At 65.3% G+C, this 56702-nt stretch carries 52 protein-coding genes and 5 pseudogenes (1 of these 57 running past the window's edge); 33 read left to right on the top strand and 24 right to left on the bottom strand.

The genetic code is table 11. The features are described from left to right. On the bottom strand, positions 1-491 hold the 5' end (the start) of the coding sequence (locus tag ACR3FF_RS06345) for a hypothetical protein (RefSeq protein WP_458187039.1). Its footprint begins 682 nt before the window's first position; 491 of the gene's 1173 nt are visible here — the first part of the coding sequence; it begins with the start codon at positions 489-491; its stop codon lies off the left edge, out of view. A 4-nt stretch (positions 492-495) separates the two neighbouring features. Next, a complete protein-coding gene (locus ACR3FF_RS06340; protein WP_458187037.1) occupies positions 496-789 on the bottom strand; it encodes a hypothetical protein in 294 nt (97 codons plus the stop codon). A gap of 98 nt (positions 790-887) precedes the next feature. Between ACR3FF_RS06340 and ACR3FF_RS06335 the strand changes: the two genes are divergently transcribed. Then, positions 888-1244, top strand: coding sequence for a cupin domain-containing protein (locus ACR3FF_RS06335; protein ID WP_458187035.1), 357 nt, complete (start codon positions 888-890; stop codon positions 1242-1244). Between the two features lie 97 nt (positions 1245-1341). Beyond that, positions 1342-2790 (top strand): 2,5-dioxovalerate dehydrogenase, encoded by a 1449-nt coding sequence (xacF, locus tag ACR3FF_RS06330; protein ID WP_458187033.1) that lies wholly within the window; start codon positions 1342-1344, stop codon positions 2788-2790. Between the two features lie 33 nt (positions 2791-2823). Here the strand turns inward: xacF and ACR3FF_RS06325 are convergent, their stop codons facing one another. After that, positions 2824-3693, bottom strand: a complete 870-nt coding sequence (locus tag ACR3FF_RS06325) for a fumarylacetoacetate hydrolase family protein (RefSeq protein ID WP_458187031.1) — start codon at positions 3691-3693, stop codon at positions 2824-2826. A 245-nt stretch (positions 3694-3938) separates the two neighbouring features. On the opposite strand from ACR3FF_RS06325, the gene ACR3FF_RS06320 reads away from it, so the two are divergent. The 10 genes from ACR3FF_RS06320 to ACR3FF_RS06275 all read left to right on the top strand — a co-directional run bounded on the left by ACR3FF_RS06320 (position 3939) and on the right by ACR3FF_RS06275 (position 15593). Beyond that, positions 3939-5261 (top strand): nickel pincer cofactor-dependent isomerase, group 22, encoded by a 1323-nt coding sequence (locus ACR3FF_RS06320; RefSeq protein WP_458187029.1) that lies wholly within the window; start codon positions 3939-3941, stop codon positions 5259-5261. Continuing rightward, a complete protein-coding gene (locus tag ACR3FF_RS06315) occupies positions 5251-6555 on the top strand; it encodes a four-carbon acid sugar kinase family protein (RefSeq protein WP_458187028.1) in 1305 nt (434 codons plus the stop codon). The genes ACR3FF_RS06320 and ACR3FF_RS06315 overlap by 11 nt, the downstream gene beginning before the upstream one ends. Before the next feature lie 27 nt (positions 6556-6582). After that, complete coding sequence (locus ACR3FF_RS06310) at positions 6583-6933, top strand: cupin domain-containing protein (protein ID WP_458187026.1); 351 nt, start codon at positions 6583-6585, stop codon at positions 6931-6933. Next, a complete protein-coding gene (gene pdxA / locus ACR3FF_RS06305) occupies positions 6930-7949 on the top strand; it encodes a 4-hydroxythreonine-4-phosphate dehydrogenase PdxA (protein ID WP_458187024.1) in 1020 nt (339 codons plus the stop codon). Before ACR3FF_RS06310 ends, pdxA begins: the two co-directional genes overlap by 4 nt. 173 nt (positions 7950-8122) lie before the next feature. Continuing rightward, on the top strand, positions 8123-9646 hold the full coding sequence (locus ACR3FF_RS06300) for a hypothetical protein (protein WP_458187023.1): 1524 nt from the start codon (positions 8123-8125) through the stop codon (positions 9644-9646). Positions 9647-9669: 23 nt separating this feature from the next. Next, positions 9670-10623, top strand: coding sequence for a carbohydrate ABC transporter permease (locus ACR3FF_RS06295; protein WP_458187022.1), 954 nt, complete (start codon positions 9670-9672; stop codon positions 10621-10623). Continuing rightward, positions 10620-11498, top strand: a complete 879-nt coding sequence (locus ACR3FF_RS06290; protein WP_458187020.1) for a carbohydrate ABC transporter permease — start codon at positions 10620-10622, stop codon at positions 11496-11498. Before ACR3FF_RS06295 ends, ACR3FF_RS06290 begins: the two co-directional genes overlap by 4 nt. 19 nt (positions 11499-11517) lie before the next feature. Beyond that, positions 11518-12723, top strand: coding sequence for an ABC transporter ATP-binding protein (locus ACR3FF_RS06285; protein WP_458187019.1), 1206 nt, complete (start codon positions 11518-11520; stop codon positions 12721-12723). 159 nt (positions 12724-12882) lie between these two features. Then, positions 12883-13389, top strand: a complete 507-nt coding sequence (locus tag ACR3FF_RS06280; RefSeq protein WP_458187017.1) for an LUD domain-containing protein — start codon at positions 12883-12885, stop codon at positions 13387-13389. Further along, entirely contained in the window at positions 13386-15593 is a 2208-nt protein-coding gene (locus tag ACR3FF_RS06275) for an LUD domain-containing protein (protein ID WP_458187015.1), read from the top strand. The genes ACR3FF_RS06280 and ACR3FF_RS06275 overlap by 4 nt, the downstream gene beginning before the upstream one ends. 82 nt (positions 15594-15675) lie before the next feature. Here ACR3FF_RS06275 and ACR3FF_RS06270 read toward each other — a convergent pair whose 3' ends face one another. The 3 genes and pseudogenes from ACR3FF_RS06270 to ACR3FF_RS06260 form a co-directional block, all read right to left on the bottom strand. Then, positions 15676-15885, bottom strand: coding sequence for an RraA family protein (locus ACR3FF_RS06270; protein ID WP_458187013.1), 210 nt, complete (start codon positions 15883-15885; stop codon positions 15676-15678). A gap of 61 nt (positions 15886-15946) precedes the next feature. Further along, on the bottom strand, positions 15947-16225 hold the full coding sequence (locus tag ACR3FF_RS06265) for an RraA family protein (RefSeq protein WP_458187011.1): 279 nt from the start codon (positions 16223-16225) through the stop codon (positions 15947-15949). A 131-nt stretch (positions 16226-16356) separates the two neighbouring features. Then, positions 16357-17314, bottom strand: a pseudogene (locus ACR3FF_RS06260) (NAD(P)-dependent oxidoreductase). Between the two features lie 120 nt (positions 17315-17434). On the opposite strand from ACR3FF_RS06260, the gene ACR3FF_RS06255 reads away from it, so the two are divergent. Then, positions 17435-18691, top strand: a complete 1257-nt coding sequence (locus tag ACR3FF_RS06255; protein ID WP_458187063.1) for a mandelate racemase/muconate lactonizing enzyme family protein — start codon at positions 17435-17437, stop codon at positions 18689-18691. 19 nt (positions 18692-18710) lie between these two features. On the opposite strand, the gene ACR3FF_RS06250 is transcribed toward ACR3FF_RS06255, so the two are convergent. Beyond that, a complete protein-coding gene (locus ACR3FF_RS06250; protein WP_458187010.1) occupies positions 18711-19964 on the bottom strand; it encodes an MFS transporter in 1254 nt (417 codons plus the stop codon). A gap of 4 nt (positions 19965-19968) precedes the next feature. Continuing rightward, complete coding sequence (locus ACR3FF_RS06245; protein ID WP_458187008.1) at positions 19969-21186, bottom strand: enolase C-terminal domain-like protein; 1218 nt, start codon at positions 21184-21186, stop codon at positions 19969-19971. A 117-nt stretch (positions 21187-21303) separates the two neighbouring features. Here ACR3FF_RS06245 and ACR3FF_RS06240 point away from each other — a divergent pair, with 117 nt between their 5' ends. Next, a complete protein-coding gene (locus ACR3FF_RS06240; RefSeq protein WP_458187006.1) occupies positions 21304-22236 on the top strand; it encodes a dihydrodipicolinate synthase family protein in 933 nt (310 codons plus the stop codon). Positions 22237-22287: 51 nt separating this feature from the next. Continuing rightward, the gene (locus tag ACR3FF_RS06235; protein ID WP_458187004.1) at positions 22288-23970 is read left to right on the top strand and encodes a TCP-1/cpn60 chaperonin family protein; all 1683 of its coding nucleotides are present in this window, start codon (positions 22288-22290) and stop codon (positions 23968-23970) included. Here ACR3FF_RS06235 and ACR3FF_RS06230 read toward each other — a convergent pair. Then, positions 23967-25547: a TCP-1/cpn60 chaperonin family protein gene (locus ACR3FF_RS06230; protein WP_458187002.1), complete on the bottom strand. Its 1581-nt coding sequence runs from the start codon at positions 25545-25547 to the stop codon at positions 23967-23969. The genes ACR3FF_RS06235 and ACR3FF_RS06230 overlap by 4 nt on opposite strands. Positions 25548-25706: 159 nt before the next feature. On the opposite strand from ACR3FF_RS06230, the gene ACR3FF_RS06225 reads away from it, so the two are divergent. The 5 genes from ACR3FF_RS06225 (at position 25707) to ACR3FF_RS06205 (ending at position 31469) form a co-directional block, all read left to right on the top strand. Further along, on the top strand, positions 25707-27230 hold the full coding sequence (locus ACR3FF_RS06225) for an ABC transporter substrate-binding protein (protein ID WP_458187000.1): 1524 nt from the start codon (positions 25707-25709) through the stop codon (positions 27228-27230). A gap of 82 nt (positions 27231-27312) precedes the next feature. Then, on the top strand, positions 27313-28266 hold the full coding sequence (locus ACR3FF_RS06220; protein ID WP_458186998.1) for a carbohydrate ABC transporter permease: 954 nt from the start codon (positions 27313-27315) through the stop codon (positions 28264-28266). 56 nt (positions 28267-28322) lie between these two features. Beyond that, positions 28323-29096, top strand: a complete 774-nt coding sequence (locus tag ACR3FF_RS06215) for a carbohydrate ABC transporter permease (RefSeq protein WP_458186996.1) — start codon at positions 28323-28325, stop codon at positions 29094-29096. Between the two features lie 90 nt (positions 29097-29186). Further along, positions 29187-30362, top strand: a complete 1176-nt coding sequence (locus tag ACR3FF_RS06210) for an ABC transporter ATP-binding protein (protein WP_458186994.1) — start codon at positions 29187-29189, stop codon at positions 30360-30362. 51 nt (positions 30363-30413) lie between these two features. Next, positions 30414-31469, top strand: coding sequence for a 3-isopropylmalate dehydrogenase (locus ACR3FF_RS06205; RefSeq protein WP_458186993.1), 1056 nt, complete (start codon positions 30414-30416; stop codon positions 31467-31469). A gap of 18 nt (positions 31470-31487) precedes the next feature. Here the strand turns inward: ACR3FF_RS06205 and ACR3FF_RS06200 are convergent, their stop codons facing one another. The 6 genes from ACR3FF_RS06200 to ACR3FF_RS06175 form a co-directional block, all read right to left on the bottom strand. Then, positions 31488-32663: a mandelate racemase family protein gene (locus tag ACR3FF_RS06200; protein ID WP_458186992.1), complete on the bottom strand. Its 1176-nt coding sequence runs from the start codon at positions 32661-32663 to the stop codon at positions 31488-31490. A gap of 60 nt (positions 32664-32723) precedes the next feature. Further along, positions 32724-33920, bottom strand: a complete 1197-nt coding sequence (locus tag ACR3FF_RS06195) for a zinc-dependent alcohol dehydrogenase (RefSeq protein WP_458186990.1) — start codon at positions 33918-33920, stop codon at positions 32724-32726. 61 nt (positions 33921-33981) lie between these two features. Then, a complete protein-coding gene (locus tag ACR3FF_RS06190) occupies positions 33982-34713 on the bottom strand; it encodes a fumarylacetoacetate hydrolase family protein (RefSeq protein ID WP_458186988.1) in 732 nt (243 codons plus the stop codon). A 105-nt stretch (positions 34714-34818) separates the two neighbouring features. After that, on the bottom strand, positions 34819-35970 hold the full coding sequence (locus ACR3FF_RS06185; RefSeq protein ID WP_458186986.1) for a UxaA family hydrolase: 1152 nt from the start codon (positions 35968-35970) through the stop codon (positions 34819-34821). Next, positions 35967-36278, bottom strand: coding sequence for a UxaA family hydrolase (locus ACR3FF_RS06180; RefSeq protein ID WP_458186984.1), 312 nt, complete (start codon positions 36276-36278; stop codon positions 35967-35969). Before ACR3FF_RS06180 ends, ACR3FF_RS06185 begins: the two co-directional genes overlap by 4 nt. Then, the gene (locus tag ACR3FF_RS06175; RefSeq protein ID WP_458186982.1) at positions 36275-37459 is read right to left on the bottom strand and encodes a UxaA family hydrolase; all 1185 of its coding nucleotides are present in this window, start codon (positions 37457-37459) and stop codon (positions 36275-36277) included. The genes ACR3FF_RS06180 and ACR3FF_RS06175 overlap by 4 nt, the downstream gene beginning before the upstream one ends. 93 nt (positions 37460-37552) lie before the next feature. Here ACR3FF_RS06175 and ACR3FF_RS06170 point away from each other — a divergent pair, with 93 nt between their 5' ends. Next, positions 37553-38491: an alpha/beta hydrolase gene (locus ACR3FF_RS06170; protein WP_458186980.1), complete on the top strand. Its 939-nt coding sequence runs from the start codon at positions 37553-37555 to the stop codon at positions 38489-38491. A 55-nt stretch (positions 38492-38546) separates the two neighbouring features. Next, positions 38547-40217 carry an aldehyde ferredoxin oxidoreductase family protein gene (locus tag ACR3FF_RS06165; protein ID WP_458186978.1) on the top strand — a complete coding sequence of 557 codons (1671 nt, stop codon included), beginning with the start codon at positions 38547-38549 and terminating at the stop codon, positions 40215-40217. 33 nt (positions 40218-40250) lie between these two features. On the opposite strand, the gene ACR3FF_RS06160 is transcribed toward ACR3FF_RS06165, so the two are convergent. Further along, positions 40251-40532 (bottom strand): ubiquitin-like small modifier protein 1, encoded by a 282-nt coding sequence (locus ACR3FF_RS06160; protein ID WP_458186977.1) that lies wholly within the window; start codon positions 40530-40532, stop codon positions 40251-40253. Between the two features lie 3 nt (positions 40533-40535). Here ACR3FF_RS06160 and ACR3FF_RS06155 point away from each other — a divergent pair, with 3 nt between their 5' ends. The 3 genes from ACR3FF_RS06155 to ACR3FF_RS06145 all read left to right on the top strand — a co-directional run bounded on the left by ACR3FF_RS06155 (position 40536) and on the right by ACR3FF_RS06145 (position 43564). After that, positions 40536-40883, top strand: a complete 348-nt coding sequence (locus ACR3FF_RS06155) for a MoaD/ThiS family protein (protein WP_458186976.1) — start codon at positions 40536-40538, stop codon at positions 40881-40883. A gap of 167 nt (positions 40884-41050) precedes the next feature. Beyond that, complete coding sequence (locus ACR3FF_RS06150; RefSeq protein ID WP_458186974.1) at positions 41051-42583, top strand: amidase; 1533 nt, start codon at positions 41051-41053, stop codon at positions 42581-42583. 78 nt (positions 42584-42661) lie between these two features. Further along, on the top strand, positions 42662-43564 hold the full coding sequence (locus tag ACR3FF_RS06145) for a dihydrodipicolinate synthase family protein (RefSeq protein WP_458186972.1): 903 nt from the start codon (positions 42662-42664) through the stop codon (positions 43562-43564). A gap of 16 nt (positions 43565-43580) precedes the next feature. Here the strand turns inward: ACR3FF_RS06145 and ACR3FF_RS06140 are convergent, their stop codons facing one another. Both ACR3FF_RS06140 and ACR3FF_RS06135 read right to left on the bottom strand, forming a co-directional pair. Next, positions 43581-44750: a mandelate racemase/muconate lactonizing enzyme family protein gene (locus ACR3FF_RS06140; protein ID WP_458186970.1), complete on the bottom strand. Its 1170-nt coding sequence runs from the start codon at positions 44748-44750 to the stop codon at positions 43581-43583. A 37-nt stretch (positions 44751-44787) separates the two neighbouring features. Further along, positions 44788-45370 (bottom strand): annotated as a pseudogene (locus tag ACR3FF_RS06135) (enolase C-terminal domain-like protein); the annotation flags it as partial. Positions 45371-45409: 39 nt separating this feature from the next. On the opposite strand from ACR3FF_RS06135, the gene ACR3FF_RS06130 reads away from it, so the two are divergent. After that, the gene (locus ACR3FF_RS06130; protein WP_458186968.1) at positions 45410-46570 is read left to right on the top strand and encodes a mandelate racemase/muconate lactonizing enzyme family protein; all 1161 of its coding nucleotides are present in this window, start codon (positions 45410-45412) and stop codon (positions 46568-46570) included. Positions 46571-46636: 66 nt separating this feature from the next. Here ACR3FF_RS06130 and ACR3FF_RS06125 read toward each other — a convergent pair whose 3' ends face one another. After that, on the bottom strand, positions 46637-47803 hold the full coding sequence (locus tag ACR3FF_RS06125; RefSeq protein WP_458186967.1) for an enolase C-terminal domain-like protein: 1167 nt from the start codon (positions 47801-47803) through the stop codon (positions 46637-46639). A 164-nt stretch (positions 47804-47967) separates the two neighbouring features. Between ACR3FF_RS06125 and ACR3FF_RS06120 the strand changes: the two genes are divergently transcribed. The 4 genes from ACR3FF_RS06120 (at position 47968) to ACR3FF_RS06105 (ending at position 51780) form a co-directional block, all read left to right on the top strand. After that, on the top strand, positions 47968-49242 hold the full coding sequence (locus ACR3FF_RS06120) for a mandelate racemase/muconate lactonizing enzyme family protein (RefSeq protein ID WP_458186965.1): 1275 nt from the start codon (positions 47968-47970) through the stop codon (positions 49240-49242). Positions 49243-49301: 59 nt separating this feature from the next. Beyond that, positions 49302-49583, top strand: a complete 282-nt coding sequence (locus ACR3FF_RS06115) for an aldolase/citrate lyase family protein (RefSeq protein ID WP_458187061.1) — start codon at positions 49302-49304, stop codon at positions 49581-49583. A 290-nt stretch (positions 49584-49873) separates the two neighbouring features. Next, positions 49874-50647 (top strand): SDR family NAD(P)-dependent oxidoreductase, encoded by a 774-nt coding sequence (locus tag ACR3FF_RS06110; protein WP_458186963.1) that lies wholly within the window; start codon positions 49874-49876, stop codon positions 50645-50647. 179 nt (positions 50648-50826) lie between these two features. Next, complete coding sequence (locus ACR3FF_RS06105) at positions 50827-51780, top strand: malate dehydrogenase (RefSeq protein ID WP_458186961.1); 954 nt, start codon at positions 50827-50829, stop codon at positions 51778-51780. A gap of 37 nt (positions 51781-51817) precedes the next feature. Here ACR3FF_RS06105 and ACR3FF_RS06100 read toward each other — a convergent pair whose 3' ends face one another. Beyond that, the gene (locus ACR3FF_RS06100) at positions 51818-51985 is read right to left on the bottom strand and encodes a hypothetical protein (protein ID WP_458186960.1); all 168 of its coding nucleotides are present in this window, start codon (positions 51983-51985) and stop codon (positions 51818-51820) included. A 100-nt stretch (positions 51986-52085) separates the two neighbouring features. Beyond that, positions 52086-52526: an FAD-dependent oxidoreductase gene (locus ACR3FF_RS06095; protein WP_458186958.1), complete on the bottom strand. Its 441-nt coding sequence runs from the start codon at positions 52524-52526 to the stop codon at positions 52086-52088. Positions 52527-52641: 115 nt separating this feature from the next. Between ACR3FF_RS06095 and ACR3FF_RS06090 the strand changes: the two genes are divergently transcribed. Then, entirely contained in the window at positions 52642-53439 is a 798-nt protein-coding gene (locus ACR3FF_RS06090) for a DUF7260 family protein (RefSeq protein WP_458186957.1), read from the top strand. Positions 53440-53648: 209 nt separating this feature from the next. Here ACR3FF_RS06090 and ACR3FF_RS06085 read toward each other — a convergent pair. The 3 genes and pseudogenes from ACR3FF_RS06085 to ACR3FF_RS06075 form a co-directional block, all read right to left on the bottom strand. Then, positions 53649-54218 (bottom strand): annotated as a pseudogene (locus ACR3FF_RS06085) (RNA-guided endonuclease InsQ/TnpB family protein); the annotation flags it as partial. A gap of 67 nt (positions 54219-54285) precedes the next feature. Beyond that, entirely contained in the window at positions 54286-54675 is a 390-nt protein-coding gene (locus ACR3FF_RS06080; protein ID WP_458186955.1) for a cupin domain-containing protein, read from the bottom strand. Between the two features lie 95 nt (positions 54676-54770). Beyond that, positions 54771-55679: an NAD(P)-dependent oxidoreductase gene (locus ACR3FF_RS06075; RefSeq protein WP_458186953.1), complete on the bottom strand. Its 909-nt coding sequence runs from the start codon at positions 55677-55679 to the stop codon at positions 54771-54773. Positions 55680-56281: 602 nt separating this feature from the next. On the opposite strand from ACR3FF_RS06075, the pseudogene ACR3FF_RS06070 reads away from it, so the two are divergent. After that, a pseudogene (locus tag ACR3FF_RS06070) lies at positions 56282-56365 on the top strand (IS5/IS1182 family transposase); the annotation flags it as partial. Next, positions 56365-56702: pseudogene (locus tag ACR3FF_RS06065) on the top strand (ISH3 family transposase); the annotation flags it as partial. The pseudogenes ACR3FF_RS06070 and ACR3FF_RS06065, both read left to right, overlap by 1 nt.

The raw sequence follows: 56702 nt of genomic DNA, 5'->3' as shown, positions 1-56702 counted from the left end.
AAGGAGGTCTTCAGGTCCTTCGCAAGGTCACTGGCGAGGTCTGCCGTCCGTTCTGAAGCGCCCGCGAGGACGAGGCGACCGGAAGCGGTCACGCGTACGAAGGAGTTGTGGAACCCAGCGTGCGTGACCGAGAGCCCGGCTCCCTCCGGGAAGTCCTCGGCGGCGACGCGCTCGTAGCCGTCGGTGGCACGGACGGTGTCGCGGACGACGTCGAGGACCTCCTCACGACTAGGATACGTCTTCGTCGACGTGAAGTACCGGTCCTTGGCTCCGGCGCGCGCGTCCTCGGCCTTGGCCTCACGGCGGGACTGATAGACGGCGTGCTTCGCGGCGGCGATACCGTCCGGCACGACGGCCACGACGACGCCGAACACGGCCACCCACACGAATGGTTCGAGGCCGGCGCTGGCACCGTACTCGAGGGCACCCCACGCCGCGCCGGCGAGGAGCACCAGCCCACTGCCAACCGCAGTTGCCCGGAGTTTGTTCATATATTCACCGAGTGTACGTGCCGAGGACCAACTGTTTGATCTTGCCGACGAGACCGACGTCTCGTCGTTGCCGTTCCTCTTCGAACAGCGGTTCCAGCTTCTCGTAGAGGTCGTTCTCGTCCTCGAATCGGTCGAGGTCTCCCTGCGCGAGGAGTTCACCGAGCATCATTGATTCTCCCTTCTCGTTGATAGAGACGTTCGTGAGAGCGTGTTCCCGCTCGAGTCGCGTCACGGAGACTGGGTAGGACCACCCCTCTTCCTCGACGAGTTTGGCGACCTTCTCGGGTCCGGGTATCATATATTGTGATAGACTGCCGTACGGGTATAAATCTTACAACGTCCCGGGTTCCTCTCGTCCATACGCTTTTTACCGTCGAGCGAGCAGGAAGAACAAGCATGGAACCCACGTTCTTCGACGAATCGGAGATCTACGAACGAGAGGAAGGCTGGCGGCGAGTCTCGATGGCCGGGAGCGAGCGGTTCAGCTTCGAGTGGTTCGAGAACCCCCCAGGGCACAGCTCCCTGATGTACGACCACGAGAACGAGCAGGTGTGTCTCGTTCTCCAAGGCGAACTTACCGTCTACATCGAAGACGAGGAGGTCACTCTCGGGGAGCACGACTCGGTGTGGCTCGATTCGTGGGAAATCCACCGCGTTGAGAACACCGGTGACGAGCGCGCCGTCGGCATCGACGTGTTCGCACCGGGCCGCTCGTTCGACTTCTGGCTCGACCGCGAGGACGCGGACGACTGACCGATCCGACGGCCGATTCTCGGCGGACGCCCATCTGCCGACGGAACGACTACCGGAACCAAAAGCCTCGTTATCAATGCGCTTGAATCGCTGATGTATGCCAGACGTTAGACGAAACTACGTCTCGGGTGAGTGGACGGAGTCCGAAACCGGCGAGACGTTCGAGGCCACGAATCCTGCCAACTCGAACGAGGTCGTCAACGAGTACCAGCGGTCAAGTCGTGAGGATGCCGCCGAGGCCGTAGCGGCGGCCGCCGACGTCGAAGCCGAGTGGGGCGAGACGCCCGCGCCCCAGCGGGGCGCGATACTCCGCGAGACGGCGAAAATTCTCGAGGGCCGCAAGGCGGAACTGACGGAACTGCTCACCACCGAGGAGGGGAAGACCCACGCCGAGGCCGGCGGCGAGGTCCAGCGCGCCATCGACATCTTCTACTACTTCGCCGAGAAGGCGAACGACCTGGGCGGCACAGTCAAATCCGCTAGCGGGCAGCACACCAACCTCTACACACGGACCGAGCCGGTCGGCGTGGCCGCACTCATCACGCCGTGGAACTACCCCGTTGCGATTCCCGCCTGGAAGCTCGCACCCGCGCTCGCGACCGGGAACACCGTCGTCATCAACCCGGCGTCGCTCGCTCCCGGCGTCGCGCTCGGTATCTTCGAGGCGCTCGACGAGGCCGGCATCCCGGACGGCGTCGCGAACCTCGTCACCGGTCCTGGCGGTGAAGTCGGCGACGAAATCGCGTCCCACGAGGATGTCGACGCCGTCTCGTTCACGGGGAGCGGCGAGGTCGGCAACTACGTCTATGACACCGCCGCCGACAGCCAGAAGCGCGTCCAGACGGAGATGGGCGGCAAGAATCCGACGCTGGTCTCGGCGTCCGCGGACGTCGAGGAAGCCGCAGACATCGTCGCCGCGGGCGCCTTCGGCGTGACCGGACAGGCCTGTACGGCGTGTTCCCGTGCCATCGTCCATGAGGACGTCCACGACGACTTCGTCGAAGCCGTCGTCGACCGGGCCGAGTCCATTGACGTCGGTCCGGGCGACGAGTACGAGATGGGTCCGCAGATCAGCGCTGACGAACTCGATAGCACCCTCGATTACATCGAGGTCGCCGAGAAGGAAGGAGCGACCCTGTCGACAGGCGGTGGAACGCCCGAGGGCGACCGCTTCGGTGACGGCTACTTCGTCGAGCCGACGGTCTTCACCGACGTCGAATCTGACTACCGCATCGCCCAGGAGGAGGTCTTCGGTCCGGTGCTGGCAGTCGTCGAGGTCTCCGACTTCGAGGAGGCGGTGAACGTCTGCAACGACGTCAAGTACGGGCTCTCCGCGAGCATCGTCACCCAGGACCACTCGGAGGCGAACCGCTTCGTCGAGGAGGCCGAGGCGGGCGTCGTGAAGGTCAACGAGAAGACGACGGGCCTCGAGCTTCACGTTCCGTTCGGCGGGTTCAAACGCTCCTCTAGCGAGTCGTGGCGCGAACAGGGCGACGCGGGTCTCGAGTTCTACACCATCGAGAAAACCGTCTACGACAACTACTGAGTGGGTCGAACCGCCGCTCTCGGCATCGACGTTTCACACCTGGACGACGGGGTTCGACAGCGTTCCGATCGACTCGATGTCTATCGTGACCGTGTCGCCCTCCTGCAGGTTGAAGTCGTCCGCCGGGACGATCGACGTCCCGGTCATCAGAACGGCGAGTTCGGGGACCGCGTTGTGCCGCGTGTAGTGGCGGGTGAGCTCCTCACAGGACCGGATCATCTCGTCGGTGGACGTCTCACCTGAGAAGCACGTCTCGCCGGCGCGTTCGATGGTCATCGACATCGCGAGGTCCTGAGGGTCCCCGACCGTGTTCGGACTCGCTACCGCCGGCCCGACGGCTGCACATCGATCGTAGACCTTCGCCTGCGGAAGGTAGAGCGGGTTCGTTCCTTCTATGTCGCGGCTACTCACGTCGTTACCGATGGTGTACCCAACGACGTCACCCTGGTAGAGGACGATTCCCAGTTCCGGTTCAGGAACGTTCCACTGGGAATCCTCGCGGACACCGATGGCCTCGCCCGGACCGACGGTCCGCGACGGCGTGGCTTTGAAGAAGATTTCGGGGCGCTCGGCCTGATAGACATCGAGATACATGTCGGGCATCCCGCTCTCTTCTTTCCGGGCCTGCTCGCTGATCTCGTAGGTGACGCCGGCCGCCCACACCTCGTCGGGGGCGAATGGGAGGCCGCGATTCGTGGCCACTTCGTCGGGATCGACCGTCGGGGCGGACTCGACGAGCCTCGCGGCCACTTCGTCGGCGGTCGTCTCCATGACGGCCGCAGTGCGCAAGAGGTCGTCGAACCCCGATAGTTCCGCCTTCACGGAGCTCAGGTCGTAATACCGGTCGTCCGTCTCTGCGACGAGGTGTCCCTCAGCACCGCGGGCCAACTGGTAGTAACGCATGTAACTAACCACTGCAGACACCTTATAAAGTTCTTATGTCATGAAGTAACACGGTGGGGACGACCGTCTCACCCGAAGGACCGGGACGCCCGGGCCTCCCTCGCCCGGCGTAATTTTGGTCGCGCCGTGCAGCGGCAGACAGGAGCACCGGAGTCAACGTGTCGTCTACCGATTCCGGCGTACAGCGCAAGTACACCTCGTCGACCGAAGACAGAACTAAGGCGGCCGGCGAGCGAGAATAAGTCATGGTGACCCTCGACATCCCCAGCCCGGAACGGCTCGAGAGCGTCAACGACGTGACGGTAGAGCAGTTTCCGCAGTTCGCCCACGCCAGACGCCATCGGGACCCGCCCCGGATAGCCGACGTGTCGGCGGCGACGCGAGCGGCCGTCGGCGACATTCCGGCGTTCGATGACCTTGAGGCGGGCGCGGAAGTCGCGATCACCGCCGGGAGCCGGGGAATCCACGACATGCCCGAACTGCTGGAGGCCACCGTCGCCGAACTCGACGAGCGGGGGTTCGACCCGTTTGTGATTCCTGCGATGGGGAGCCACGGCGGCGCCACCCCCGAGGGCCAGCGCGAGGTCCTCGCCTCCTACGACATCACCGAGGAACGACTCGGCTGCGAGATTCGCGCCGCCATGGACACCGATATGGTCACCGAAGATGACGAGGGGTGGCCCGTACCGGTCTCGACGGTCGCACTCGACGCGGATGCGGTTCTGCTCGCGAATCGGGTGAAACTTCACACGGACTTCCGGGGTGATGTCGAGAGCGGCCTCACGAAGATGGCAGTCGTCGGTCTCGGGAAGCAACGCGGGGCCGAGGTGATGCACAACGAGGCGCTGAACCGCGACTTGGGAACAGTCATCCCCGAACGGGCGGGAATTATCTTCGAGAAGGCCCCCGTCGTGGGCGGTATCGCTCTCGTCGAAAACGCGAACGACCGCGCGGCGATCATCGAAGGAGTGCCGGTCGAGGACATTCCCAAGCAAGAGTCGGAACTCCTCGACCGCTCGCGCGAACTGTTCCCTGACCTTCCGGTCGATCGTCTCGACCTTCTCGTCGTCGACAAAATCGGGAAGGATATCTCGGGCACTGGGCTGGACACGAACACGGTCGGTAGGTACATGTTCGGCGACGAACCGGAGCCGGAGGTGCCGGACGTCACGCTCATCGCGGTCCGCGGCATCACGAAGGCCTCGCACGGCAACGGCATCGGGATGGGGCTCGCCGACTTCGTCCACGAGGACCTCGTCGCCGACCTGAATCTCGAGGACGTGTACATGAACATCGTCACGAGCGGCGAACCTGCCCGGGCGCGCATCCCCATCGTCGCCCCTTGCGACCGAACGTTGCTCGTCCTCGCCGCCTCCATGACTGGCGTCCGCGATCCGACCGATCTTCGCGTCGGCTACATCGCGAACACCCTGGAGCCCGACAACCTCTACGTCTCCGACCCCGTCGCAGACGAACTCGAATCGCGGGAGGACGTCACCGTCGGCGAACGTGAACGGCTGTCCTTCGACGAGGCGGGCGACTTCGACTTCCACTTCGATGACCACTAACCGCACCCTCGTCGTCGCCGACGACTTGACCGGCGGGACCGACACGGGCCATTCATTCGCTGCGCGGGGCTATGAGACGGTCGTCCGCATTGACCCCGACTTCGACGCGCCCGACGCGGCGGTCCTCGTCGTCGACACCGACTCGCGCTACGTCGGGCGCGACGAGGCAGCCGTGAGAGTCCGGGACGTCGTCGCGTCGACGGCGGCGGCGGTCGTCTACAAGAAGGTCGACTCGACGCTCCGCGGGAACCTCGGCGCCGAAATCGTCGCCGCCTACGACGCGATGGAGGCGGACGCCGCCGCCGTCGCGCCGGCGTTCCCCTCGAACGACCGCGTGACCGCGTGCGGCCACCACCTCGTCGGCGGCGAACTCGTCACGGACACCGAGGCGGGAAACGACCCGGACAGTCCCATCGAGACCTCGCACCTGCCCGGCCTCCTCGGGACGCAGATTGACGACCCCATCGTCCACGCGGACGTCGAACGCGTCGCCTCCCGGACTGCGGTCGAAGCGCTCTCACGGGAAGACGACGGTTCGACGGACGCCGACGCGGCGGACGCCCGTCGAATCGTCGCGCTCGACGCCGTCCACGACGCACACCTCGACGTCGTCGCCGAGGCCGCACGCGACCACGACGGTGATGTCCTGTTGGTCGGCAGCGCCGGCCTCGCCGAACGCGTCCGTCTTCCCGGCGTTCCGACGGCCGAGCGACCCACCGTCGCCGCCGACCCGACGGGTACCGCTTTCGGCGTCGCGGGAAGCGTGAACCCCAAGACGTTGACCCAGCTGGCCGAGCTTTCCGAGCGTCAGATCGTCGACCTCGACGGTGCTATGGCCGTCCGAGCCCCCGCCGAGGCCGGGACGACCGCGGCCGAGGAGTGCCTCGAACGGTTCGAGACGGAACCGGCCGTCGTTCTCGCGTCGGCGCGCGCCCGGAGCGACGTCGAAGCGACGCTCCAGTCGGCGAGCCAGGTCGACGTCTCCGAGCGGGCGGCCCGCGAGCGGGTGACCGCCGCGCTCGGCACGGCCGCCGTGCACGTCTGGGCGGAGCGCGAACCACGCGGACTATTTCTGACCGGAGGGGCTGTCGCGAAAGCCGTCCTCGGCGAACTCGAAGCGGGCGGAATCGCACTCCGCGGCGAGGAGATCGCCGTCGGCGTCCCTGGAGGCGAGGTTCGCGGTGGGCGTGCCGACGGGACGCCCGTCGTGACAAAGGCAGGGGCGTTCGGAGAGGACTCCACCGTCGTCGACGCGTTGGAGTACCTCCGGCGAATCCCACAGGGGAGCAAGTGATAAGGGACTCTCTGCAAACATGGCCGTATGGAAATCGATTCCTACGATGCACGCGATGCCGTCGAGAACCCCGACGGCGTCCACCTTGCGCAACTCGCCGCGGGTGACCGGGCGAGCGTCCAGCACTTCCGAATCGAACCGGGTGCCGGCGTGGAGACTCACAGCCACGAACACGAGCAACTCGGGTTCGTGAACGAGGGCGAACTCGTCTTCACCGTCGGCGGTGAGGAGCGCATCGTTGAGGCCGACGACGCGTACGTGATTCCCGCGGACGAGCCGCACGCGGCCGAGAATCGTGGTGACGACGCCGTCGTCGGTATCGAAGTGTTCGCCCCGGCGCGCCAGACGCCTCCCTGGACCGAGGAGGGCGACTCATGAGTGGCCGTCGCCCGCGCCTCGGAATCACGATGGGCGATCCGTCTGGAATCGGCGCCGAGGTTTCAGTCGGAGCCTACGAGACTGCCCGCGATATCGCCGACGTCCTCGTCGTCGGCGACGCGGACGTGATGCGAAAAGCTGCGCGGGCCTGCGACGCCGACCTCGCGGTCAACGCCATAGACGACGTCACCGAAGCCCGGTTCGAGGCGGGCGTCATCGACGTTATCGACCTCGACAACGTCGATTCGGCAAACCACGACTGGGGTGACCTCCGGGAAGAGTACGGGAGTGCGAGTCTCGAATACATCGAGCGAGCGATCGACCTCGCGATCAACGGCGACATCGACGGCATGGTCACCGCACCCATAAACAAACAGGCGACGCGGAAGGCCGGGAGTGAACACGCCGGGCACACGGGACTGCTCGCGGCACGGACGGGGGTCGACAACTACTCGATGATGCTCATCGAGGAGCACCTCCGGGTCACGCACGTCAGCACGCACGTTCCGCTCCGCGAGGCCTGCGACCTCGTCACCACGGAGAACGTCCTCGAAACGATTCGCGTCACCCGGGAGGGGCTCCGGGACCTCGGTCTCGAGGACCCGACCATCGCCGTCGCGGGTCTGAATCCCCATGCGAGCGACGGCGGACTCCTCGGTGACGAGGACTTGGCGGAAATTGCGCCGGCCGTCGAGCGCGCCCGCGACGAGGGCATCGACGTGGAAGGGCCCGGATCTTCCGATACGGTCTACGTGCATGCAGCACGGGGCGACTACGACTGCGTCGTTTCGATGTACCACGACCAGGGCCACATCCCCATCAAGCTCCTCGGGTTCAGCGAGGGTGGCGAGGTCAGCGGCGTGAACATGACCATTGGTCTGCCTATCGTCCGGACGAGTGTCGACCATGGGACGGCGTTCGACATCGCAGGTCAGGGAATCGCCTCGCCTCAGAGCATGGTCGACGCCATCGAGGTCGCCACGACGGCCGTCCGGAACCGGCGGACGCAGGAGTGACCGATCCCCGGCGCTCGTTTTACTCCCCATTCATACCGCATTGGCGCCCTCGAATACTTTTACGACGCTAGTATAATAGAACGCTGAAACACCCTAACTTAATTAACTCTAATTATAGAAATTATTGCCTTAATAGTTAGATATAAATTTCCCAAAATGAGTTATCAATTCACATGCCAAACGGTAGTGAGTCATTCGACCGCAGAGACTTGTTGAAAGCTACGGGCGTCGTTGGGGCTGCGGGCCTCGCCGGTTGTATCGGCGGTGACCAGTCTAGCGATTTCACGGAACAGGCGAAGAAAATCGGCTTCACGGATGGCTGGAAGAAGCGTCGCATGACGTCGCTTGACGAGTGGCCGCTCGAAAAGCGCAAGCAGGTTCCGCCGGAGAGCAAGCAAGCTAGCGCCAATGCCTGGAAGAAAAGCGGCGCCATCAAGAGCCAGCCGTGGACGCCCCCCGAAGGCTGGAAGGACACGGCCGCCGGTGACGTCGACAAGATCCAGATTCTCAATTTCGGGTCGTTGAAATACGACCCCGCGACGGCCGCGACACACGCGATGTTCGAGTCGCAGACGGGTATCGAGCTTGACCCACTTGAGATCGTCGTCGACCAGGCCATTCCGAAGGAGACAGCGTTCCTCCAGGCCGACAAGGCCAAACCCCAGATGTTCTCCGTGGTCATCACTGACTCGCTCTCATCGTTCGTTGCCGGCGAGCACCTCCAGCCGATCGACCCGTTGATGGGCGACGACGCGATGTGGGACCCGGTCCAACCGGTGGCGAAGCAGACATTCAACTACAACAACCACCTCTACGCCGGGCCGAACATTCTAGAGGGAAGTCTCGTCCACACTCGCCCGGACCTCTTGAAGGAGCAGGGCGTCGACGACGCGACTATCAAGAAGATCATGGACGGGTCGTGGTCCTGGGACGACCTCGAGACGGCGATGAAGGCGTTCGAGGGGACGGGGACGTACGCGTGGGCGTACCGCGGTTCCTCCCGTGTCTATACGCTTCGCGACTTCATGAAATTGTTCTATCAGGCCGGTGGATCGTTCGCCAACAGCGATGGTAAGGTGAAGGTCAATACCAAGGCGGGCCACACCGCCCTCGGGAAGATGGTCAAGTGGCGCGAGAAGGGTTGGGTTCCCAACGAGGTCGTCAACTACGGCCAAGGTGACCTCGCCGACGGGTTCCTGTCCGGCCAGTTCGCGATGGTTCCGGTCTTCGGTGACCTGGTGCCGAAAGCACTGGAGAAGTACAAGAAAGGCGACCAGTACCGGCCTACGCTTAGCCCGAAAGGTGGCAAGGACGTACCGAAACCGACGCGCGCAGGCATCGCGTCGCCGGCCGGGGTCTCCGTCAATTCGAACGCAAGTACGGGTGAGAAACTCGCGGCGATGCTCTACCTAGATGCGCGGTTCAGCCACCCGTCAGCTTGGTTCGAATTCGTCGTCGAGGGCAACCAGAGCTATGTGAACAAGGTCTACGACGAGGCGTCACAGACGGGTGCTTCAGCGTTCGCAGACATCCGTGGCAAGCAGATGAAGCTCAACAAGTCGGAAGTGTTCCCCCAGGAACGCCCAATCAAGCAGCGGGTCAGCCAGGAATGTCAGAAGGCCATCGCCGGCGACATCTCCGCCAAGAAGGCGCTCGACAACGCCCAGGACTTCATCAACACTGTCACCGGCCAGTAATCGGCTAACACTCCTTTCCCACTATGTCACACCAAACAGAGACGACCTTCACCGACCCCGAGACGAGGTACGAGGAGATTCGGTCTCGGGTTTCACAAGTCGTAAACGACCACATCCTCCTCGTCCTGCTAGGGCCGGCGTTACTGGTCATCACGGCCATCTTCATCTACCCGGTTGTCCAGCTGATCAAACAGTCGTTCTACTTGACTATCCCGGGCGTCCCGAGTCGGTTCATCGGGCTGGAGAACTACGCCAGCATGTTCGAAAAGGCGGAGTTCTGGACCTACTTCCGACACACGCTAGTGTACTCGTTCGGGTCGCTCACAGTTAGTTTGGGCAGCGGCTTGGCCATCGCACTCGCGATCAACCACATCACGAATCAGCGACTGCGAAACGCCTACTCCACCGTCCTGATGTTCTCGTGGGCGATTCCGCTGGCGGTCGTCGCCCTCATCTGGAAGTGGATATTCACGGGCAACCAGCTGGGCTTCATCAACATGGTTCTGACCGACCTCGGCATCATCAGCCAACCCTACGCGTGGCTCGCCCACCAGAACCTCGCGATGGCGCTGGTGACGCTGACCGACGCGTGGGCGCGAATGCCGTTCGCGATGATCGTGTTGCTGGCGGGACTGCAGTCTATCCCCCAGCACATGTACGACGCCGCGAAGGTCGACGGCGCGACGACGTTCCAGACGTTCCGTGCTATCACCCTTCCGTACCTGCGACCGTACATCGCGATCGTCGCGCTGATCAACTGGATGTTCGCGTTCCGCGCGTTCGCCGTTATCTTCCCGATGACCCGCGGCGGCCCCGGGACGCGTACGACAGTGTTCAGCATCTACATCTACCGGACCGGCATGGTCAACTTCAACTACGGCTACGCCTCCGCGATCGCGGTGTTCATCATCCTGATCTCGCTCGGCGTGGCTACCTTCTACGTGACGAAGGTCATGGGAGGTGTGCAAGACGAATGAGCATGATCGACGAAGGCCACGAACGAATCAACTACGAGACCAGACAGCGGTTCTGGGACGTCATCGAGAGCAAGTACGTTGTCCACCTCGTGCTCGGGGTCGCGGTACTCACCGTCGTCGTCCCGCTCTTCTGGGAGTTCATAACCTCGCTGAAGACGAACGACGCGGTCTACAACCTGTCGTACTTCCCCCGGGATCCGACGCTCTCGACCTACTACAACGTCCTCATCGAACAGCAGTACTGGCGGGCGCTGGTGAACAGCCTCATTATCTCGAGCACCACCACGGCGGTCGTGATGCTACTCGCGACGCCGGCGGGCTACGCGTTCAGTCGGTTCCGGTTCCCCGGTGACAACATCATCTTCATCGGCGTGTTGTTCTCGCGGCTGTTTCCGCCGATCGGGCTCATCGTCCCGTACTATCAGATAATGGCGTGGCTGGGGCTGCTCAACAGCCTGCCCGGCATCATCATCGCGCAGGTGTACCTCTGGCTGCCGCTGATGATCTACATCATGCGGAACTTCTTCATGTCCATTCCACCGGACCTCGACGAGTCCGCGCGCGTGGACGGCTGTACGAAGTTCCAGGCGTTCCGAAAGATCGCGCTGCCGCTTGCGGCACCGGGCGTGGCGGCGTGCTCGATCCTGACGTTCCTGTACTCGTGGCGTGAGTTCCTCTTCTCGCTCATCGTCACGACCGACCTCGCGTCGATGCCCATTTCGGTGGCGGTGTACAAGTTCGTCGGTGACGTCTCCGTCCAGTGGGCCGGACTCGCCGCCGCGAGCATGGTCGCGATCGTGCCAACGATGCTCATCGTGTTGTTCTTCCAGCGATACATCGTGAGCGGACTGACGGCCGGCGCACTGAAAGAATGAACACTCGGAGAGACAACCCATGAGCGAATCAAATTCCCCAACGGCCGACGTTTCGGCTCCGACCGACAGCACAGGCGACGAAGACATCAACGTCCAGATCGACGGCTTCACGAAAGTCTTTCAGGACCAAAACGGCGACGACGTCGTCGCCGTGGAGGACGTCAACATCGACGTTCGACGCGGCGAGTTCCTCGTCTTCGTCGGACCGTCCGGATGCGGTAAGACGACGACGCTGCGGACCGTCGCGGGCCTCGAGACGCCCACGGAGGGGCGAATTATCATCGAGGACGAGGACGTCACCGGACTCGACCCGCGCGAGCGCGGCATCGCGATGGTGTTCCAGAACTACGCGCTCTACCCGCACATGACGGTCCGCAAGAACATGTCGTTCCCGCTCCGGATTCGGAACTACCCGGAGACCGAAATCGACGAACGCGTCGAGGAGGCCGCTCAACTGCTCGAAATCGATGACTTGCTCGACCGGAAACCGTCACAGCTCTCGGGTGGCCAGCAACAGCGCGTGGCCCTCGGTCGTGCCATCGTCCGCGAACCGTCGGTTTTCCTGATGGACGAGCCGCTGTCGAATCTCGACGCGAAGCTCCGCGTCCAGATGCGCACCGAACTGAACGAGATTCACCAGCGCGTCGGAAAGACGACCATCTACGTGACCCACGACCAGGCCGAGGCGATGACCCTCGGCGACCGCGTCGTCGTGCTGAACGACGGCGAACTCCAGCAGATCGGCGCGCCCCAGAAGCTCTACGACCACCCGACGAACCGCTTCGTAGCCGGGTTCATCGGCGAACCGCCGATGAATTTCATGGATGTCGACCTCGTCGACACCGGCGACGGCTACCGCGTCCGACGCGAGACCATGGACCTCGAACTGCCCGACGACGTCGGGCGAGAACTCAACGGATACACAGGTGACCTCGACGACGTCACCTTTGGGGTTCGACCGGAGGACCTCCACGACGCCTCGGAGGTCCAGACGATATCCGTCGAGGAGGCGAACACCTTCGATGCCACGGTCAAGGTCGTCGAGCCGATGGGGTCGGACAAGTTCCTTACCGTCGACCCGTTCGAGGACGAGTCCGAGATAAGCGCCCGCGTCTCGCCCGACAGCGAAGCGTCCGTCGGCGACGTCGTCACCCTCACCGTGGACATGAGCAAGGGCCACGTCTTCGACGACCGGACGGGCGACAACATCACCCAGAATCGGTAGCGACGTCGCTCGGACCGGTCAGATGGGATTCGCCGCGACCCCACCGCTTACCGCATTCCCGTTCTTGGTCGACGAGCGGCGACGCCGCGAAAAAGCCCATCCGTCGCGGGGATGTCCGTATGGACAACACTTATCGGGTTCCTCGGTCAACTGGCGGCTATGTCGACCAACACCCTGTCGACTTTCGAATCGTCGCTCTCCAACCTTGACGTCGACTGTCGGCGCACCGACCGCACCGAGTTCGCCAACGTGCTCGACGATGTCGTCGAAGAACCCGCCGTTGGCGCACTGCTTGAGGGATACGACGTCTCGCTTGAGGACACGCCGGTCACGCTTGAGCCCACGCCGCGACAACTCAAGAACGCCGCGACGGGCGTCACCCCCGTCGGACGGGCGATAGCCGAGTACGGGTCGCTCGTCATCGAATCGAACTCTGCGGGCAACGAACCGATTAGCCTCTACCCGCCGACCCACGTCGCCGTCGTCCGGGAGAGCGACGTCGTTCCGAACGTCGAGGCCGCGATGGACCACCTCTCGGGGCGATTCGCCGCCGGGAGGTCCGCCGTGTTCGCGACCGGCGTCAGTTCGACCGGCGACATGGGCGCCCTGGTCGAAGGCGTCCACGGGCCGAAGACCGTCCGCGTCGTGCTCCTCACCGACCAATGAGTACGGGTCGAACGCACCGGCAGAAGGCCGAGGAGATTCGCCACCTGCTCGAGACCGAGGGCGACGCCGTCCAGGCGAACACGTCGGTGTTCAACGCGGAACGGTACGACGCCATCGAGCGCTTCGACGAGTTCGAGGACCTCCGGACCGAGGCCCGCGCCATCAAGGCGGAGGCCATCGAGAACCTCCCCACCCTCATCGACCGCCTCCGCGAAAGCGTCGAGGCGAACGGCGGGAACCTCTACTTCGCCGCCGACGCCGCCGACGCCAACCGCTACATCGAGGAGGTCGTCGAGTCCGAGAACGCGGAGACGCTCGTGAAGAGCAAGTCGATGACCTCCGAGGAACTCAAGATCAACGAGCACCTCGCGGACGTCGGCGTCGACGTCTTCGAGACCGATCTCGGGGAGTTCGTCCTGCAGGTCGCCGACGAGGGTCCCTCCCACCTCGTCGGCCCGTCGCTCCACAAGTCCAGAGACGACGTCGCGGCCCTGTTCAACGAGTACTTCGACCCGGACGAACCCTTCGAGACCGCGGAGGAACTCACCGCGTTCGCCCGGGACTACCTCGGGGAGCGGATTCGCGCGGCGGACGTCGGGATGACCGGTGCGAACTTCATCCTCGCGGATTCGGGCACCATCGCCCTCGTCACGAACGAGGGTAACGCCCGGAAGTGCGCCGTCACGCCCGACACGCACGTCGCCGTCGCGGGCGTCGAGAAGATCATTCCCGACGCCGAGCGACTCCAGCCGTTCGTGGAACTCATCTCGAAGACGGCGACCGGCCAGGACATCTCGCAGTACGTGACGATGCTCACGCCGCCGGTCGACTCGCCCACCATCGACTTCGACCGCCCGGACGAGCCGATCGGCTCCGGCGAGCGCGACCGGGAGTTCCACCTCGTCCTCGTGGACAACGGCCGATTCGCGATGCGCGAGGACGACCAGCTCCGGGAGACGCTGTACTGCATCCGGTGTGGCGCCTGCGCGAACTCCTGTGGCAACTTCCAGCACGTCGGCGGTCACGCGTTCGGCGGCGAGACCTACACTGGTGGCATCGCGACCGGCTGGGAGGCGGGTGTCCACGGCCAGGACACTGCGGCCGGCTTCAACGACCTCTGTACCGGCTGTTCTCGCTGCGTCAACGCCTGCCCGGTGAAAATAGACATCCCGTGGATAAACACGGCCGTCCGCGACCGGCTCAACCGCGCGAACGACCCCGGGAAGTTCGACTTCCTCGTGGAGGGGCTGACGCCCGACGCCGAGTCGGGCGGCCTCGACATCCAGAAGCGCGTGTTCGGGAACTTCGAGACGCTCGCGAAACTCGGGAGCGCGACCGCGCCCCTGTCGAACTGGCTCGTGGACCTCGGGCCGGTTCGCACGGCGATGGATCGATACTTGGGCATCGACCGGCGGCGAGACCTCCCGACGTTCGAGCGCGACACGCTCGTCGACTGGTTCGAGAGCCGCCGGCCGCGTGCCCCGAACGTCACTGCGGACCGCAAGGTCGTCCTCTATCCGGACACCTACACGAACTACGTGCTGGTCGACCGCGGGAAGGCCGCGGTCCGGACGCTCGAGGCGCTAGGCGTCCACGTCGAACTGGCGGCGCCCGCAGAAAGCGGGCGGGCCCCGCTGTCCCAGGGGATGATCGCGACGGCGACCGAGCGGGCGACGGCCGTCGCCGACGACCTGCACCCATACCTCGACGCCGACTTCGACATTGTCGTCGTCGAACCGAGCGACATCGCGATGTTCCAGCGCGAGTACGGGAAACTGGTCGACGACGACGTCCACGAACGCGTCCGCGAGAACAGTTACGAGGTCATGGAGTACATCTACGGCCTATTGCACAACGGCGCCGACGGCGACGCGCTCGCCGACCCGGGCGGTTCCGTCGCGTACCACAGCCACTGCCAGCAGCGGACCCTCGGTCTCGCGGTGTACACGGAGGCCGTGCTCTCGGACGTCGGGTTCGACGTCGTCACCTCCGACGTCGAGTGCTGCGGCATGGCCGGCAGCTTCGGCTACAAGAGCGAGTATTACGAGCTGAGCGTGGACGTCGGGTCGGACCTTGAGGCGGAGTTCGCCAACGAGCGCGACCGGACGCTCGTGGCGAGCGGGACGTCGTGCACCGAGCAGATGGAGACGCTGTTCGGCCGCGACGTCACCCACCCGGTCGAGCTGCTCGACCCGTCCCGGTAGGACCGCCGGGCCGCTTCCGCGATCCGATGGCGGTCGTTCGCCCGCACTCCGTCGCCGGCCCGACGGCGTGGCCCGGGCTCGCTCACCGCTCTTCGATGTCTAGTTCCCGGTGCCGGTCGTCGAGGTCCAGTGCGTCGAAGAGGTACTCGCCGTCAGCGACGCGCTCGCGTAGATCCGCCTCGGTCTCGGGCTTCGCCGCTACCGCCTCGGCGACGGTCTCGGCGTCCGCCTGCGGCACGACGGCGACACCCGCGGTGTCGCCGACGATGACGTCGCCGGGGGAGACGGTCACGCCCCGCAGATGACGGGGACGTTGACGGACCCAGGAACCGCCTTGCGCGACCCCGAGGGGGTCACCGCTCGCGCCTAAATGGGATCCCGAGTTCGTCGATATCACGAAGGTCTCGCACGGCGCCGTCGACGACCGTCCCGCCGAACCCGTGGGGCCGCGCGGACGTCGACATGAGTTCGCCCCAGACGGCGCTGTCGGTGTAGCCGCCGGCGTCGACCACGAGGACATCGCCCGCTGTCGCGACCTGCAGCGCTCGGTGGATCATCAGGTTGTCGCCCGCCGGGGAGTGGACGGTCACCGCCGTCCCGAGCACAGTCGGGTCGCCGGCGACGTGGTTCACGGCGCTATACAGCGCGCTCGATCCCGCCGCACCTCGGCGACGACCGCCGCCGGAACGTCCGCGAACGCCTTGACCCGCTTTCGCTCCGGGCGGTCGACGTCGATCACGACCTCATTCGAACTTCCGGCGTCTCACTCCGGTCCGGCGACCTGGTTCTCCAGGACGGCGAACTCGCCCGTCTCCTCGAAGCGCTCGACGTTCCGCGCGAGGATGTCCGCGCTGCGGTCGTAGTACTCCGGCGTGTGACCCGCCATGTGTGGCGTGATGTGGACGTTCTCGAAGTTCCAGAGCGGGTGGTCCTCCGGGATGGGTTCGGGGTCGGTCACGTCCAGCGCCGCGCCGCGGAGCTCGCTGTTGTGGAGGGCGTCGAGCAGCGCGTCGGTGTCGACGACTGGCCCGCGGGCGACGTTGACCACCACGGTGTCCGGCGGGAGGGTCTCGAACTCCGCCTCGCCCAGCAGTCCCACCGTCGTCTCGGTCAGCGGGCACGCGAGCACGATGTAGTCCGTCTCGGCGAGCGCCGCCTCGAAGTCGGCGTCCTCAAAGCCCACCACCTCATCGGTTGGCCCGCCCTTCTCCGGCGTGTAGCGGACGCCGATAGTCCGCACGCCGAACGGTTCGAGGCGGTCGACGACGGCTCGGCCGATGGCCCCGAGGCCGACGACTGTGACCGTCGACCCCATGAGTTCGTGGGCCTGGTAGTGCTGCCATCGGCGGTCGCGCTGGCGGCGCCACCCCTCGTCGAAGCGCCGGGAGAACACGAGCAGGTTCCCGACGACCTGTTCGGCCATGTTCGGGCCATGGATACCCGACCCGTTCGTGACCGCGATGCCGCGCGCTTCGAGTTCGTCCAGGGGCAGGTGCTCGTAGCCGGCCGAGTAGCAGGCGAACAGTTGCAGGTCGTCTGCATGCTCGAGGAGTTCTTCGTCGATGACCCTGCTTGTGACGACGGTCGCGTTGAAAATCTTCTCGAGGTTCCTCCGTCCGCGTGCGAGCGAGTTCGACCTCGTAGTCTCGGAGTCGCTCTCGAATCGCCTCGGCGTACTGCTCGATGGGTATTCCGTGCGTGCCTGCTCTGAGAACCAGTATGGTTCGCTACGCCATGGGCGTTCTGTCCGCCGAGAACGATAAAACTGTTCCGCCTGGGACGGGTGTCCTGGGTCGCGGCAACGCGTAACTATTTGTATCATGGTAGAGATGCGCATGACGATGGCGGACTCGAAGTACCACCACCTGGTCGCAGAGATGAAAGGCGGTATCGAGTGGCGCGACCTCCGAGACGACGGTATGCACCGTGACCCGGAACGCGACGTGGAGATCACGGCGGTCGACTGCCACGTGGTCGGCGGTAACTTCCCGTGGAACCTCATCACCGTCGAGACCGACGCCGGCGTCACCGGCCTCGGCGAGGCGTTCAACGGGCCAATCAGTGAACACGTGGACTACCTGGAGCCCGGTCTCGTCAGGGAGAATCCGTACGACGTCGAGCGACTCGCCGAGCACATGACGCAACTGCTCTCGGGGCTCGCGGGCGGGGTCGGCTACTCCCAGGCGGCGGTGTCAGGCATCGAGACCGCGCTATGGGACCTCGTCGGCAAGCTGACCGGCCTCCCGGTCTACCAACTGCTCGGCGGGAAGTACCGCGACGAGGTCCGCATCTACGCGGACTGCCATGCGGGCGAACACCTCGACGCCGGCGACCGCAAGTCCGAGGAGGCGTACGACCCCGGGGCCTACGCTGCTGCGGCCGAGGCGGTCGTCGACGAGGGGTTCGACGCGCTGAAGTTCGACCTCGACGTCGCGGCGGGCGGGGCCGACACCGCGACGCGTCGCCTCTCGAACGCCGCCGTCCAGCACAAGGTGGACATCGTCGAGGCGGTCCGCGAGCGCATCGGCAACGACCCGCTGCTCGCGTTCGACCTGCACTGGAACTTCTCGGTGGAGACGGCGCTCCGCATCGCCCGGAAGCTCGAACCGTACGACCTGGCGTGGCTGGAGGACCCAGTGCCGCCCGAGAACGCCGACGCGCACCGCCGCGTCACCGAGGGCACGAGCACCCCCATCCTCGCCGGCGAGAACCTGACGCGCGTCGAGGAGTTCGTCCCGTTCCTCACCGACGGCGCCATCGACGTAGCAGCGCCCGACATCCAGAAGTGCGGCGGCCTCGCGGAGTTCCGGCGCATCGCCGCGCTCGCCGACGCCTTCGACGTGCCGGTGACCCCGCACAACGTCGCGAGCCCCATCGGAACGATGGCGAGCGTCCACGCCTGTGCGACGGTGCCGAACGCGTTTGTGCTCGAGTACCACGCCCGCGACGTCGACTGGTGGGACGACCTCCACACGGACGACCCGCTCATCGACGACGGGCGGATTCGCGTCCCCGAGAAACCCGGACTGGGTCTCGAACTCGACGTGGACGAACTCAACGAGCGCCTCGCGCCAGAAGAAGAGCCCATCGACCTTTGACCGTCTCGAGCGACTCCGGTCAATCGTCTGCGGGCACGGCGTGCGGACCGTGGCTCTCGGCGACGCGGGACCCTACCAGGGCCGCGCCCGCCCACGAGAGCGAACTCGCGGCGATGAACGTTGTCTCGAAGCCCACGAGCATCGCCGAGATGCCGAACAGCGGCGGCGCGACCATCCCGCCAAGTCCACGGGCGGTCGACCGAAGGCCGATGAGCTCCGATTCGCGTTCGACCGGCGCGACGTCGCCGATGAAGGCAATGATACCGGTCTGGAGCGCGGAGAACGCGGTTCCCAGCGCGAACAGGCCCGCCCCAGCGATGAGCGCGCGCACGAGCATCGACTCCGGGAGGGTCGCGAATCCCAGGAGGAACGAGTAGAACCCACTCCCGACGAGGCCAGCCACGATGAGCTGTTTCCGACCGATGTCGTCGGCGAGTCGGCCCATCAGGTACATGCCGACGATCTGAACGCCAGGGTTGATGGCGAGGAGGACGCCCATCACAAACGGCGAGACGCCGACGTTCGAGACGAGATAGACGGGCAGCAGGCTCGTTATCCCGAGGACCGTCAGGCTCCGGAGGAACGAGGCGACGTACAGCCACTGGAGCCCGTTCGTCCGGAGGTGGTCGGTGCCGGACGTCGGGAGAAGGCGGCCGACCGTGGTCCGGGCGATGTTCCGGACAGTGACCTCCCTGTCGTGGTCCGGAGTCGGGTCCTCGACGAGGAGACAGGCGAGGGCGACGATGGCCGCAAAGCCGGCGAGCAGGAGGTAGACGGTCGGGCGGGCGAACAGCTCGATGAGCGCGCCGGAAACGAACTGGCCGAGCATGAAGCCGACAGCTGCGGCGCTCGAGAACAGGCCGACCGCCCGCCCCCGCCCGCCGTCGCCGCCGCGCTCGCTCACGACCGTGAGCATCACCGGCAGGAACCCCGCCGCAAAGATGGCGAACAGGGTGCGGAGGCCGAGCGGTCCCGCGACGCCGTCGACAAACGTTAACGGGAGGACAGCGAGGGCCGCGAGCCCCGCCGAGACGATGAGGACCGCACGCCTGCGGCCGGTCACGTCGGCGATGGCGCCCCACACCGGCGAGAACACCATCAATCCGAAGAAGAACGTGGCCGTCACGAGGCCGACGTCGAGGGGTGACCCGATGCGACCGACGTAGATGGCCATGACGGTCCCCATCAGGATGGTGGCGCCCTTGTTGGCCGCGGCCGCGACCGCGATGGCCACGTCCTGCCCGTTCAGATGGCGTATCGAACCTACGACCACGGGATTACCACCGGGGTTTGTTCGGCAACCAGTCGGACCGGCCGATGCCCTCCATCGCGTCCGCGTACTCCGCCGCCATCGACTCGACCGAGGAGTACGCGAGCGGGTCCGACTCCTCGTACTTCCGGCGGGCGCGCTCGAGCTTGTCCTCGTCGAGTTCGACGCCGAGCCCGGGTCCCTCGGGCGCGAGACTGCCGTTCTCGAACTCGAAGGGGTCCGCGATGACGTCGTCGGCCATCCACGGGTAGTGGGAGTCGCAGGCGTACCGAATCGTCGGCATCGCCGCTGCGACGTGGGCCATCGCCGCCATGCTGACGCCGAGGTGGGAGTTCGAGTGCATGCCGACGCCGAGGTCGAAGGTGCGGGCGACCTTGTCGAGGTCGACGTTCCCGGCGAGCCCGCCCCAGTAGTGGTGGTCCGAGAGGATGACGTCGACTGCCTCCTGTCGGACCGCGGGCGCTATCTCGTCGAAGTCGACCACATACATGTTCGTCGCGATGGGGTAGTCGACGTACTCCTTCAGGCGCTTGTGGGCGTTCAGTGTCGGGACGGGGTCTTCGAGGAACTGGACGTTGAGGTCCGCGTCCCACAGTCGTCGGGCGACGTCGACGGCCGTCTCGACGCTCCACGTACCGTTGGGGTCGATACGGAGCGGCGTGTCGTGGCCGAACTCCTCGGCCAGCAGCTTGAGCGTGCGAATCTCCTCGTCCGGTTCGAGGACGCCGCCTTTCACTTTCAGCGTGTCGAAGCCGCCCAGGTCGACGAACTCGCGCGCCTCGCGGACCATGTCCTCGGCCGACATCACCTCGTACCCGGCGACGGCCGCCGAGTCGGGATCGGCGTCCTCCTGCTTGTAGAAGAGGTATCCCGAGAACTCCACCTCGTCGCGGACGCACCCGCCGAGGAGATTGTAGACGGACTCGTCCAGGGCCCGGCCGACGAGGTCGTGGAGAGCCGTGTCGATAGCGCCGTAGACCATCGGATCCTGGAGTCGGAGTTCGAGGGGCTTGCGCTCGAAGGGGTTCATCCCTTCGACGAGGCTACGAGCGTCTTCAAGGGCATCACCCTGGTCTCCGTACGTTTCGCCGATGCCGACTTCGCCGTCCGCGGTGGTGAGACGGACGAGTGTTCGCGCCGAAATGTCGCTGTGTCCGCCCCACGAGTTCCGGAGACGGGGCTCCCGGTGGGCGACCGGGATGACCTCCATATCGGTAACGCGCATGTACAGTACGTTGACGCATCTCTTTATTAATTCTCGCCTCGCGTCCGAACGTCATGGGTGGCCTTGGTAGGAGGCAAGTCTTTTAGTGGTTTCCAGATGATGCGTTTATTGATAGCAATGGATTACGAATCCTTGAAGGAGGACCTCCGAGACGTCGCCTTCACGAACCCAACGCCGTTTAGCGAGGACGGCGAGACAGTCCTTCACGACGAGCTCGCTGTGAACGTCAAGTACGTCAGGGACGCCGGTGCCCGTCTAATCGTCCCCTGCGGTAACACCGGGGAGTACTACTCCCTCTCGAACGATGAGCGAGTCGCCGTGGTCGAGACGACGACCGAAGCCTTCGATGGAGCGGGGTCGGTCGTCGGAGGCGTCGGCGGGAGCACCAAGAACGCGAAGATGCTCGCCGACCGCTACGCCGACGCAGGGGCCGACGCCATCATGGTGATGCACCCCAGCCACACGTATGTCCACGAGGACGGCATCCTTGACTACTATCGAGCGCTCGCCGACCACACGGACCTCGGTGTCGTCCTCTACAAGCGGGGAGCCGAACTCACCCACGACCACATCCGCGACCTCTCCGAACGCGAGAACGTGGTCGCGGTCAAGTACGCGGTCAACGACATCGCGGCGTTCTCCAGGGGCGTCGGGACGACGCCTGGTGACATCGTCTGGGTCAACGGTATTGCCGAACGGTTCGCCCCCTCCTTCCACATAGAGGGTGCCGAAGGGTTCACCACGGGCATCGGAAACTTCGTTCCGCAAACGGTCCTCGCCCTCCAGGAGGCGATCGAGGAGGGCGACCTGGCTCGCGCGAAGGAAATTCGCGACCTGGTCCGACCCTACGAGGACCTCCGTCAGGAGACGGGGTCGAACAACCGCTTCGGCTCCGCGAACAACGTCCCGGCCGTGAAATACGGTCTCGAACTCGCGGGGCGGTACGGCGGTCCCGTCCGCGAACCGCTGGTTGCGCTCTCGGAGTCGGATCGGAATCGCGCGAAAAAGTATTACGGGGACATCGCCGAGACAAAATCCCGAGTCCGTTGATCCCTCGTCGGTGGATTACTTTTATACGACCCACCCACCAAGAACTCGACGATGGACATCGGTAACAAGGACCCCGCTGTTGAGGGCGTCAACACGGACGAGTGGACGCTCCAGGACGAGGAGGCCCGCGCGTACGTCCGCCGGACGACGGACAGAATCGCATCGCTCGTCCGCTCTACCGTCGGTCCGTACGGTTCGGAAAAACTCGTCGAGACCTACAACTACCAGGACGAACCGGAGGTCGTCCTCACAGCGGACGCTGACCAGATTCTCGCCGCGATCGAACGTGGTGACAGCTTCAATGATCCGGTCGCCGCACTGTTCGTCGACGCCGTCGATTCGATGCAGCGGGGACTCGGTGACGGGACCGCGACGACGCTCGTTCTCACGGACGCGCTCGTTGAGCGCGGTCTCGACCTTGTCGAGGACGGCGTCCATCCGAGCACAGTCGTCGTCGGCTACGCGATGGCTGCGAATCGCGCCGGCGAGGTGCTCGACGACCTGGCTCGGGAATGTTCGCTCGACGACCACGACCTGCTCCGCCGGGTGGCGAGCACGGCGATGACCGTCGACCTCGACGACGGGACGCGGTCCCGGTACGCTGAACGGGTGGCCGACGCCGTCGTCGGACTCGCCGAGGCGACGGATGGTCGGTGGCTCGACACCGACGACGTAGACGTCATCGCCGACACCGGCGTCGAAGAGTGTCTCTACCGCGGTGTCGTCGTCCAACGTCATCCCTCGCCCGTCCAGGAGGATGAAGACTCGAACGCCGAGTTCGATTGGACGCCGGCAGTCGAGGGAACGTTGGAGGACGCGACCGTCGCGATAATGGACAGCGACGTGTCCTTCGGCGAGACGGCGACGCCGCTCGAAGAGTCGCGGCTCTCCTCGCCGACCGCCCTCGAACAGCGACGGACGGCGCGTGCCGATCGTCGGGCGGCGTTCGCCGACCACCTCGCCACGCTCGGCGTTGAGGTGTTCGTCTCGCTCGAAGAAGTCGAAGACGACGTTCGAGACGCCCTCGAGCGCGAGAGAATCGCGGTCGTCGACCGAGTTACGTATCCGAAGTCCGACGTCGCCCGCGTGGCGCGGGCAACCGATGCCTCGGTCGTTTCGCACGTCGACGATTTCACGCCCGATGTGCTCGGAACCGCCGGTCGCGTGCGCGAGACGGTCCGATCGGACGGGAAGTGGACCTTCTTCGATGAGTGCGACGGCGGCGTGTTCTCCCTCGTCGTCTCGGCCGACACGGCGTCCGCAGCGACCGAACGCGAGCGCGTCGTTTCCAAGGCGCTCGAGGTCACCACGATAGCGGCGATAGACGGGCAAGTGATTCCAGGCGCGGGCGCCCCTGCCGCCGCCGTCGCGAACGATTTGCGCCGGTACTCCCGAACGGTGGCCGGTCGGGAACAGCTCGCCGTGGCGGCGTTCGCCGATGCTCTCGAGGATTTCCTTCGACTGCTCGGCGCGAACGCCGGGCTCAACCCGCTCGACACCCTGACGACGCTCCGGAACGCGCACGCCGACGAATCGGTCGTCGCGTTCGGCCTCGACCTGACCGCCGGGAAGGCTGTCGACGCGTGGGAGGCTGGCGTGGTCGAACCGCGCCGGGTGTTCTCGCAGGCGATCGAGACCGCCCGGTCGAGTACCGAGCAACTACTGACCGTCGACACGATCCTGTATCCCAACGTGGATCTCGAGTCCTTCTCGCCCGAGCTCGAACACGACTAGCGCGTCCTAGAACTCGAACCGGGGCCGCCGACGTCTGTCATCCTGCTCTCATCGCTACCGAGGTCGGAGGCGGCTAGTTGCTCGCTGATTCGCACCAGCCGGACGGCGAGGTCCGTCGCGGCGTTCAGTACTGCCCGGGTTTGGTCCGTAGGATCGACGAGCGGGTCGGCGGCGAGTACGTCCCGCGTTTCACCGAGGATGGAGTCGACGCCATGAGCGTCCCGTCCTTCGGTATGTGCGACGACGAGTCGGATGACCGCCTCCCATCCGTCCATGCCGCCGTTCCGGGCGAGCGCTCGCGGGACGGTAGTGAGGGCGTCGGCGAACGCCCCCACGGCGAGCTGTTCCCGTCCCGAGACCGACCGACCATGCTCTTTGACGGCCCGAGAGGCCCCGATTATAGCGGCACCGCCGCCGGGGACGACGGTCGCACTCTCGCGCGCGCTCGCCGCTGCGTCGAGTGCGTGTTCGACAGATTCCTCGAACTCGTCGGCCGCGCGAGGGTCGGGTGCTCGACAGAAGAGGGTGTAGACCGGGTTCGTTCGCCCTTCGACGTGAACCATGTCGGTTCCCGCGTGACGGCGCACATCGACATCGCCTTTCCCGAGCGTCTCGGCGGAGACGTCCGTGAGCGACGGGACGACCGTCGCGCCGGTCGCGCGGGCGATTCGACCGAGGTCGTCCGTTTCGACCTGCGGGACGGCGAGAACGCCCCGGTTTGCGAGGAGGTTTACGACCCGGTCGTTGACCGCCATTGAGGTAAAAACGACCCGACAACCGGACCGAACGGCCGCGTCGAGCGTCTCGCGGAACCGTGCTCGTTCGTGCTCGCCGAGGGCGTCCCGCGTCTCGAAGGAGTCCACGCGGATTCGTGTCTCGCTCGCGGATCCGGTCCCGCCGACGTTGGGGACGTCGACAGTAGTCGTGAGGACGGCGACGCCGACCTGATCGAACGACCGCGGCATCGTCTCACCGGCCGGGTCGAGGTCTAGAACGACGCCGGGGACGAGTTGCGTCTCGGCCTGGGCGCCTCCGATTCGGGAGGCAACCTTAACCGACCGTGTCACCGACTCCTGGTCGGACTCGGCGAGGTCGTCGACAACGTCCGCGACGTACTCGGCGACCATCGCTCGTGTATTCGGGTCACGCGTGCCCGTTAGCGCAGTTCGTGCGACGGCAGCCGTGCCGAACTCTCCGAGCGGTCTGGCGTGTCGCTCCAGGTACTCTCCGGCGACGTCCATCGCCTCACGGTACCCACGCTCGACGACCGTAGGGTGACATCCCTGCTCCATCAATCGGTCCGCCTCCCGAAGGAGACCTCCGAGGATGGTGACGACGGTGGCTGCTCCGTCCCCGTGTTTCTTCGAGAAGTCGGCGACGGTCGATTTGAGGAGTGAGACTGCGGGATTCGACACGTTCAACCGTGCGACCGTTTCGGACCCCGACGAGGTCGTCGTGACCGTTCCGTCGGCCTCGACTATCAATTTGTTCGCCCCAAAGGGGCCGAGCGCCGAGTGGACGATGTTGCAGACCGCCCGAACGTCGGGCCCAACCGATGTCTTACTTTCGTCGGTCATGACTGATACTGTGTAGCACTGCTCTTATGTTTATTGCGGGAGTTCGCCCTTGAATTCTCGTCGGCGATTTTATTCATCATTAGAAATAATATGGTTAACCGTCATTTAGGTAGAATTGAGGCAAAGCTTAAAGTCTTCCCTTTTTCATCATTATATGGTATGGCAAGCTCTGACAAACCAGAGGTTGGCAGTGTCAACGAATCGACCACGCGACGAACCTTTGTGAAAGGTGCCGGAGCGACGGCGGCGGGCGCTCTTGGGGCACTCGCTGGTTGCAGCGGCAGCGAGTCCGGAAACGAGGGGTCGGCCGGAAACAACAGCGGCGGCGGAGGACAAGCGTCGAATACCATCAGCTTCATCTCAGGGATGGCCGCGGAGAACTCGGACATCCGAAACCATTATCAGAAGTCCATGAAGGACTTCCAGAAGAAGAACGGGAGCGTCAAAGTGAACCTTCAGGCGGTCTCCTATGGGGATATCAAGACGAAACTGTCCTCGACAGTCAACGCCGGTAATCCCCCAGCCATCGCAGAGGGTGGCGCACTCGGCCTGAAGTTCTACAACCAGGGTAAGGTACCGAATCACAAACAGTTCTTCGACAAGACGGACGGCCTGCCGGAGAACCTCACGAGCGCGAACACCGAATCCGCGAAGTTCCGCGGGAAATACTGGTCAGGCGGCGCCCAGCGTCATACGAGCAGCAACCTTGGTATCAACGTCCAAGCGTTCAAGAAGGCGGGGGTCACCAACCCGAAGAAGGACCTCGCGACGTGGAGTCAATTCTACGACTACATCGAGAAGATCGACAAACAGCAGGACATTACCGCCTGGGAGGAGACGGGCGTCTACAATGACCTCGAATCCTACTGGGGCGAAGCGCGCACTGCGTACACTGGCGGAACCGACCCGTGGCTTCGGGGTGATCCGAAGAACCCGACCGTCGTCGTCGGCAGCGACCACAAGGACGCACCGAAGACCGACGGCATGATCAAAAACTGTATCAAACTCGCAAAGAAGTTCTCGAGTCCGAAGTCCGCTTCACGTGGCGACGAGGAGATTCCCTCGCTCATGCTCACGAACCAGGTCGCCTCGTTCATGTACGCGACGCCGACGGCCAACCGTTGGCGACAGGTCAAATCCGACGTCAAGTTCGGATGGCAGGGCGGCAACGGTGACATCATGTTGCTTCCCAATCCGAAACTCGACCCGAACTATGGTTCCAAGGTCGGAATTCCGGAACTCGATGGCGTCTCCGGTGAACACGGCGGGCACGTTTGGTCGCTCGAACAGCAGACGTCCATTTACGACGTCGCCAAGAAGAAACAGCAGGCGGCCTGGGACCTCAACGTATACATGCTCACCGACCAGGACTTCGTCCTCCCGGCGTGGGGGCAATACTACGAGGCCATTCCCGGTACCAAGCCGATGGGGCAGAAACTCCTTGACCAATACGGCGACAAACTTCCGTCCTGGACGACGAACGCCATTAACAACGTGGACCAGTACGGGTCACAGTACGGCACGACCGGGGCGGCCTGGGACGTGAAGGGGACCAGCGACATCCGCTGGAACAATATCAACAAGACCATCTCGTCTGGCATCGCTGGTCAGGTTTCGCCCGACAAGGTGCCTGAGCAAATCAACAAGAAAATCAAGACAACGCTGAAGGAGCAGAACAAGTAAACGGACGAATCGGAGTCGCTTCGACTGTCACGATCGAACTATCCCAATCTTTTTTAGGGGACGAATCCAGTGTAAAGGTAGCATGGCCCAAGCAGCAGAGAGTGCCGAAGAAATCCGACTGAAGTATGGGATGACGGAGGAATCGATCTGGGACCGCCTGAAGCGGAACTGGACGGGATACCTCTTCATTATCCCGACGTTTGTGATGTTCACGTTGTTGTTCTATTTCCCAATCGTTCAGGGAGTTTGGCTGACGTTCACTAACGCACAACTCGGGGGGGCGGGCTCTTTGAACTTCATCGGACTCGATAACTACGTCTGGTTGGTCACGAACGACCTGTTCGTGTTTGCACTCGGCTGGTCAATTGTCTTCGTGTTCTCGACGACGCTTCTCCAACTCGTACTCGGCATGCTCGCGGCCGTCCTGCTGAGCGAGGTCAAGGGAGGATCGCGAGAGTGGCTGAGCGCGATCATCATGTCCCCGTACTTCTCCGCTCCGCTCGCGGGCGGTGTCGTGTGGATGTGGTTCCTCAGTCCCGACTTCGGCTTCGCCACGATGTTCCTGAAGGACATCGGGATACAGAACCCGCCAGCGTTCCTCTCCAAAGGACTCTGGCCGTACATCTCGATGATCGTAGCGCAAGCGTGGCACGACTTCGGCTACGCGGGAATCATCTACTCGGCGGCCGTCATCAACGTCCCGAGTGAGCAGTACGAGGCCGCGGCACTCGCGGGCGCGGGCCGTCTTCGCCGGTTCCGCGACGTCACGCTCCCCCACCTCGTCACCCCGACCATCATCATCCTCGCGCTGCGCACTGCGTGGAACATCGCCGAGTTCGCCCAGCCGTTCGAGCTGACCGGCGGTGGACCCGGAACCCGTACTATGCTCTTGAGCATCCTTACGTACGAGGTAGCCTACGTGAACCTCAACTTCGCTCGCGCGTACACCGTCGGAATGGTGATGATCGTGCTGGCGATGAGCGCCGCCATCTTCTACGTGACCGTTCTGAACGAAGAGGAGGACCTGTACTTGTAACCATGCTGAATGCAAACAAACGCTCACGATTCCTGTTATACGCCGGCCTACTCATCATGGCCGTTTGGGCGCTCCTACCCTACTACTGGGTCATTCGGACGTCAATCCTGAACAACTTCGCCGCCATCGATCCGTCGACCGGGTATCTCCCCATCTCGGAGTTCACGCTCGACCCATACACTCAGATCTGGAACTCGTTCGCAATGACGACCTACTTCAAAAACAGCATTATCGTCGCGCTCTCGGCGACGATTATCTCCCTGTTCTTCTCCATTCCGGGCGCATACGCCTTCGCTCGGTTGGATTTCCCGGGACGTAAGTTCCTCTTTTACACCGCGGTGTTCACGATCATGTTCCCGTGGATCGTCATCACGATTCCGGTGTACAATATTTTCTACACCCTAGGACTCATCAATTCGCTGTCGGGCATCATCATCGCGCTATCCATCTTTGTCTTGCCCCAGACTATCTGGCTCCTCCAGGGGTTCTTTCGGCAGGGTATTCCCCCGAACATCGAGGAGGCGGCGCTCATCGATGGCCATTCGGAGATCGGTGCGTTCATCCGTATCGTCCTCCCGCTGTCGCTGCCCGCCGTCGGTGCGGCCGCCCTGTTCTCCTTCCTCACCGCGTGGAACAACTTCTTGTGGGTGTTCGTACTGACCAGCGACAAGAACGTCCGGACGGCGACCGTCGCCATCCACTACATTCTCGGCAGCGACGCGTTCCGACAGTGGAACCTGCTGATGGCCGCGGCGGTGATGCTCGTGCTACCACCGGTCGTCTTCTACGCGCTCTCACAGCAGTTCGTCGGGGAGGGACTGGCAGGATGACGCCGACGAAGGCGGGCGACTCGCGGGCGGCCGGAACGTTAAGGATTAACAACCACCGTGCAAACAATATGATAACGGAGACCAAGTACCATGGCTAACGTCGAATTCGACAACGTCACCAAAGTGTTCGACAGCTCGTCGAACACCATCGTCGCCGTGGAGGAACTGGACCTAGAGATAAAAGACGGCGAGTTCATCGTCTTCGTCGGTCCATCGGGGTGTGGGAAGTCGACCACCCTCCGGATGGCAGCGGGCCTAGAGGCGATTACCGATGGCGAACTCCGCATCGGCGACCGAGTCGTCAACAACGTCTCGCCGAAGGACCGCGACATCGCGATGGTGTTCCAGTCGTACGCGCTCTACCCTCACAAGACCGTCCGGGGCAACATGGGCTACGGGCTGGAGCTGAGCACTGACCTCACCGAGGGGGAGATCAACAGTCGCGTCGAGGAGGCGGCCGAGATGATGGGCATCGAAGAGCTCCTCGACAAGAAGCCGGCCTCCCTTTCGGGCGGCCAGCAGCAACGGGTCGCGACGGGGCGCGCCATCGTCCGCGAACCCGAGGTGTTCCTCTTCGACGAACCACTGTCGAATCTCGACGCGAAGCTGCGCAAGCACATGCGCACGGAACTCTCGCGCATTCACTCCGAACTCGACATCACGACCATCTACGTCACGCACGACCAGGAGGAGGCGATGACGATGTCCGACCGCATCGTCATCCTCAACGACGGTCGGCTCCAACAGGTCGGCGAACCCAAGGAGGTGTATTACCAACCGGCGAACCTGTTCGTCGCCGACTTCATCGGCAGCCCGTCGATGAACTTCATCGACGTCGAACTGGAGGGCAACCGCCTCACCAACGGCGAGAACTTCGACTTCGAGGTCTCCGACGAGTTCGTCGACACGCTCCGAAGCGTCTCCGACGCCTCGGAGTTCACGTTCGGCGTCCGCCCCGAGAACGTCCGCGTGGCCGAGAACGTCAACGACGCCCGCGGCATCTCGGTCACGGTGGACGTCGTCGAGGTCATCGGGTCGGACAACTTCCTCTATCTCGACCTCGACGGGCGGGAATTCCGCGTCCGTAGTCCTTCCTACATCGAACCGGAACAGGGCGACGAGATAACCATCACCTTCGACGACGAGGCGATTCACCTCTTCGACGCGAAGACCAACGAGGCTCTCGTTCACGGACTCGTCACCCATGAGTCGGGCGAGACGCCGAACCCCGCGAAGGGCGAACAGGAACGCGCGGTCAGCGACTGAATCCCTTCCGGCACCGCTAGTTATTTGTTCCCGTCACACACGAGTACTGGCATGACGCACGACGTAGCGGTCATTCCGGGCGACGGTATCGGTCCCGAAGTCGTCGACGCGGTCCGGCCCCTCCTCGAGGACGCCGCCGACGAGTTCGGGTTCGACCTGCGGTTCACGGAGTTCGACTGGGGAACCGAGTACTACCTCAAGCACGGCGAAATGATGCCAGACGACGGCACCGACGAACTCGCGGTCCATGACGCCATCCTGCTCGGCGCCGTCGGCCACCCCGACGTGCCCGACCACGTCACGCTCCGCGGGCTGATGTTGCCCATCCGAAAAACGTTCGACCAGTACATCTGCAAGCGCCCCTCGGTGCTCTTCGAGGGGGTCACGAGCCCGCTCCGTGGCTACGGCGCCGGTGACATCGACTTCGTCGTCTACCGCGAGAACACCGAGGGCGAGTACGCGGACATCGGCGGGCGTGAGCACGGCGGATTCGACAACGAGGTAGCCGTCCAGTCAGCTGTGTTCACCCGGACGGGCGTCGAGCGTATCGTCCGGGCGGCCTTCGAGGCGGCGACCGAGCGCAACCGGAAGCTCACGAACGTCACCAAGTCGAACGCCCAAGCGTACGGGATGGTCCTCTGGGACGACGTCGTCGACGAGGTGAGCGAGGAGTACCCCGACGTGGAGACCGAACGTCTGCTGGTCGACGCGGCGTCGATGGACCTCATCCGCCGGCCCGACGAGTTCGACGTGCTTGTCGCGTCGAACCTGTTCGGCGACATCCTCACCGACATCGGCGCCATCGTTTCGGGCAGCATGGGTCTCGCGCCGTCGTCGAACGTCAACCCCGACCCGGTCTACCCCTCGATGTTCGAGCCGGTCCACGGCTCCGCCCCCGACATTACCGGGCAGGGCGTTGCAAATCCACTCGCGACGGTCCTCTCGGGGTCGATGCTCCTTGAGGACCTCGGAGAGGACGCCGCCGCCACCGCCCTCTGGGACGCCGTGGCGGCGCAGTTGGCGGACGAGACGGCGCCGCGTACCCCCGATCTTGGCGGCGACGCCGACACGGTGGACGTGGTTGCCGACCTGCGCGACCGCCTCTGAACGCTGTCCGCGTTCCGATTACTCGTAGACGTGGACGCTGCCGGTCGCGTTGGCCTCAATGAAGTCCCAGTCGTACTCGACGCCGAGACCGGGATCGTCGGGGACCTTGACCATCCCGTCGTCGTCGATGGCGTCGAGCATGTCGGAGTAGCCGTCCTTGTACACCGGCGGCTGGGTGTTCTGACAGTGCGGGTGGACGAGCGCGAGTTCATAGTAGTTGGTGTTGCGCGTCGCCGCGATACAGTGGCGCTGGGCCGGTCCGGGCGCGTGGAACTCGACGTCGATGCCGAAGCCCTCGGCGACGTGCGCGACCTTCATCGCGCCGGTGATGCCGGCGTCGTACTCCGGGTCCGCCCGCACGAAGTCCGTCGACTCGCTCGCGGCGAAGTCGGACTTGAGTTCGAGGCCGCGGACGTGCTCGGTCTGGAGGACGGGCGTGTCGAGTCGCTGCGAAAGCTTCCGGTGGGCGTGCATCGAGATTCCACCGTCACGGAACGGATCTTCGTACCAGAAGAACCCCTGTTCGTCGAGTGCCTTCCCGAGTTGGAGTGCGTCGGCGAACGTCTCGAGTTCGCAAGCCGGGTCGTGCATCAGGTCCATCTCGTCGCCCACGCGTTCGCCGACGGCATGGACGGCGTCGATTTCCCGCTGGAGTTCACGCTGCTCGTCGCCGCCGCCCCAGCCGTGGATTTTGAAACCGTTGTATCCCATATCACGACATTCCTCGGCGAAGTCGGCGAACGCTCCCGGCGAATCGAGACCGCCGTTATCATCACCGTGGTACGTCGAGGCGTACGCGGGGACGCGTTCGCGGTAGGTGCCTAGCAGTTCGTGGATGGGGGCGTCGTAGTACTTGCCGGCGAAGTCCCACAACGCGATGTCGATGGGCCCGATGCCCATTCGGTCGTACTTCCGGAGCGCACGCTTGACCTCGCTCCAGTGCTTCTCGCGCTTAAGCGGGTTCTCTCCGACGAGGTAGTCCGCGATGATGTTGTACTGGGCAGCCGCGGGCGAGTTCCCGCCGACGTACTCGCCGGTGATCCCCTCGTCGGTGTGAATCTTCAGGCCGAACAGCTTCCGCTCGGTCGTCTCGCCGGCGTCGTAGACGAGATTGAAGCCATGGCGGTCCGTTCCGACGTCCTCCAGTTCGTAGCTAAACTCGATGCTCTCTATCCGGGTGATTTCCGGCGGCATGCGGGTGTACCGTCGTACGGTTAGTAAATAAAGGCGGGGGCGCGTCAGCGGTCCGACGGGTCAGCGATTCGGGTGGATGGTCGCGCGGTAGGCCTCCCCGGAGGCCTGGGCCTCGTAGGCCGACTCGGCGTCGTCAAGGCCGACGCGGTGGTTGAACAGTTTTCGGTAGGGGAGGTCATCGGCCGTCTGTTCGAGCAGCGAGATGGCCGTCTCGAACTGGTTGGGCGGGTAGGCCAGGCTCCCGCGGATGGACAGCTCCTTGTGGATGAGCTGGGACGGGTCGACCTCGGCCTCGCCGTTGTAGGCGTAGTGGCCCACTTCGACGACGGTCCCGGCCTTCCGCGAGATGTCTATCGCCTGCTCGAATGCACTGGGGTGACCCACTGCCTCGATGACGACGTCCGGTCCGTCGCCGCTCGGCGTCAGGTCCTCGACGGCGTCCACGAAGTCGTCACCGTGGTCGCTGATGTCGACGGTGTGGGTCGCGCCGAACTGCTCTGCCAGGTCGAGGCGTTCGTCGACCATGTCGATGGAGATGACCTGGCCGGCGCCGGCGTGCTTCGCGGCCGCGGCGGCGAGTATCCCGATGGGGCCGGCGCCCTGGACGGCGACGGACTGCCCGATGCCGAATCCCTCGCGAATCCAAGGGACGCCCGGCTGGTAGGAGAGATCGAAGGCGTGGGTGGCCACGGAGAGCGGTTCGACGAGCGCGCCGAGTTCGACGTCGAGGTCGTCGGGCAGGCGGAAGAAGTGGGCGTCCTCCTCGATGACGAAGTACTCGCTCATCCCGCCGTGGACGTGGGGTTCGTCCTCGACGCCGCGGAAGCCGTACACCTTCCGCTCGGTGCACGCGAGCGGGTGGGCCGGGACGTGGTCCGTATACCAGTCGTCGACGACGTTGATGCCGGGGACGACGGTAACGCCGTCGCTCGGTTCGACACGATTGCCGGCGGAGTCGGTCGTGACGCCCTCGCCGACCGCCTCGACGACGCCCGCAAGTTCGTGGCCGGGAACGACGGGGAACTCGAGATCGAGTCCGCCCTCCCGCATGTGAACGTCCGAGCCGCAGATTCCGGTCAGTTCGACGCGCACGAGCAGTTCTCCGGGGCCGATGTCCGGAACGTCGACCGTCTGTACGTCGATATCTCCGGACTCGTCCATGACGAGCGTTTGGGACTGCATCACACTGAACATCTGGGACTGCGTACAAATAGATTGGGTCGCGCTGGCGGCCTCGTGGCGGCCGCTGGCAGGCATGTCGGCCTCGCCACGAGGTCGACCAGCGCGTCATCTGGGGGAGACGCTACCCGACCGATTCTCACTCGGCCGTGAACTCGTTCTCGAGTGCGCCGACGCCCTCGATCTCGACGGACGTGGTATCGCCGTCGGCGAGCGGGCCCACGCCGGCCGGCGTCCCGGTGAGAATCACGTCGCCCGCTTCGAGGGTCATGTAGGTCGTTATCTCCTCGACGAGTTCGGGGACCGAGAATATGAACTCGGCGCGCGAGGAATCCTGGACGGCCTCGCCGTTGTGCCGGAGGCGGATGGACGCGTCTTCGGGGACGTCCTCCGGGGGCACGACGACCGGACCGAGCGGGCAGGCGTTGTCGAAGGCCTTGCCGCGGACCCAGTTCTGCTCAACCATCTGGTCGTCGCGGTTCGAGACGTCGTTCGCGCACGTGAAGCCCTCGACGACGTCGTAGGCGTCCTCAGCGGCGACGTTCCGGCACTGTTCGCCGATGATGACTGCGAGTTCGGCCTCGTACTCGATTTCGTCCTTGCCGGGCAGCAGCGGGACCGCGTCGCCGTGGGCGGCGAGCGTGTTCGGTGGTTTCAGGAACAGCAGCGGGCGGTCCGGAACCTCCATGCCGGACTCCGCTGCGTGGTCCTCGTAGTTGAGTCCAACGCAGACGATCTTCGAGGGGTTGGTCGGCGGAAGCACGGTGACCTCATTGGGGTCGTAGGTGCGGTCGGCGAACGTGATGGCGTCGTCAGTCCACTCGCCACGCCGGACGCTCCCGGCGGGGTCTCTAAAGCGTACTCTGCGCATGTCGTCTGAAGGTTCATCGGTGCGTCCAAAAGGATTTGGATTGCGGAGGTATCTGAACGCTCGGGGCGGTTCGCGCCGGTCTCGGAAGGTCCCGGCGCAGGGTGGTTACATCGAGGGGCCGACGCGTGTGATGGCGAACTCCGTGATGCCGTGGCGCTCGGTGCAGGTCCGCTCGCCGTTCGCGACGGCGAGCACGCGCTCGGTCAGGTCGGCCGCGGTGGCGGTCGTCGCGTCGACGTCGATGTCGTCCGGCAACGCCGCGAGCGTCCCCTCGTCAGCGGATAGCTTCACGACTGGCACGACCGGGTGGCCCGTCGGAACGCCCTCGCCGGTGACGTGGAGGACGACCTGCGCGCCGGCCGCCGCGAGGCCGGTCGCCGCCTCCTCGAAGCGCGACGGGGCGTCGACCACGGCGAGTCCGCGGTTGTGGGTTGCCACCTCCCCGTACGGGACGACGTCGCGAATCGGCAGGCCGCCGCAAAAGCGGGTGCTGTCCTCGAAGCCGCGCTTGACGGCCCTCGTGTGCACGCGCGTGGCCCGCGCCGGGAGGTTCCGGTGGCGTTCGAGGAGCGCGTCGACGTCCGACGTCGCGTCCTCGTCAGCGGCCGCGCGCGTCGCCTCGGGATGGGCGGCGAACCGCTCGTTTCCGGCTGCGACGACCCGGCCCCCGGCCTCGGCGACGGCGCGGGCGAACTCACCGACGAGCGGGTCGGACTCGGCTACGGTGGAGTCGCCGAGGTCGCCGCTCACGATGCCGACGGTCAGGTCGCCGAACGACGACGGCGTCCTCGCGGCGGCCTCGACGTGGTCGCCGAGTTCCGAAACGGCCCTGACGCCCTGTTCGATGCAGGCCTCGGTCCCGCCGGCGTCCTGGATGGCGACCTCCCGGACCGGGAGGTCACGGTCGGCGATTTCGGCAGCGACAGCGTCGCTTTGGACGTGTTCGCAGCCGAGTCCGACGACGACGGTTCCCGCGACGTTCGGGTTCGCGCCGACGCCGAGGAACGTCTCCTTCGTCTGTTCGTTGTCCGCGCCGAGTTGGGCGCAACCGTGGTCGTGCGGGGCGGCGACCGCGCGGTTGGCGCGGTCGGCGATCTCCTCGGCGACCAGGTGCGAGCAGATGACCGACGGGAGCACGAGGATGCGGTTGCGAACGCCGAGTCGGCCGTCCGAACGGCGGTACCCGGTGAACGTCTCCTCGCCGAGGTCGGCGTGCTCCGCCGGGTCAGTCCCCTCGGTGGCGGCGTCGGCCGTCATGCCGTCCCCTCCTCGGCCGCGAGGTCGCCGCGGCCGCGTGTGCTCTCGCAGTTGTGCGTATGGACCCACTCGCCGGGCTCGACGTCCCGCGTCGTCCGACCGATGATCTCGCCATACTTCCGGACCTCCTCGCCCGCTGCGAGTTCCGCGAGCGCGAGTTTGTGGCCGAACGGTACGTCTTCGACTAGCGTGACGTCGTCACCATCGTACTCGATGGTCCGACCCGCCGCCAGATCGTCGAGCGCCGTCGCGACGTTGTCGGACTCCGTCATGAGCAGGGCCGCGTCGTCGAGGACGATGCCCTTCATTCGGCCACCTCCGCGAGTTCTTTCGGCTGAATCTCGTTGACCGCGAACTCCTCGAGGCCGCGCTTCTCGGCCTCGGTGCGTTTGCCATCGGCGACGGCGAGCAGTTCGTCGTAGACGCGTTTCCCGACGTTCTCCAGCGGGTCGCCGTCGATGACGGTGCTGGCGTTCACGTCCATGTTGTTCGACATCCGCTCCCACGTCTTCGGGTTCCCGGTGACCTTGATGACGGGCGCGATGGGGTTGCCCGTCGTACTGCCCCGGCCGGTGGTGAACGCGACGACCTGCGCGCCGCCGGCGACCTTGGCCACAACGGACTCGATGTCATATCCCGGCGTGTCCATCAGGACGAGGCCGCTGCTGACGGGAAGTTCCTCGGCGTACTCGACGATGCCGCGCACGGGCGTGGTCCCGCCCTTTGCGATGGCGCCGAGGCTCTTCTCCTCGATGGTCGTCAGGCCGCCCTCCTGGTTGCCGGGGGTTGGCTGCGCGCCGCGGAGGTCGACGCCCATCATGTCGGCCTGGGCCTCGCGCTGGTCGACGCGTTCGAGCAGGCGCTCGCGCACCTCGTCGTCGGTGCACCGCTCTGCGAGGATGTGCTCGGCGCCGATGAACTCGGGCGTCTCGCTGAAAGACGCGGTGCCGCCGTCCTCGACGAGGCGGTCGCAGGCGTTTCCGACGGCCGGATTCGCGGCGATGCCGGACGTGGCGTCGCTGCCGCCGCACTCCGCAGCGAAGACGAGTTCGCTTGCGTCAGCCCCCTCCTTTCGGGCGGTCTTGGCCTCCTCGTTCAGCTCATCGACCAGCGACGTCCCCGCGTTGAGGGCCTGCCGGGTCCCGCCGGCGTCTCGGATGGCGAGCGCCTCGACGGCCTTGCCGGTGGCCGCGATTCGGTCGGCGATGTCGTCAGCGTCGGTGTCCTCGGTGCCGAGTTCAACCACGAGGGCCGCTCCGACGTTCGGATTGCGCCCGATGCCGACGAGGACGCGCTCGGTCTGTCGCCGGGTCGGCCCCTGTTGGGACGTCCCCATCTGATGTGGTGTGGCGTGCGCCCACGCGCCCGCTCGGTCGGCGATGTGACTCGCGACGCTGCTCGCCGCCACTGAGGTCGGGATAACCGCGACGTGGTTCCGGACGCCGATGCGTCCGTTCTCCCGGCGGTATCCCGTGAACGTTGGTACCATTGCCCACCGTATTTCTGACGCGAGGGCAAAGGTCTTTCGCGCCAGTGGGAACGTCCAAAGCGTTCATGTGACCGCGGCTAGAGATACGTACCGATGCCCCCGACGCTCCATCCACAGGCCGAATCGCTGCTCGAGGACTTCGCCGCCGAGCGGGTACCGCCGGTCGACGCACTCTCGCCGGCCGCCGTTCGGGCCGCGAGCCGCGAGCGTTTCGTCCGCGAAGAGTCCCCGGACGTAGGCGGCGAAGTCCGCGACCTTGAGATCGCCGGCCCCGACGGCGCCCTCCCGATTCGCGTCTACGAACCCGGCGACGAGGGCCCGCACCCGGTGCTGGTGTACTTCCACGGCGGCGGCTGGGTGCGGGGCGACCTGGACACGCACGACGAACTCTGCCGGGACCTGACGCGGCGGGTCGGCTGCCTGACTCTCTCGGTGGGCTACAGGCGAGCGCCGGAACATCCCTTTCCGGCTGCGGCCGTCGACGCCCACGGCGCCTTCGAGTGGACCGCCGATCACGTCGCGAGCCTCGGCGGCGACCCCGGCCGTATCGCGGTCGCGGGCGACAGCGCGGGCGGGAACCTGGCCGCAGTGACCGCGCTGATGGCCCGCGACGGCGACGGTCCCGAACCGGTTCACCAGGTGCTGTTCTACCCCGTGACCGACCACGCGTTCGACACCAACTCTTACCTCGAACACGCCGACGACCTCGTGCTCTCGCAGGCGGCCATGGAGTGGTACTGGGACCAGTATCTCGACCGGGCGATAGATGGCCGCCATCCCTACGCCTCACCGTTGGCGGCGCGTGACCTCTCGGGGACGGCTCCGGCGACGGTGATAACTGCCGGTGTCGACCCGCTCCGCGACGACGGACGCGCCTACGCCGACCGGTTGGCCGACGCGGATGTTCCTGTCTCGTACTCGGAGTACGACGACGTTTTCCACGCCTTCGTCGCGTTTCCCGAGCTGGATAGGGCGGAGGAGGCCCGGGCGGAGACCGCGTCCGCGCTCCGGGATGCGTTCGGTGTGTCATGAGAGCGAACGTATACAATCCGTATTTTTATTTGGATTGCTAAACATTCACACTTGTATGCTACACGCCGAAGGCCCGCTTCTCACCATCAATGTGAGTGCGCGGGAGACGACTGAGACCGACATTGAGGACGAACTGGCGGCGTTCATCGGCGGCCGCGGCGTCGCGACGAAGCTCGCTCACGACCGCATCCCGTTCGGCGCGACCCCTCTTAGCCCGGAGAACCGTGCCTACCTGTCGACGGGCCCACTCCAGATGTCCCGTATGAGCTTCACCGGCCGGATGAACATGACTAGCCTCTCGCCGCTCACCGACGGCCTCCTCTCGACGAATGCCGGCGGTTACCTCTCGCGGAACTTCGCCGACACGGGCTACAGCGTCGTAGAAATAACTGGCGAGAGCGACGAACTGCTCGCGATACACGTCGCGGACGAGGGTATCGAGTTCGAGGAAGTACCGGACCTCGAGGGCGCGGAGGTACCCGAGGTCACGGAGTACATGAACGAACGCCATGACCTTGGCGCCGACAACCTCATCACAGTCGGCCCCGCGGGCGAGAACCTCGTCCGGTACGCCTGCGTGATGACCTACGACAGTCGGGCGTTCGGTCGCGGCGGTCTCGGCGCGGTCCTCGGGTCGAAGAACGTCAAGTGCGTGACCTTCGAGGGCGACTCGCCGCCCGACATCGAGTTGGACGAGGACGCCCAGTCGGAGATCCACCGCAACGCCGCCACCTCCGACGACATGATGCGCCGGCAGGGCACGACCCAGGGCACGGAGTTCATCAACGACAACTTCTCGCTGCCCACGCGGTACTTCGAGGAGTACCACTTCGAGCACGCCGACAAGATCGGCGGCGACGCAGTCGAGGAGAAGAAGTACAAGAAGGCGGCCTGCTCGGCCTGCGCGTTCGCCTGCAAGCTCCCCACCCGCGACGAGGAGCGCGGAATCGAGACCGAGGGTCCGGAGTTCGAGACGGTGTTCTCGTTCGGCTCGAACTGCGAGGTCGACGACGTCGTGGACGTGATGAAGTCGAACGAACTCTGCGACATTTACGGGCTGGACACCATCAGCGCGGGCAACGCGGTCGCCGCCTACCTCGCTGCGAACGACGAGTTCGGGAACGCGAAACTGATCCACGAACTGGTCGAGAAGATAGCCCACCGCGAGGGGGTCGGCGACACGCTGGCCGAGGGCATCGCGCGCTTCGCCGACGATCTGGGCGTGCGCGACTACACGGTCAAGAACATGGAGTTCGCCGCGCACGATGGCCGCGTCCTTCACGGCCAGGGGCTCTCCTACGCGGTGGCCAACCGCGGCGGTGACCACATGTACTCGACGACGCTGCGCGTGGAGTACTCCGGTGAGGTCGACCCCGAGGGCCTCGACGGCAAGCCGGAGATCGTCCGCCGGCGCGAGGACCACGCCGCATTCCGCGACAGCGGCATCGTCTGCGCGTTCGCCGGCGGGACGGGCCTCATCAACGAGGAGCAACACGAGATACTGTTCGGTTGCGACTACGAGGACTTGCTCGCCGTTGGGAGCCGCGTGGTCGAACTGGAGCGCCACTTCAACAACAAGCGCGGGAAGAATCGCGAGGACGACACGCTCCCCTACGACTTGCCCGGCATCGAGGCCGCGCTGGACGAGTACTACGAGCTCCGTGGGTGGAACGACGACGGCACCGTCCCGGACGAGACGGTCGCCGAGTACGCGCAGGCGGACTGACCCAGGAGCACTCGGCCCGCTTCGCGTGGCCTGTCAGCCGCCGTGGACCGGGGGCGCCGCTCGTATCACGTCCCCGTCCGACAACTCCGTCTCCGCGCCGTCGAACAGCGATACATGCTTGCCGTTCTTCGTCACCGTCACTGAGTTCGAGATATCGTCCCCGTCGGTGAGGACCCGCCCGGAGAGGTCCGGGGTATCGGCCGCCAGGTCGCGAAAGAGGTCCGCGACCGTCGACTCGTCTGGCAGTTCGCGGCGGACGGTCTTCTCGCCCACGGCCTCGCGGTAGGGGCCGAAGAGGTGCACCTCGACTTCCATACCTTGGCTTGGCGGGCGCTCGCCTTGTATCTCCCGACGGAAGTCACTCCCCGCACCCCCGCCGAAAACGCCTTCCGGCAGCGGCCGGAACGGGGACGCGTGCAGGTGACCATCAAGTGCTACGGCGCTGCGCGGGCGGCGACTGGGCGGAAAGCGGTCGCGGTCGTCGTCGCGGACGGCGCTACGGTCGGGGATGCGCTCGACGCGCTCACGGACGCCCACCCCGAGTTCGAGCGCCGGCGCGGGAGCGAACTGGTCGTGATGCGTGACGGCGCGCACGTCGAGGAGGCCGACTCCGTGGCCGACGGCGACGCGCTCAGCGTCTCCAACCCGCCAATGGTCGAGGACTGAACGCGAGGGTCGGTGCGACGACATCGGGTCCGGATCCGCCGGCAGTCGTCCGCGGCGCCGTCATGCGTTCACACGCTACGTTTTTTGACCCCGTGACGTGTGGAGAGACGCATGGTAGCACACAACTCGATTCCGGCCGGGATCTACTACCATGAATGGAGGGCGGCATGACCGTCCCGTTCCCGCGGCCGTCCGAGCGACGGCTCGCCGAACTCGGCGAGCGACTGGGACTCGCGGTCCCCGAGGCGGAGCAGGCGGCGTACGCCGACGCCGTCCACGAGGAACTGTCGGGGTACGACGTACTCGACCACGTCTCGACGATCCGAACGGCGACGGCGTTCGAACTCTCGGACGTCGTCCGCGATCCCGGACCCGACCGGGACCCGCACAACGCCTACGTGACGGCGTTCGAGGCGGTGTCCCCGGATGCGGGCGACGACCTCGCGGACCTCCGCGTGGCGGTCAAGGACAACCTGGCCGTCGCGGGCGTCCCGATGACCTGCGGGTCGCAGGCGCTGGCGGCCGCGGTTCCGGCCGAGAACGCCGCGGTCGTCGACAGACTGCTCGACGCCGGCGCGACCCTGACCGGGAAGACGAACATGGACGAGATGGCCTACGGGCCGACAAGCGAGACGAGCGGTTTCGGCCCGGTCACGAATCCGAACGACGTGGATCGCGTTGCCGGCGGTTCCTCGTCTGGAAGCGCGGCGATCGTGGCCGCGGGCGAGGTCGACGCGGCGCTCGGGTCCGACACCGGCGGGAGCGTGCGCATCCCTGCCTCCTTCTGTGGGGTGGTCGGCTTCAAACCGACGTGGGGGGTCGTCCCCCGCACCGGGTTCGTCGACCTCGCGTACACGCTCGACCACGTCGGACCGCTGGCCCGAGACGTCGAGACCGCGGCGCGCATTTTCGACGTCATCGCCGGTTCTGACCCGCGGGACCCGAGCTCCGCCGTCGCCGAGAGCATCGACATCGGCCGGACGGCGGCAGCGCTATCCGACGTACCCGCCGTCGGCAACCTCTCGCTCGGCGTGCCGGAGGAACTGGTGGCGGACCACGTCTCGGACGGCGTCCGCGATGTCTTCGAGGCGCGCCTCGACGCGCTAACGTCGGCGGGCGCGGACGTCACGACCGTCTCGATTCCGACGCTCACTGACGCGGTCCCCGTCTGGAACGCCATCACGAACGCGGAACTGGCCGCCGCGTTCGACCGGGCGCTCGCGCCCATCGAGCGACGCGGTCCCTTCGACCTGCAGTGGTACGACGCAGCGGCCGCGGCCGTCCGGGGCAACGGACACCTGTTCGGCGACGTCGTCAAGACGAAGGTGATTCTCGGCGTCCACCTCCTCGACCGGTACGGCGGCCGCCAGTACGTTCGGGCCCGGACGGCTTGCGACCGCATCCGGACGGAGTTCGACCGGGCTCTTGACGGCGTGGACGCACTCGTCTCGCCGACGATGCCGGTGATCGCACCCGAAGTCGGGGCGTGGAAGCCGCACAGCTACGACGACGAGAACGCGCTCTCCGTCCCGCTCGCTGTCAACACACGGCCCGCAGACCTCGCCGGCGTCCCAGCCATCTCGGTCCCGGCCGGGACCGCCGACGGGCTGCCCGTCGGCATCCAGTTCATCACGGGGCGCGGGGAGGACCGGCGCGCACTGCAGGTCGGCCACACGTTCGAACGGTTCGTCGACGGCTGACCCGACGCGCCGTGCGGCCGCTGGCAAGAATGGGGACCACCGACAAGAATTAACTCGCTGGCACGGGTCTGCTTCCCTATGTCGAGACACGAAGCAGCCGAGTTCGAGGGCGTGCTGTGCCCCCTCGTCACCCCCTTCTCTGACGGTGGCGTGGACGAGTCCGCGCTCGCGGCGCTGGTCGAGCGACTGGAGGACGCCGGCATGGACGGCCTCGTCCCGGCGGGGACGACCGGCGAGTTCGCCAGCCTGACCGACGAGGAGTACCGGACCGTGCTACGGACGACTATCGACGCCGCCGCCGACGTACCGGTGATGGCGGGCACCGCCGACACGACCGTTCCGGGGACGCTCGACCGCATCGAGACGGCGGCGGACGCGGGCGCCGACGCCGCGCTCGTCGTGCTCCCGTACTTCCACGGCGCGAACGACCCGGCAGGCAACGAGGCGTTCCTCACGGCCGTCGCCGACGACGCGGCGCTTCCGGTCTACCTCTACAACATCCCCTCGTGCACCGGCCAGGAGATAGCGCCGGCCACCGTCGAGCATGTCGGGCACCACGAGAACGTCCGCGGACTGAAGGACTCGAGCGGCGACTTCAACTACGTCCTCGACGTGGTATCGCGCGCGCCCGAGGACTTCGACCTGTTCCAGGGGTTCGACAGCCACCTCGTCTCCGCGACGCTCATGGGCGCCACGGGCGGCATCAACGCACTCTCGAACGCCATTCCGGAGACGTTCGTCGCGGCGCACGACGCGGTGGCCGCGGGTGATCTCGAGCGGGCACGGGAGATCGGCGCTGAACGCATCGCGCCGCTCTTCCAGCAGTGCGTGACCCACGGCTTCGCGCCTGCGACCAAGGCGGCGGTCGCGTCGCGCGGCTGGCTGGAGACCGCATCGGTTCGACCACCGCTCGTCGAACTCGACGAGAAGGCCGAGACGGAGATCGCGGAGGCGGTCGACCGCGCGCTCGTCGCCGACTGACGCCTCGACCGGCCGCTCAATCGAGGGGGTCTGACCGGTAGCGCTCGACGGCGTCGCGGTCGAGCGTCACGCCGAGGCCGGGGCGGTCTGGTATCCGTACGCGGCCGTCCTCGACCGGGAACGACTCCTCGACCAGTTCCCAGCGGAGCGGCGAATCCTCGACGCAGTACTCCAACAGCGGCGCGTTCCGGGTGGCCGCGACGAACTGCAGGTTGGCCGCGACGACGAGTTCGGTGCTGTACCCGTGGGGATAGACCGGGACACCGCGCTCGGCCGCGAGCGTCGCGATCTTCGAGAGGTGAGTGAGGCCGCCCGACCGGGCGACGTCCGGTTGGACGCCATCGGGACGTGCCCGGCGGAGAAACTCGCCGAAGCCGTAGCTCGCGTACTCCTCCTCGCCGCCGACGACGCGGGTTCGACAGGCGTCGCCGATGCGTGCGTAGCCGTCGAGATTGTCGGCGTAGACCGGCTCCTCGACCCAGAACAGGTCGTTCGCCTCGTCGAGTTCGTTCACAGCCTTGACCGCGCCCTTCACGTCGTCACGCCAGGTCATGCCCGCGTCCACCATGAGGTCGACGTCCGGCCCTAGGGCCTTGCGGGCCGCGCTGACCAGATCGCGGTCGCGCGCTCGGTCACGCCCGAAGCCGCCCCAGCCGTACTTGACGGCCGTGAATCCCTCGTCGAGCGCCCGCTCGGCCTTCCGTCGGACCGCGGCGGTGTCCGCGGGGTCCTCGGGGAAGAGCGTGCTGGCGTACGCCCGGACCGAGTCGCGGTGCTTGCCGCCGAGGAGCTGGTACACCGGTCTGTCGAGTGTCTTCCCCATGACGTCCCAGAGCGCCGTATCGATGCCGCTCATCGCCGTGAGGGCCGCGCCCTTCCGGCCGTAGTAGTAGGTCCGGTCGTACATCTCATTCCACAGTACCTCCGCGTCGAAGGGGTCGCGGCCGACGACGACCTCCCGCAGTCCCGACGCCTTGTCGTGGGACGCCGGCGCGTTCACGACTGCGTCGACCACCGCTGGCGAGGAGTCGGCCTCTCCGATACCCGTAATCCCCTCGTCGGTCTCCACCTCGATGACGGCCGCGTCCTGGGACCCGTCGGCCTTCGCCGCCGCGACGTCCGACAGCGAGAGCGTGTGCACCACCACGTCCGTGATTTCCATGGCCGTGCCACGTGTTCCTACCATCTAAAACCTCGTGCGTCGGGAGAGTTTCGTGGCCGCACTACCCGTAGACGCCGCCGTCGAGGCAGTTGGCCTGGATGTAGTCCCAGTCGTACTCGACGCCCAGTCCTGGGCCGTCCGGCACCGGGAAGGTGCCGTCAACGCTGACAGCGTCCATCGCGTCGGTGTATCCGCCCTCGTAGACCGGCACCTCGGCGTGCGGCGTTTCGCAACCCGGGTGGCCAGTCCGAGTTCGTAGTAGTTGGTGTTGCGCGTCGCGGCCATGCAGTAGCGCTGGGCCGGTCCGGCGAGGTGGAACTCGACGTCGAGTCCGAAGCTCGCAGCAGCGCAGACGATCGTCATCGCGCCGGTGATGCCGCCATCCCACTCCGGGTCCGTCCGCACGAGGTCCATCACGTCCTGGGCCATCAGGTCGGTGGGGAGTTCTAGCCCGCGGACCAACTCCCCAGGAGCGGCGTCTCTAGCCGTTCGGCGAGTTTGCGGTGGGCGTGCATCGACGTCCCTCCGTCGCGGGAGGGCCTGGCGTACCAGAGGTACCTCTGTTCGTCGCAGGCCTTCCCGACCGTCAGCGCGTCGCCCCACGTCTCGCACTCGCAGACAGGGTCGTGGATCAGGTCCATCTCTCCGTTAGCCATTTGGTACCGTAGCACGATGGTCGGACGATGGAGATAACGGACGTCAGAGTCGTCCCGCTCTCGGATCCCGTTCCGGAGGAGAAGCAGCATCGAACCGACCTCGGCACCAAGGTGAAAAGCGACGCGGCGCTCGTATTCGTCGAGACCGACGACCACACCGGAATCGGCGCCTCGCTCGGTAATCCCCCTGTCGTGAAGGCGGTCGTCGAGAACGAGCTTGCACCGCTGCTGGTCGGCGAGGACCCCCTCTACACCGGCCGGCTCTGGGAGAAGATGTACGCCGGTTCGCGGTGGAAGCCGTCGCTCGAACGCGGCTACTCTCAGCCCCGCGAGGACCGGCGCGGCGTCACCCTCGAGGCCATCTCGGGGATCGACATCGCGCTCTGGGACCTCAAGGGGAAGCTGCTCGACCAGCCGGTCTACAAGCTCCTCGGCGCCGTCCGAGATTCGATTCAGGCCTACGCCAGCGGCGGCTGGGCGCCGGGCGAGGAAGCGGAGGCCGAACTCCACGGCTACGTCGAGCAGGGGTTCGACGCCGCGAAGATGCGGGTGGTCGGCGGGGACGGGTTCGCCATCGAGAACACCGTGACGCGGGTCGAGGCGGCCCGCCGCGGCGTCGGCGACGCCGACCTCATGGTCGACGCCCACGGCTCGCTCGACGTCTCGACCGCGATTCGACTCGCCCGCCACCTCGAGGAGTTCGACCTCTCGTGGTTCGAGGAACCCGTCTCGCCCGACGACCACGCCGGGTTGGCGCGAGTGCGCGAGGCGACCGAGATACCCATTGCGACCGGCGAGCGCGAGTTCACTCGCTTCGACTTCCGGTCGCTGTTCGACCACGACGCGCTGGACGTCGCCCAGCCCGACCTGGCGCGCGCCGGCGGCATCACCGAGACCATGCGTATCGCCGCGATGGCCTCCGCACGGGGGCTGCGGGTCGCACCGCACGCCTGGGGAAGCGGCGTCCTCTTCGCGGCAAGCATCCACGCCGCGATGGCGATAGCCAACGGCCACATCCTCGAGGTGAGTATGGCGCACATGCCGATGCTGTTCGAGTTGTTCGAGGAGGAGTTCGACATCCGCGACGGCCGGGTCCACGCGCCCGACCGGCCCGGCCTCGGGTTCACGCTCCGCGACGACGTCCGGGAGCGCTTCGAGTACCAGTCCGGTCCCGAGTACGTCTTCTAATATGCGCGGGTCCCCCGACGGGGTGCGACTGAGGACTCCCAACCCGGCCGGGGCCGCTCGGTCTTGCTACTCGTAGACGCGGCCGCCCAGACGGTTCTCCTGGATGTAGTCCCAGTCGTACTCGACGCCCAGTCCCGGGCCGTCCGGTACGGGAACCGTCCCGTCCGCGTCGATGGAGTCCAGGTGGTCGGCGTAGTCGCCGAGGTAGACGGGTGGCGTGGTGTTCTGGCACTTCGGGCCAACGAGGGCCATCTCGTAGTAGTTGGCGTTCCGGGTGGCGGCGATGCAGTGGCGCTGGGCCGGTCCGGGCGCGTGGAACTCGACGTCCAGACCGAAGGATTCGGCGGCACGGGCCACCTTCATTGCCCCCGTGATGCCGGCGTCGTACTCGGGGTCCGCCCGCACGAAATCAGTTGCATCGTTGGCGACGAAGTCGGTATGCGACTCTAGTCCACGGATGTGTTCGGTCTGCAGGATGGGCGTGTCGAGTTTCTGGGCTAGTTTCCGATGGGCGTGCTGGCTGATGCCCGCGTCGCGGAACGGGTCCTCGTACCAGAAGAACCCCTGCTCGTCGCAGGCCCTCCCGACTTTGAGGGCGTCGGCCCACGTCTCCAGCTCGCAGGCGGGGTCTATCATGAGGTCCATCTCGTCGCCGACGCGTTCGCCCACCGCGTGGACCGTCGCGACGGTCTTCTTCACGTCCGTCCATTCGCCGCCCCAGTCGTGAATCTTGTACCCCGGGTACCCCATCTCCAGGCAGTCCTCGGCGAATTCGGCGTACGCCTCCGGGGAGTCCAGCCCGCCGCTCCGGTCGCCCTGGTACGTCGAGGCATACGCAGGGAAGCGTTCGCGGTAGGTACCCAGCAGTTCGTGGATGGGGGCGTCGTAGTACTTGCCGGCAAAGTCCCACAACGCGATGTCGATGGGACCGATGCCCATTCGGTCGTACTTCCGGAGCGCACGCTTGACCTCGCTCCAGTGCTTCTCGCGCTTAAGCGGGTTCTTCCCCACGAGGTGATCGGCGAACATGTGAATCTGGGCGAACGCGGGCGAGTTCCCGCCGACGTACTCGCCGGTGATCCCCTCGTCGGTGTGGATCTTCAGGCCGAACAGTTTCCGCTCGATCTTGCCCCCGGGTTCGTAGACGAGGCTGAAGCCGCTCTCGCCGTACCCGACGTCTTCGACCGGATAGCTGAACTCCGTGCTCTCGATTCGCGTGATGGTTGGTGCCACATGCCATCCAACGGAGACGGGGGCTAAGAGTGTTTCCAACCGAACAGTTCCGACGGTGGGGATCGGCGACCGGTCGCGGAACAGCGACGGGAGGCAGAGACGCGGTCGTCGAAATCTGTCCACAGACACAACGCTTATTGGTAACGTATGACGACCATCGAGGGATGACACAGGAGGAACACCCTAAGTACCGCATTCCGCAGGGCGGCGGCGTGCCGTGGCGCGACCTCTCGATGACCGAAGCCAACCGACCGCCGGAGCGGGACATCGAGATAACCGACGTCCGGACGATGCGACTCGCGGGCAACTTCACCTGGGGCATCGTGAAGATGGAGACCGACGCGGGCGTCCACGGCATCGGCGAGACTTACCGCGCCCCAGACGGGCTCATGGAGTTCGTTGAGGGGCTCGCGGGCGACCTCGTGGGCGAGAACCCGCTCGACACCGACCGCATCCGAGCGCTCCTCGACCAGAGCTACACGGGGAGCGGGCGCATCGGACAGGCGGCGTTCAACGGGGTCGAGATGGCGTGCCTCGACGTCAAGGGGAAGGTGCTCGGCGTCCCCGTCTACGAACTCCTCGGCGGGAAGTACCGCGACAGGGTCCGACTCTACTGTGACACCCACGGCGGCGAGCCCCTCGGACAGACCGAGGCGGGCGAGGTCGACCCCCGCGAGGTCTACACCCCGGAGTCGTACGCTCGGGCCGCACGCGAGGTGGTCGACGAGGGGTTTACGGCGCTAAAGTTCGACCTCGACGTGCCGACTACCCAGCACGTCGACACGGCGGCGCGTCGACTCGACAACGAGGCCGTCGCACACAAGGTGTCGCTCGTCGAGGCCGTCCGCGACGAGGTCGGCGACGACGTCGACCTCGGGATGGACCTCCACTGGAACTTCACGGTCGAGACCGCGAGTCGCCTTGGGCGGAAACTCGACCGGTTCGACCTGGCGTGGCTGGAGGACCCCGTGCCGCCCGAGAAGACGGACGCGAGTCGCCGCGTGGCCGACCAGATAGCAACTCCCGTCCTGACGGGCGAGAACCTCGTGACGGCCTCGCAGTTCAACGACGCGGCGAGGGCCGGCGCGATGGACATCGCCGCCCCCGACGTCTGCAAGTGCGGCGGCCTGAGCGAGTTCGTGCGCATCGCGACCGTCTGTGACCTCTACGGCGTGCCCATCGCCGCGCACAACGTCGCCAGCCCCGTCGGGACGGTCGCCGGCGCTCACACCGCCGCCGCGATACCGAACTTCGTCGCGATGGAGTACCACGCCCGGGAGGTGCCATGGTGGGACGACCTCGTGCGTCGAACGGGCGAGAGCGGACCAGTCCTCGCCGACGGCCACATCGACCTGCCGGAGGGGCCGGGACTCGGTATCGAGATCGACCCGGACGTGGCCACGGAGCACCTGGTCGAGGGCTCGGAGGTCGTTGTCTGATGGCTGCGCTGAAAGAGCGGTTCGCCCGATTCGACCCCGTCGTCGGCAACTGACTCTCCATCGGTCACCCGTCCGTCGCCGAACTCACCGCCAAGCTCGGCTTCGACTTCGCGATGATAGACCTCGAGCACACGACGACGTCGCTCGCGACCGTCCAGGACATGGTCCACGCCATCGAGGCGGTCGACGGGCCGACCGAACCGCTCGTCCGCATCCCCGACAACGACCCCGTCCCCGTCAAGCGCGTGCTGGATACCGGCGTCGCAGGCGTAATGGTGCCGATGATAGACTCGGTGGCGGAGGCCGAATCGCTCGTCGACAGCCGAGGCTGTGGAAGATGAGCGCCGGGACGAACACGTAAATGGTGACCGTGTTGAGTTGGTCGACGCCGACGTCCCGCACCGTCCCGAGCACGTACCCGACAACCGCGAGCGAGAGCGTCGGTAGAATCGCCGAAACGAAGACGGAGACGAGCGAGTCAGCAGCCATAAACGGAGGTTCCACCGAGAAGAGAGAAATTTTACGGAATCCGCAAGATTGGAGCACGACCGGGCGCATCGGTGGTGGCTGACCCCGAGCCGAGTGCAGGCCTGCACGAAGAGCTAAGGCGTCGGGGTCGGTTTGCTACGCCGTGGACGAGTTCGAGCACACACCGGTCGCCGTGACCGGCAAGACTGCGGTCGTCATCGGCGGGACGAGCGGCATCGGCAGGGGCATCGCGCGGGCGTTCGCCGCTGACGGTGCGGACGTGGTCGCCACGAGTCGGACACCTGAACGCGTCGCGGAGACCGCCGAGGAACTCCGCGACCTGGGCGGCGAGACGGTTGAGGCCACCTGCGACGTCACCGACCGCGACTCCCTCCTCGCGCTCCGGGACGCCGCATTCGAGGATTTCGGCGGCGTCGACGTACTCGTCAACTCCCCGAGTGCCATCGCACGCGCCGGGTTGCGCGAGCTATCGGAGGCGGAGTGGCGTCACGTCCTTGACGTTCAGCTCACCGGCGTCTTTCGGGCCACCCAGGTGTTCGCGGAGCGGATGGCAGCGGGGAGCATCATCAACATCGCGTCGCTCTCGTCGCACACGACGATGCGCGACCTGGTCGCCTATTCGACCGCGAAGGGCGGCGTGGAAGCGTTCACCCGGACCGCGGCCCGGGAACTCGCCCCCGACGTCCGCGTGAACGCCATCCGCCCCGGCTTCATCGAGACCGAGCAGACGGCCGACGCCTACGCCGAGGACACCTATCGCTACCGGCGAATCACCGAGCGTGCGGCGGCAGGGCGAATCGGCACCCCCAAGGATGTCGCCGGTGCGGCGGTCTACCTCGCCAGCGACGCCGCCCCGTACACGACGGGGGCGATGCTCACGGTCGACGGCGGGTTCGAGACCGGCGCCTTCGAATGAACCGACTCCGGTCGCGTCCTCGCTCGCGGGCGTGCGCACCGCGCCGGTGCAGACCGACTGGTCGCCGACCGCGTTCAGCGAGCGAATCGCCCGACAGGGATTACTATTTAAATCCTGATGCACCGGCGTATTGCGTAGGCGGTCAATAGAATTAGTAGCGACCCGCGATAGCATTTCACATGGAAGTAGCGATCATCGGCGGTGCCGGGACCATCGGCGCGACGACCGCGTACACTCTTTCGGTGCTCGAACCGACAATCGACGTGACCCTCGTCGACGTCGCCGATGACGAGGCGACGGGCCACGCCCTCGACATGCGCACCGCACTCGGACACGCCGCCCATCGCGCGGGTGTCGGGTTCTCCGACACCGGTAGCGGTACCGTTCGATCGGCGGAACCGGGCCCAGAGGCCGTTGAGGACGCCGACTGCATCGTAGTAGCCGCGAGCGTGCCGCGTCCTGAGGACACCGCGGGACGGGGCGGGCGACTCGCCTTCCTCGAGCGCAACAGCGAGATGGTCGCGGATATCGGCTCGTGGGTCGGAGAAGTCGAACCACGTCCGGTTGTGACGGTAACGAACCCGCTCGATCCCATCAACTACCGTCTCTATCGCGCACTCGGGTGGGACCGCCGCTACTGCATCGGGTACTCGCTCTCAGAGACCGCACGGCTGGCCGACCAGCTCGCCCGTCGGGCCGGCGTCGCGCCCGCCAAGGTATCCTGTCCAACGTTGGGCGAACACGGCGAACACATGATTCCCGTCTTTTCCCGAGCGACCATCGACGGCGAACCCGTCTCGCTCTCGGCAGACGAACGCGAACAGATCACCGAAGCGGTGAAGGACGTCCCCTGGGACGTCATACAGCTCCGGGGTCATGAGGAGACGTCTCGATGGGTGACCGGACGGGGTATCGCCTCACTCGTCGTGTCGATTCTCGAGGGCGGGCCGTCCGACCCGGTCTGTCTGTCGGTCCCGCTCGACGGCGAGTACGGCTACAGGGGTCTAGCGCTCTCCGTACCGGTCAGGCTCTCTGCGGACGGCGTCGAGGATATCGTCGAGTGGGAACTCTCGGCCGCCGAACGCCGCGCGCTCGACGAGGCGGCCGAGGCGGTCGACGAGCTGTGTCGGTGAGCGGGGCGTCCACTGTCGAGGTTCGGAACCTGTGGCGCTATTCGTAGGCGTCGAGCGCCGTCTCGGCGATGCATTCGCCGAACGGGAGCGACGAGGTGAGCCCGGGCGAGACCGCGTTGAGTACGTGAACCGAGTCGGGGCCTTCGCGTCGGCCGCAAGCTGGTAGACGTACTGCTGGGAGTCGACGGAGGCGGCCTCCGGACACCGAAACGCCACCGTCCCCTCCGCGTGCAGCTCATACTTGCTGATGGCGGCTTCGTTCTCGAGAATCTCTACCTCGACGCCGTTCTCGTCTACTTGGGCCTTCAGGCCGTGGAGGTGCTCGACATCGACGTTGTCGGTCGCGACGATGAGGACGCCAATGGGTCGATGGGCAGGTCGTGCTCGGCGAAGCACTCCTTCATCCGTCGCATTCCCTCCGTGCTGTAGCGCGTCTTGAGTGACCCCGGCGGGTAGTTGAAGCCAGGGTAGAGGACGCTGGAGTTGCGGCCGCTCTGGTGTTCCGCGAGTTGGTACTCCTTCTCGATGAGGCGGACGTCGTGGTCGGTCCGCTCGACGAGGTGCTTCGCGACGGAGCACCCCACGGCTCCGCCGATCACCGCGATATCGTGGTCGACCATCGTCGTCTCGTTGTCGCTCACCGGTGAAGAACTAGTGTCGCTGACAATCCCGACGAGGGAGGCGGGCGCGGACACTCTAGACTCTAATTCGACCACGTTCTTCTTGTCGGCCTCGCCGACGTTCACAACGCGTCGAACGCAAATATGTCCTCTGACGGGAAATTCCTGCAAAATAATGTAGTTTGCTACCACTGCACGAATTTATAAGTATCCTCAAATAGGAGTTGCTGAAGTAAGCCGAATGCGGGGCGATCAAACTATCTCCAAGAGTACGAACGCTCTCACCGCAATCGAGAGGGAGTACCGACGTACGGAAGCCGAGATTGAGGCCTTCACGGAATTCACCGAACAGGTTGCAGCGATAGATGAGCGTCCGCCACTCACGGATGGCGGCCGACCGGTCGCCTCGCTGCACCATCTCCGGACCGCCCATTCGTCGGAGAGGAAGTCGGTCTGCCGGGCCTACGCCGACACAGTGCTCGCGACGTCCCACTGCGAGGCCGAGTACGACGAAGCACCCTTCGAACACATGGCGGCGGAGTTCGGCCAGGACATCGTCATCAACCTCTTCCAGAGCCGGGAGTTTCCCGGGCAGTTGAAGCAAGCATTGTTGGACGCGAGTCGGCGCTCGCGCGAACAGCGAGAACGGATCTTGTCGCGACTCGACACGGAGATGGAGGCCGCGAGGGCGGCGCGCGAGACCATAAAGGGCATCGTCGATTCGTTGCGGGAGTACAACTCACGGCCGCTCGACGACTACGCGTCGGCGGAACTCTCGGCGATTCGTCGACGACTACGTGAGTTCGAGGCCGAGTGCGAGCGTGTGGCAACTGACCGGCAAGCGACGATTCACGCGGAGAACCGGTCGGCCGTCGACGACGGCAGCGAATGGGGGCTCCGTGCCTACCTCTACCAGGACCTGGATACCGAGTATCCGATGCTTAGCGACGTCGCTGGGTGCTGTCGTCTCCTCCGGGAGGCCCATGAAAACGTCGAGAACGAGATACGTGCGCGAAGGACCGTCCGACCGGACGCGTAGTCGTTTCGCCGGTCTTCCTCCAGGCGACTGCGCTCGACTCCGCCAAGTTGACCTCCAGGTCCCGTGAAGAAGAAGGCGACGGCGCCGGGGCGCTCTTTCGCGTGGATCTGGGCGTCAGCGGACGTCCCGAGTGCCGGTCGCGGGTCGGTCGCTGAAGCGAGTAAGCTACCACGCCCTGAAGGGCGTGGCATTCAGCATGGACTCCCGTTCTAACTGCTCAAGGCAGTAGGCGAATACTCGCCGTTCACGTTCATCATCATCCCGCTGTTCAAGCGCACGCCTACGTGTGCGCCTCCGCGACCAGACTTTTGCTGGTCACGGAGATAATTCAAGCCAATATTCTTCGCCGCGTTGTAATCCGCGTGTACATCGTATCCGCACATCAGACACTCGAACTCGTCTTGTCCGTTGTGCGGACGATTATCTTCGTGGATAAACCCACACTTCGAGCAACGTTGACTCGTGTACGCCGGGTTAATCTGCTTCACGACTAGTCCCTCTGACTCGGCCTTGTACGTGACGCACTCAAACAAACGGTGGAAAGCCCACTTGTGAACTGCCTTCGCGTGCGGTAGGCGCTCGCGGAGGCCTTTGAGTTGCTCGAATACGATGTGAGTACAGTCGTTTTCGAGGGCTTCCTCAACGAGCTCGTTCGAGATAGTGTGAAGCATCTGCTCGAAGCGTCCAGTCTGTTTTCGGCCCACTCGCTGAACGTTCTCGTGTGCCCAGCGAATTCCAGTCTGTTGGAGGTTTCCACGGCGCTTCTCGTACTCGCGGTGTCAATGAAGGAGAATCGGAAGCGGCGAAGCAAGCTAAGGAAGCGGCTGTTCGGGCCGTCAGCGAGGGCTACTTCTCTGCGTCGTCGAACGGGGGACGTCCGTCGTCGGTCGTCGCCGGCGCGCCGACAACCAGCCAGGTATGTTCGTCGTCGGTGTCGTTGAGCACCTGTCTGGGTGTCTCGGGCGGGATGCGGACCGTCGTCCCTGTTGGAACGTCGTGAATCTCCTCGTCGGCGCCGATCTTGATGCGGCCCGGTCCGTTGAGGACGTAGTAGAACTCCTCCTGTTCGGTCTGGCGATGGAAGCTCATCGCGTCGCCGGGCGAGAGATACCACACCTTCGGTCGCATCTTCGTACACCCGAGTCCCTCAACAAGGTCGACGTGCATTGTTCCCGACCCCGTTGACGGTTCGGGTTCGACGTCGTCCACATGTACCATTCGATAGTCGTTTGACATACAGGAACACGTCGGTCCGGAGGTCCAATAAAACCGACTGTCCCTGAACCCCGTGGAAGCGGTCCATCGACGTCGCGTTCGATTCGCGCCGAGCGCTATTCGCCGGTGACGTCTTTCCCGGCTATCATCTGGAGCACCTGCATCACGCCAGAGTTGTCGTCCTCGCCCATGTCGTTTTGAAGCATCGTCTTGTACAGTTCGTGGGCGAGTCCGGTCTGCGGCATGGGCGCGCCGAACGCCTCGCCGGCGTCAGTGGCAATCTTCAGATCCTTATACTGATACTTCGCGAAGAATCCTGGTTCGAAGACGTCCTGAATCATGTTCGGGGCGCGGTTGTCGAGCGTCCAGCATCCGGCCGCGCCGCCGCTGATGGCGTCCACGACCGCCTCCAAATCGGCGCCAGCCCGCTCCGCGAACACCAGCGCCTCGCTCACGCCCACCATCTGGGCGGCGACGACGATTTGGTTCGCGGCTTTGGTCGTCTGGCCGGTGCCGCTCGGCCCGCAGTGAGTGACGGTCTCGCCCATGACGTCCAAGACGGCGCTGTACTCGTTTAACGTGTCTTCGTCGCCGCCGACCATGATCGAGAGCGTGCCTTCGATGGCGCCCTTTTCGCCGCCCGAAATGGGTGCGTCGAGCATGGTCACGCCGCGTTCCTTAAGATCCGCAGCGATGGACTGGGTGACCGTCGGCGAGATCGTCGAGTGGTCGATGAGTGTCATGCCCTCGCTCACCCCGTCAACGACCGGGTCGTCCTCGTCCTCGTTACCCAGAACGACCTGTTCGACGTCGGGCGAATCGGGCAGACAGAGTAGGACGACGTCGCTCGCCTCGGCGACGCCGGCAGGCGAACCGCCGTCCGTCCCGCCGTATTCGGCGAGTTCCTCCGTCGGCCCGTCCGAGCGGTTGTGGCCGACAACGGAGTACCCAGCGTTGAGTAGGTTCTTCGACATCGGTAGTCCCATAATTCCGAGTCCGATAAAGCCGATCGTCTCGTCTGGCATACTACATGGGCCAAATACCCCAAAACGGAATACCTTTACTCAGGAAATATTTCACTTCTGGGAGAGGCCAGGAGACGAACAACTTCAAGAGCGGACAATCCGACTGAACCGTCGGTCCAGCGTACCCACTGCAACCTGCTCACCATCAAGGATGCAGACACGCTCTCCGGGGGGTTCTACAGGCTGGGCAGGGCGAGTGCCTCGGGACGTGCTCCTGAGGTACTTCACCCTGAGGAAGCGGCCGCGAACTCTGGCCATAGGTCACTACGACTTCCACCGCCTCGTTCTTCAGACCGTATCTGAACACTGCCGCCTGCGAGGGCGAACCACTATATATGGCACCCTCGCATTTGGGGTATGCAGTTCGACTGAATGATCCAGTGCTACGCGGGCGACGCCGTTCACCGCGATACGCCACTCGTTGAGCGGGTCGAACGCGAGACTGTCATGCGCGGCGTCGACACCGCCGTCGACGTCGGTCTCGACGGCCTCTGGGCACCCGACCACATCATGCTCGGACCACACAAGGAGGAGTACGAGGTGTGGACGCAGCTCGCGACACTCACCGAACTCCACCCGAAGCGGGTCTTCCTCGGTCTCGGAACGGGCGAAGCGATGGACCTCGCTACCGCCAGCGATCGATGTGTGAGACCGTCTTCTCGGCGATCAAGCGCACGCACGGCGACCCCTCGATCCCGGCGAGATCTGGGCGGTCGTCATTCTTGCAGCCGTCAATCAGGCCTCTGTCTGGGAAACGTGCAAAGACAACGAGAACGCTGCTTGTGACGATACTGTCATGGCTTGGCTACATACGCTCAACCGGGAGTGGTTTGAGAGCGTTGCTAACCGCCTTCTCAGGGAGTTGGCGATGACGATCCTCGACCCTGACCGGTCGAGGATCGTCTCGATCGACTTCGTCGATAACCCCTACCACGGCACGTACGTCGATAAGGAAGGCGAACTCTGCCGAATGCATGCCAAAGACGGGACAACGACGTGTCACCGGTACTGTACGGCGTATCT

Source organism: Haladaptatus ordinarius, from assembly GCF_054177595.1.
The sequence above is the reverse complement of the archived record's forward strand: the minus strand, read 5'-3'. Positions and strand labels throughout refer to the sequence as shown.

Coding starts and splice junctions, on each gene's coding strand:
- ACR3FF_RS06340 (WP_458187037.1), bottom strand. CDS start 789: ATGATACCCGGACCCGAGAAGGTCGCCAAACTCGTCGAGGAAGAGGGG.
- ACR3FF_RS06335 (WP_458187035.1), top strand. CDS start 888: ATGGAACCCACGTTCTTCGACGAATCGGAGATCTACGAACGAGAGGAA.
- xacF (WP_458187033.1), top strand. CDS start 1,342: ATGCCAGACGTTAGACGAAACTACGTCTCGGGTGAGTGGACGGAGTCC.
- ACR3FF_RS06325 (WP_458187031.1), bottom strand. CDS start 3,693: ATGCGTTACTACCAGTTGGCCCGCGGTGCTGAGGGACACCTCGTCGCA.
- ACR3FF_RS06320 (WP_458187029.1), top strand. CDS start 3,939: ATGGTGACCCTCGACATCCCCAGCCCGGAACGGCTCGAGAGCGTCAAC.
- ACR3FF_RS06315 (WP_458187028.1), top strand. CDS start 5,251: ATGACCACTAACCGCACCCTCGTCGTCGCCGACGACTTGACCGGCGGG.
- ACR3FF_RS06310 (WP_458187026.1), top strand. CDS start 6,583: ATGGAAATCGATTCCTACGATGCACGCGATGCCGTCGAGAACCCCGAC.
- pdxA (WP_458187024.1), top strand. CDS start 6,930: ATGAGTGGCCGTCGCCCGCGCCTCGGAATCACGATGGGCGATCCGTCT.
- ACR3FF_RS06300 (WP_458187023.1), top strand. CDS start 8,123: ATGCCAAACGGTAGTGAGTCATTCGACCGCAGAGACTTGTTGAAAGCT.
- ACR3FF_RS06295 (WP_458187022.1), top strand. CDS start 9,670: ATGTCACACCAAACAGAGACGACCTTCACCGACCCCGAGACGAGGTAC.
- ACR3FF_RS06290 (WP_458187020.1), top strand. CDS start 10,620: ATGAGCATGATCGACGAAGGCCACGAACGAATCAACTACGAGACCAGA.
- ACR3FF_RS06285 (WP_458187019.1), top strand. CDS start 11,518: ATGAGCGAATCAAATTCCCCAACGGCCGACGTTTCGGCTCCGACCGAC.
- ACR3FF_RS06280 (WP_458187017.1), top strand. CDS start 12,883: ATGTCGACCAACACCCTGTCGACTTTCGAATCGTCGCTCTCCAACCTT.
- ACR3FF_RS06275 (WP_458187015.1), top strand. CDS start 13,386: ATGAGTACGGGTCGAACGCACCGGCAGAAGGCCGAGGAGATTCGCCAC.
- ACR3FF_RS06255 (WP_458187063.1), top strand. CDS start 17,435: ATGGCGGACTCGAAGTACCACCACCTGGTCGCAGAGATGAAAGGCGGT.
- ACR3FF_RS06245 (WP_458187008.1), bottom strand. CDS start 21,186: ATGCGCGTTACCGATATGGAGGTCATCCCGGTCGCCCACCGGGAGCCC.
- ACR3FF_RS06240 (WP_458187006.1), top strand. CDS start 21,304: ATGGATTACGAATCCTTGAAGGAGGACCTCCGAGACGTCGCCTTCACG.
- ACR3FF_RS06235 (WP_458187004.1), top strand. CDS start 22,288: ATGGACATCGGTAACAAGGACCCCGCTGTTGAGGGCGTCAACACGGAC.
- ACR3FF_RS06230 (WP_458187002.1), bottom strand. CDS start 25,547: ATGACCGACGAAAGTAAGACATCGGTTGGGCCCGACGTTCGGGCGGTC.
- ACR3FF_RS06225 (WP_458187000.1), top strand. CDS start 25,707: ATGGCAAGCTCTGACAAACCAGAGGTTGGCAGTGTCAACGAATCGACC.
- ACR3FF_RS06220 (WP_458186998.1), top strand. CDS start 27,313: ATGGCCCAAGCAGCAGAGAGTGCCGAAGAAATCCGACTGAAGTATGGG.
- ACR3FF_RS06215 (WP_458186996.1), top strand. CDS start 28,323: ATGGCCGTTTGGGCGCTCCTACCCTACTACTGGGTCATTCGGACGTCA.
- ACR3FF_RS06210 (WP_458186994.1), top strand. CDS start 29,187: ATGGCTAACGTCGAATTCGACAACGTCACCAAAGTGTTCGACAGCTCG.
- ACR3FF_RS06205 (WP_458186993.1), top strand. CDS start 30,414: ATGACGCACGACGTAGCGGTCATTCCGGGCGACGGTATCGGTCCCGAA.
- ACR3FF_RS06200 (WP_458186992.1), bottom strand. CDS start 32,663: ATGCCGCCGGAAATCACCCGGATAGAGAGCATCGAGTTTAGCTACGAA.
- ACR3FF_RS06195 (WP_458186990.1), bottom strand. CDS start 33,920: ATGCCTGCCAGCGGCCGCCACGAGGCCGCCAGCGCGACCCAATCTATT.
- ACR3FF_RS06190 (WP_458186988.1), bottom strand. CDS start 34,713: ATGCGCAGAGTACGCTTTAGAGACCCCGCCGGGAGCGTCCGGCGTGGC.
- ACR3FF_RS06185 (WP_458186986.1), bottom strand. CDS start 35,970: ATGACGGCCGACGCCGCCACCGAGGGGACTGACCCGGCGGAGCACGCC.
- ACR3FF_RS06180 (WP_458186984.1), bottom strand. CDS start 36,278: ATGAAGGGCATCGTCCTCGACGACGCGGCCCTGCTCATGACGGAGTCC.
- ACR3FF_RS06175 (WP_458186982.1), bottom strand. CDS start 37,459: ATGGTACCAACGTTCACGGGATACCGCCGGGAGAACGGACGCATCGGC.
- ACR3FF_RS06170 (WP_458186980.1), top strand. CDS start 37,553: ATGCCCCCGACGCTCCATCCACAGGCCGAATCGCTGCTCGAGGACTTC.
- ACR3FF_RS06165 (WP_458186978.1), top strand. CDS start 38,547: ATGCTACACGCCGAAGGCCCGCTTCTCACCATCAATGTGAGTGCGCGG.
- ACR3FF_RS06160 (WP_458186977.1), bottom strand. CDS start 40,532: ATGGAAGTCGAGGTGCACCTCTTCGGCCCCTACCGCGAGGCCGTGGGC.
- ACR3FF_RS06150 (WP_458186974.1), top strand. CDS start 41,051: ATGACCGTCCCGTTCCCGCGGCCGTCCGAGCGACGGCTCGCCGAACTC.
- ACR3FF_RS06145 (WP_458186972.1), top strand. CDS start 42,662: ATGTCGAGACACGAAGCAGCCGAGTTCGAGGGCGTGCTGTGCCCCCTC.
- ACR3FF_RS06140 (WP_458186970.1), bottom strand. CDS start 44,750: ATGGTAGGAACACGTGGCACGGCCATGGAAATCACGGACGTGGTGGTG.
- ACR3FF_RS06130 (WP_458186968.1), top strand. CDS start 45,410: ATGGAGATAACGGACGTCAGAGTCGTCCCGCTCTCGGATCCCGTTCCG.
- ACR3FF_RS06120 (WP_458186965.1), top strand. CDS start 47,968: ATGACACAGGAGGAACACCCTAAGTACCGCATTCCGCAGGGCGGCGGC.
- ACR3FF_RS06105 (WP_458186961.1), top strand. CDS start 50,827: ATGGAAGTAGCGATCATCGGCGGTGCCGGGACCATCGGCGCGACGACC.
- ACR3FF_RS06090 (WP_458186957.1), top strand. CDS start 52,642: ATGCGGGGCGATCAAACTATCTCCAAGAGTACGAACGCTCTCACCGCA.
- ACR3FF_RS06080 (WP_458186955.1), bottom strand. CDS start 54,675: ATGTCAAACGACTATCGAATGGTACATGTGGACGACGTCGAACCCGAA.
- ACR3FF_RS06075 (WP_458186953.1), bottom strand. CDS start 55,679: ATGCCAGACGAGACGATCGGCTTTATCGGACTCGGAATTATGGGACTA.